Origin of the sequence: Roseovarius nitratireducens, assembly GCF_002925845.1 — a bacterium.
Taxonomy (GTDB): domain Bacteria; phylum Pseudomonadota; class Alphaproteobacteria; order Rhodobacterales; family Rhodobacteraceae; genus Roseovarius; species Roseovarius nitratireducens.
Window position 1 is genome coordinate 1 of the sequence record NZ_PDNI01000071.1, and the last position, 54,916, is coordinate 54,916.

Genomic DNA, 54,916 nt, shown 5'->3' on the forward strand with positions numbered 1-54,916 from the left:
GAGGAAAAGGCGCACAACATCCACGTGGGCGGCGGCAAGACGAAGGAAGAATTCGTGCGCTTTCGCACCGAACGCGACGCGACATTGGACATGCCGCGGCTGATCTTGCCGTCGTTGCAGGTCAACATGCGCGCGGGCGCGGTGCCCAAGGACCGCGACGGCAACCCGATGCTGAAAGTGCCGGTGAACCGGCTCTGATTTCAGGGCGCAGGACCCCAAACGGGAGGACACGCGATGCAATTCAACAAGGTGACCGACGCGCTGTCGGTCAGCCCCCAGATCGGTGCCGAGGATATGGCGGCGATCCGTGATGCGGGCTTTCGTGCCATCATCTGCAACCGCCCCGATGGCGAGGGGGCTGACCAGCCGAATTTCGAGGAGATCGAGGCGGCTGCGAAAAAGGCGGGGCTGGAGGCGCGCTATCTGCCGGTGACGTCGGGCATGGTTCGGGACGCGGATGCCGAAAGCTTTGGACAGGCGCTGATGGAACTGCCCGGCCCGGTGCTGGCCTATTGCCGCACCGGCACGCGCTCGGCCACGCTCTGGTCCCTGAGCCAGGCAAAGAGCCGCCCGGTGCCCGAGATCCTCGCCGCCACCAAGGCGGCGGGCTATGACATGGCCGGAGTCGCGCGGCGGATCGTCAATGGTGGCAAGACGCCCACCGATACGGGAGATGCGTCCTTTGACGTGGTGATCGTGGGCGGCGGCGCGGGCGGTATTGCCGTGGCGGCGAGCCTGAAAGCGCGCAAGTCGGGGCTGGAGATCGCCGTGATCGACCCGGCGGAAATCCATTACTATCAGCCCGGCTGGACCATGGTGGGCGGCGGCATCTTCGAGCCCGCCGAGACCGCCAAGACCATGGGCAGCCTCATTCCGCGCGGCGTACACTGGATCAAATCCGCCGTGGCTGCGTTCGAGCCGAAGGACAATGCCGTGATCCTCGACGGTTGCCGCGTGGTGAAATACGACCGCCTGGTGGTCTGCCCGGGGCTGAAGCTCGATTGGGCCGCTGTCGAGGGGCTGGAGGAAACGCTGGGGCGCAATGGTGTCACCTCCAATTACCGCTACGACCTGGCCCCCTATACGTGGGAACTGGTGCAGGGGCTGAAGACGGGCCGCGCGCTCTTTACCCAGCCGCCGATGCCGATCAAATGCGCGGGCGCGCCGCAAAAGGCGCTGTATCTGTCGGCGGATCACTGGCATCGCACCGGTCGGCTCAAGGATATCGAGATCGGGTTCTGCAACGCGGGCGGGGTGCTCTTCGGGGTCAAGGATTACGTGCCCGCGCTGCAATCCTACATGGACAAATACGGCGCGCGGCTCGATTTCTTCCACAATCTCGTGGCCGTGGACGGCCCGGCGAAAAAGGCCATCTTCGAGGTGAAGAAGCCCGATCACGAGCCCGAGCGCGTGATGATGGAGTTCGACATGATGCATGTCTGCCCGCCGCAATGCGCGCCGGATTTCATCCGGGTCTCACCGCTCGCCGATGCCGCAGGATGGGTGGATGTGGATCAGGCGACACTACGCCACAAGACCTATAACAACATCTGGTCGTTGGGTGACGTGATGAACGCGCCCAATGCCAAGACGGCGGCCGCGGCGCGCAAGCAGGCCCCGGTGGTGGCTGAGAATATCGTGGCCGATATCATGGGGCGCGAACCGGTGGCGCAATATGACGGCTACGGTTCCTGCCCGCTTACAGTAGAGCGTGGCAAGGTCGTGCTGGCCGAGTTCGGCTATGGCGGGGTGATGAAGCCCAGCTTTCCCGGGTTTCTCATCGACGGCACCAAGCCGAGCCGTCTGGCCTGGCTGCTCAAGGAAAAGATGCTGCCGCCGATCTATTGGAAGGCGATGCTGCGCGGGCGCGAATGGATGGCCCGGCCCGAGAAGATCAGCGCCGGGGGCTAGACCCGGCCCTGTGCCCGCACCTTGACTACCCCGGGTTCCGTACCCGGGGCCTTTCGCCTTTTTTCGTCCTGAAATGGAAAGACCGCCTGTCATGCCCTCGCTCTCCCGCTATTTCCCCCCCTTGGACTGGGGGCGCAGCTATACCCGCGACACGCTGACCAGTGATCTGGTGGCGGCGGTGATCGTGACGATCATGCTGATCCCGCAATCGCTGGCCTATGCGCTTCTGGCGGGACTGCCTGCGCAGGCGGGGATCTATGCCTCGATCGTGCCGATCGTGCTCTACGCGCTCTTTGGTACCTCCCGCGCGCTGGCCGTGGGACCGGTGGCGGTGGTGTCGCTGATGACGGCGGCGGCGATCGGGCAGGTGGCCGAAGCGGGCAGCATGGGCTATGCGGCGGCGGCGCTGACGCTGGCGCTTTTGTCGGGGGCGATGCTCTTGGGGATGGGACTGCTCCGGCTCGGCTTTGTCGCCAATTTCCTCAGCCATCCGGTGATCGCGGGCTTCATCACGGCATCGGGGGTGCTCATCGCCACGAGCCAGCTCAAACATATCCTCGGCGTGCCTGCGGGCGGGCATACGCTGGTCGAGATGCTGGCATCGCTGGCGGCGCATCTGGGCGATGTGCATCTGGCCACGCTGGTGATCGGCGTGCTTGCGGCGGCGTTCCTGTTCTGGGTGCGCAAGGGTCTGAAACCCGTGCTAATGCGTGCGGGTCTTGCCCCGCGCGCCGCCGATATCCTGGCCAAGGCGGGGCCGGTGGTGGCGGTGGCGCTGAGCACGGCGGCGGTCTGGCTGATGGGCCTCGATGCGCGCGGCGTGGCCATCGTGGGGGCGGTGCCGCAGGGCCTGCCGCCGCTCACGATGCCCGATCTTTCGCCCGACTTGCTGGGCGCGCTTCTTGTGCCTGCCTTGCTCATTTCGGTCATCGGCTTTGTCGAATCGGTCTCGGTGGCGCAGACGCTGGCCGCGAAGAAACGCCAGCGCATCGACCCCGATCAGGAGCTGATCGGGCTGGGCGCGGCCAATCTCGGCGCGGCCTTCACCGGTGGGTATCCGGTGACGGGCGGCTTTGCCCGTTCGGTGGTGAATTTCGACGCCGGTGCCGAGACACCGGCCGCCGGGGCCTTTACCGCCGTGGGACTGGCCATCGCGGCGCTGGCGCTGACGCCGCTCATCTTCTTTCTGCCCAAGGCGGTGCTGGCGGCGACGATTATCGTGGCGGTCCTCAGCCTTGTGGATTTCTCGATCCTGCGCAAATCCTGGGCCTATTCAAAGGCCGATTTCGCCGCCGTTCTGGCCACCATCCTGCTCACGCTCGGGCTGGGGGTGGAGGCGGGGGTGTCTACGGGCGTGATCCTGTCGCTGGCGCTGCATCTCTACAAGACCTCGCGCCCGCATGTGGCCGAGGTGGGGCTGGTCCCCGGCACGCAGCATTTCCGCAACATTCTGCGCCACGAGGTCGAGACCGATCCGACGCTGCTGACCCTGCGGGTGGATCAGAGCCTCTATTTCGCCAATGCGCGGTTTCTGGAGGATCTGATCCAGGACCGGATCGCCGAGGATTGCGCGTTGCGCCATGTGGTGCTGATGTGCTCTGCGGTGAACGAGATCGACTTTTCCGCGCTGGAAAGCCTGGAGGCGATCAACGAACGGCTCAAGGCGGCCGGCATCATCCTGCACCTGAGCGAGGTCAAGGGGCCGGTGATGGACCGCCTCCAGCGCAGTCATTTTCTGGACGAGATGAGCGGAGAGGTGTTCCTGTCGCAATATGACGCCTGGACCACTTTGGTTCCGACCGGGAAAGGCTGAACCGGACGGTCACCAGGGATGTTTCCGATCTGCCGCCAGAGCTGGGCTTGGACTCGGACACGACACTGCCCGCCGGTCGGGATAAGAGGCGATTGTTCCGAAAGAGCTATCTGCTTGTCCGGTTGTCGCGTTGCCCTCAACCTGGTTCTGCCTCAATCTATGTGGGAGGGGCAGCATTCGGGCTCTGAGCAATTCTGGCCCGGCTTTTCCGTACACTGGGCGCTTGAGGGTCTTCAAGCGGTTGATCTGGCCTTGCGGTAGTTTCAAGGGTGCTGTCAGACGAACTCGAACTTGTCTCCACTGGCAGCGTGTCGCCCAAAACCTGAATCGCGGGGATTCCCACGCGTATGATTTTGTGGGTCATCCTGTTTTGGAGGATGGATCATGTCAGCACCTTTGCCAGACGTGCTTCGGGCGCGGTTTCAGCGATACATTGAAGAAGGGTTAAGCGGTCGCGCGGCGACGATATGGCTGACAACGCGGTCCGCGATCGCCGAGCATTGAAAAAGGATTGGCCGATGGGCGGCCTGAATGTCTGCCCGATGGCCCAACCTGTTTGACGAAAAATTGTGTGCCGGTCCGCTGACGATGCCCTATCAAGGCGTTTTTGACGGCGGGAACCTGGGCTATCTTGTTACGTAGCTGACACCTTTCAACTGTCATGAAGAATGCGCGTCTGCACTTCTTCTGCCGGAACTGCTAGCGCCTCTCTGCCATCAGTCTGCGCCCACTAGCTGCGAGTGATCAGCCCAGTTCCGACAAAGAGGCCATGAACTTGGAGAACAATTCACCCTGTGAGCTCACGCGTAGCTTGGCGTAAATGTTGCGCCGGTGAATGCGCACCGTGCCGGAGGTGATGCCAAGTGCACGGCCGGTGGCATCGGCGGAGTGGCCCTTGAGGATGTATTCGACCACCTCGGCCTCACGCGGTGTAAGCAGGTTCCGTCCGAAACTTTGAAATGCGTCTTCTATCAACCGGGGCAGACGTTGCCCGTTGCTCGCCGGTTGGGACAAGAACTGACCGATCAGGCCGCACCAATGCTTTCGCGCGGTGGCGGCGACGAATGGTAGCAGGCTCTCGAGATCGCGGAACTCGCGTGCCGAGAAGGCCTTGTGCTCGCGCATCGCGGATATGACCACGCTGACGTCGTCGCCAACGTCGATGACATAGCCTATTTCTTCGGCAAGGCCGGTCTGAACATAGTAATTACGGAAATATTCGCCCTGGTAGAAACGATCGGGTGCCAGGTCGCGCAAGCGCGCCAATCTGGTTTCAGTTGGACTTTGGGAGTGCAGGTAGAACGGGTCGAGGAGATACGGCCCTTCCTGGTAATCGTCGACCATCACCTTGCGCTTGGTGGCAGGAAAGTCATCAAAAAGATCAAGAGGTTTGTGGTCGCGGTGATAGGCGAAGATCACCGTGAACTCGAACGGCACGACGGCGCGCAGCGCATCGGTAAGCGCTGTAGGCAGACCGGGTGTGCCCAAGGTTTCAACGGCACACGCACAAGACCGGGTCCAGTCCGAAAGCTGAGATTTCATGGTCGTCTATGCTCTTTGTGGTATATACAGTTAGATCATCTTTTCGTAGCATTTTCGTCAAGCAGGGCATACCCCTTCTTGGGTCTATAATGACAGGATGTGATATGCTGGACGCATATGCGGAAACGGGAAGAGACATGCGAGCATCCGCGGAGACAACAGAAAACCAGGATGCGCGTGAGGATCACGTCGCAGAATTTATTAATGTCTCCAAACGATTCGGGGCCGTCCTCGCGGCAGATCAATTGAACCTCGGAATCCGGCGGGGCGAATTTCTATCTTTCCTCGGTCCTTCGGGCTGCGGAAAGACGACGGCGTTGCGGATGCTTGCCGGGTTCGAGGAGCCGAGTGAAGGCTGTGTTAGGATCAATGGCTCTGACATGAGTGCGGTGCCGTCCTATCGGCGCCCAGTCAACATGGTGTTTCAGCATTATGCGCTCTTTCCGCATATGAGCGTGGCGCAGAACGTGAGCTATGGCCTGCGTCAGCGCCGCCCGCGAATGGCAAAGGCCGAGATCGCGACGCGGGTTGCGAAGGCGCTCGAGACTGTCCGGCTCGAGGATTTCGGCGGGCGCCGCGTCTGGGAATTGTCAGGTGGTCAGCAGCAGCGTGTGGCGCTTGCCCGGGCAATCATCAACGAGCCGACAGTCCTGCTTCTGGATGAACCAATGGCGGCGCTCGATGCAAAGCTGCGCGCCGATATGCAGCGCGAGCTGCTCGATCTTCAGCGGAGCCTTGGGATCACCTTCGTGCTTGTCACCCATGATCAGGAAGAGGCTCTGTCCATGTCAGACCGTATCTGCATCATGGGCGGCGGGCGGATCGCGCAGGTGGGCACCCCACAGGATCTCTATGATCGACCATGCAACCGCTATGTTGCGGATTTCGTGGGTAAGGCCAACATCCTGTCAGGTGAAATCGTCGAGAGGGCAGATGGGTGCGCGCGGGTCGTTTTGCCCTCGGGCGCGGAGGTTCTGGTGTCGGAGGAGGGGCCGGACACGCGCAGAAAGATCGAGATCGTCGTGCGGCCCGAGGCTCTTGGTATTGGCGTGGCGGCGAGTCCCGGAGATGCCGCACTCAAGGCGCGAATCACCCATCGCACCTTTCTCGGCGATCATACCGAATACCTGCTGGAGGCCGAGGGAATCGGTCCTGTGCAGGTGAATCTGCCACGACAGGCCGAAAGAGCGTCGGGCAGGCACGAGGTGGGCGATGAGGTCCATATCCTGTGGGCGGCGGAGGCAGGGCGTGTCCTGGCCGCTGAAAACTGACCGAGCCTGAACCTGAACAATCCAGCAAGGGAGAATGATCATGACAAAAGATAATGCGCCGATCACTCGGCAGAAATTCATGGAAGAACTTCGCCGTTACGAGAAGGGCTCGATCACGCGTCGGCACTTCCTGGGGGTGACGGGCCTGGGTGCCGCGATGGCCGTGATGGGCGGAGCCATGCCCGGACTGTTACCCGGTCGCGCGCGGGCGCAAGACTTGGGCAACCGCGTGGTTCTGGCCACTTGGCCCAATTATCACGATGCGTCGAATTTCGACCGATTCACCGATGCCACGGGCGTCTATACCCAAGTCAATGTCTTCGGCTCGAACGAGGAAATGCTGGCCAAGCTGCAAGCGGGCGGGTCGGGCTGGGATGTCTTCGTGCCGACCAATTACGCGATCTCTACCTATGTCGAGGCAGACCTGATTGAGCCACTCGACCTGTCGAAGCTGCCGAATTACGATCCTGCGGCGTTCGATCAGCGTTTTGCGGATGCGGGCACGATCGACGGCACCGTCTATGCCGTGCCCAAGAACTGGGGCACTACAGGTATCGCCTACAACTCCGACAAGACCGGCGGTGTCGTGGATAGCTGGAAGACCTTCTTCGACGGCGCGCGCGATCAGTTCGACGGGCGGGTGATGGTTCATGACTATCAGCTGACCACCATCGGCAATGCGCTGGTCTATTTCGGCCACAGCTTCAACTCGGTCGATGAGGCGGAACTGGCCGATGCCGAAAAGCTTCTGATCGACGTGAAGCCCCATCTCTTTGCGATCTCTTCGGATTACCAGCCGTCGATGCGCAATGGCGATGCCTGGCTCACGATGTGCTGGACCGGCGACGGCAAGCAGATGAACAGCGATATGCCCGAGATCGGCTTTGCCCTCGGCAAGGAGGGCGGCGAGATCTGGTCGGATTACTATGCCATCCCCAAGGACGCTCCGCATCGCGAGGCGGCCTATGCGCTGATCGACTATCTGCTCAATCCGGAGGTGAACGCGCGAGAGGCGCTCGCACATGGCTATCCGGTGGCCGATGCGCGGACCAATGCGCTCCTGCCCGAGGACCTGCTCAATGATCCGATCCTCTATCCCGCGGCCGAACGGCTGAGTGCGCTGGAATTTGGTGCGGCCGTGACCCTGACCGATCCGAACCGGGCTGAGCTCATGGCGCGGTTCAAGTCGGCCTGAGGCGCGGAAACGGAGACGGACGATGGCCATGGCACAAACACGGGCGCGCACGCTGCTCCTGACGCCCGCAGGCTTGTGGTATGCGGCGTTGCTACTGTTCCCTCTGGCCGTCGTCCTGATCTTTTCCTTCGGCGAGCGCAACCCGATCGGGGGCTATGCGCCCGGCTTCACGTTGGAGCAATATGCCAACCTTCCAGCGCGCTTTGCTGCCTTTCGCAACACGCTGACGCTCGCACCTCTCGGCACCATCGCGGCGCTGCTCATCGCCTATCCGCTGGCGTATTACCTGGCGCTCAGGGTTTCGGTGCGTTGGAAGACGATGCTGTTGATCCTGGTGATCGTGCCGTTCTGGACGTCGATCCTGATCCGCTCCTATGCGTGGATCTACCTGCTTGGCGGCAATGGGATTCCGGCCTTTCTGGAGGCGATCGGCCTCGGGGACATACAACTGATCAACACGCCCTTCGCGGTGCTCGTGGGTATTGTCTACGGTTATTTGCCACTGATGGTCTTTCCGATCTACGTGGCGCTGGAAAAGCTCGACAAGAGCCTGCTGGAAGCCGCCTCTGATCTTGGGACACCACCCTGGCGCAGCTTTCTGCAGATCACCCTGCCGCTTTCCATGCCGGGTGTTCTCACCGGCTCCATGCTGGTCTTCATCCTGTTGACCGGAGAATTCCTGATCCCGGCGATCCTCGGAGGCGGCAAGGTGTTCTTTGTCGGCAACGCGCTGGTCGATCTGTTCCTGCAATCGCGCAACTGGGCTTTCGGCTCTGCCGTGGCAGTGGCGCTGATCGTTATCATGCTGATCGTCGTGGCGCTCTACACACGGGTGGTGAAACGGTTCGGAGCCACCCGCGACGATGTCGGGCTGATGTGAGGGTGCCATGAGACTTTATGCCGTCGCCGTCTACGGGTTTCTCTACCTGCCGATTTCGATCATCGCGCTGTTCTCGTTCTCGGCGGGGCGCAATGCCAGTTCGATGCAGGGATTCTCGACCGAATGGTATGCGCGCGCCCTCAACAATCCCTTCGTGATGGAGGCGCTCTGGACGTCGCTCAAGGTGGCGTTCTTCTCGGCCATACTGGCCACGCTTGCCGGGACCATGGCGGCATTGGCGCTCACGGGCATGAAAGGACGGCTGCGTGCAATCTTTGACGTGCTGGTGCAGATCGCGGTGATGATTCCCGGTATCGTGATCGGCATCGCGACGCTCATCGCGCTTGTCACGCTCTTCGATCTCGTGAATCCCTGGATCGAGAGCCTGACCGGGTGGCGCCTCTCCCTGGGCCTGGGATCGCTCATTGGCTTGCACGGCATGTTCACCATGTCGCTCGTCGTGCTGCTGGTGCGCGGGCGACTGGAAAGCTTCGACCGCGCCCAGATCGAGGCGTCTAACGATCTAGGGGCCAGTCCGTTGGGAACCTTCATGCAGGTGACGTTCCCACAGATCGCGCCGGCCATCCTTGCGGGTTTTCTGTTGGCGTTCACCTTCAGTTTCGATGACTTCATCATGGCGTTCTTCGTTGCTGGATCGGAGACGACGCTGCCCATCTACATCTTTTCGTCCATCCGTCGCGGGGTGACGCCCGAGATCAACGCGATCGGCACAATGGTGATGGTGGCCTCTCTCACGCTTCTGATCGTCGCGCAAATTCTGCTGCGGCCAGGCCATTCCAGGGGAAAGGGATAAATCGCTTTGCAGGAGACAGGAAAGCTCAAGGATCGTATCGCGCTGGTCACAGCGGCCGGATCGGGTATCGGTAGGGCAGGGGCCTGCGCAATGGCGCGCGACGGGGCCACCGTGATCGTAACCGACCTAGCGGCTAACCTCGCGGAGGAGACACTTGCACGGATCGAAGCCGAAGGCGGGCAAGGCTTGGCCTTCGCGCTCGATGCAAGGGATGACACGGCTTGTCGGGCCACCGTCGACCGGATCGTCCGTGACCACGGGCGCATCGACATCCTGCACAGCCATGCCGGCATCCAGATTCCCGGACGGCTGGAGGATGTCACGTCAGAGCAAATGGATTCTGCATGGGCGCTCAATGTAAGGGCGCATTTCGTGCTGGCGCAGGCGGTGGTCGCGCCGATGCGTGCGCAAGGCGGCGGATCGGTAATCGTCACCGCATCCAACTCGGGCTGTCAATATGACCGGGGCATGATCTCCTACGCCACGACCAAGCATGCCGCAGTTGCGATGGTAAAGCAGATGGCGGCGGACTATGCGCGCGAAAACATCCGCTTCAACGCGCTTTGCCCCGGTTTCGTCGATACGCCTTTCAATGCCGGGTTCGAGATTCAGATGGGCGGGCGCGCAGCACTCGAATCCTATGTCGCAGACACGATCCCGATGGGCCGGTGGGCCAGTGTCGAGGAGATCGCCGACGGCATCGTCTACCTAGCTTCGGAGCGGTCGAGTTTCGTCACCGGGCTGGCACTGGTCATAGATGGCGGTGAGCGGCTCTAAAACGCCCTTTGGCGTATAGGGTGACCTCCCTCAGACAATCAGCGAGGCGTAAGCGGCAGGGCGAGCCGAGCAGCGCGAACACCGGCGGCCTTCGGCGTCGAGATCAAAGTCGTGCGTAGCCTTCGGGTTTCACACAAACCCGGGGGAAGACTTGCAGATTCCTGCCAATTTCCTGTGCATCAGGGCGCGGGCGCCAGCCGCGTCCATACAGGCTTGATGACTTTCAGCCCAACCGGGATCAGGGCCAGACCAAGCACCAGCCCGAACACCCCGTCAAGGCCCGCCGTGACGGCCCACTCAACGGCTCCCTGCCACTGGCCTATCCCTTGTGCAACGGCAACCGCGACATGGTGAATCCAGTCATACATCGCCGGGAAACCCATCTGGTCCAGTGCGTGCAGGATGATCGATCCGCCCACCCACAGCATCGCGGCAGTGCCGACGATCATCAACAAGTTCATGAACTTGGGCATGGCATGCACGATTCCGCGTCCCAAGGCGCGGGTCAGTCCAAGTCGGCCATTCTCGGCCATGTAGAGCCCCACGTCATCGGCCTTCACGATCAGTGCGACCGCGCCATAGACCAGCGCGGTGATCCCCACCGCCACCATCGCCAGCGTCGCCGCCTCCATCCAGAGCACGCTTTCAGGAAGCGCGGCCAGAGCGATCGTCATGATCTCGGCTGACAGGATGAAATCGGTCTTGATCGCGCCCGCAACCTTCTGTTCCTCCAGATGCGCGGCATCCCCTTCGATGTGGCTTCCGTCCGGCCCGCCGTGACCTTTACCAAACCCTAGGAAATGTGCGACTTTTTCGGCGCCTTCAAAGCAGAGATAGCCCCCGCCCAGCATCAGGATCGGAGGGATCAGCCACGGCGCGAAGGCCGATAGGGCCAACCCCGCAGGCAACAGGAACACCAGTTTGTTGATCAGCGACGCCCGCGCGATGCGCCACACCATCGGCAATTCGCGCGCGGGCGAAAATCCCTGCATGTACTTGGGCGTCACCGCCGCGTCGTCGATCGCCGCGCCTGCCGCCTTGGACCCTGCCTTGGCCGCTTGCCCTGCCACGTCATCGACCGACGCCGCTGCCATCTTGGCCAGAGCCGCCACGTCGTCCAGCAATGCCATCAACCCACTCATACCCGCCTCCTGTAGCCGACATTCCCCAAGCAGACTGCCGTTTGACGACAACGTCGCCTGATGAGGCCGGTTGATCAATTGTTTTCCGTGCAGCGCAGCGGCCAGTCAGCCATCCCCCCTTTCATGCCAGGCCGCCCTGTAAGAGTTGGGGGTCGGGGCGGCGTCTTCTTTCCTCGTCAAAGCCACGGTCATCCGTTCGACCTGGCCGTTGGTCCACGGGTGGTTCGGTTTTGTCAGCCGGTGCTCGATCCCATTCGCATCGCAGATCATGTCGAAGCGCATCGACCGGGAGTAGATGGTGTTCCGGTTTCTGGGCCGTTCGGCGAACTGGATGCCGTTGTCGGTCAGGACCGTGTGGACCTGGCGGGGCACAGCCTCGAGCATGTGCTGGAGGAACTCCGATGCTGTTGATCTTGTGCCGAGGTTACAGATTTATGTTTAAACGAAATGCATTAGGTGGGGGTTTGCCTTTAGTCGCTGGCGACCCCGGCAGGATTCGAACCTGCAACCTGCCCCTTAGGAGGGGGCTGCTCTATCCAGTTGAGCCACGGGGCCTTGGGGCGGTGGTCTAGCGGCTTGGGCAGGGTTTGTCATCGGGGTTTTCGCTCCGGCTTGATCGCGGACGTGCGATCGGGCTAAGTGAGGACATGCTTTTCCCATCCGGACCACGGTCTTGAACCCACCCGACCACCACCCATTGACCCTGCGCGACGTCTCGGAGGCGGCGGGCGTGTCGGAGATGACCGTGAGCCGCGTGTTGCGCAACAAGCGCGACGTGTCCGAGGCCACGCGCCTGCGCGTGCTGGAGGCGGCGCGGCGGCTGGGATACGTGCCCAACAAGATCGCGGGTGCGCTGGCGAGCCAGCGGGTCAACCTCGTGGCGGTGATCATCCCGTCGATGTCCAACATGGTGTTTCCCGAGGTGATGACCGGGATTACCGGCGTGCTGGAGGAAACCGGGCTTCAGCCGGTGGTGGGGCTGACAGGGTATCGTCCTGAAAAGGAAGAGAAAGTTCTATATGAAATGCTGTCCTGGCGGCCCGCCGGGGTAATTATCGCGGGGCTGGAGCATTCCGACGCGAGCCGCGCCATGCTGCGCGCGAGCGGCATTCCGGTGGTCGAGATCATGGACGTGGACGGCACGCCGATCGATTCCGTGGTGGGCATTTCGCACAGGCGCGCCGGGCAGCAGATGGCGCAGGCGATCATCCGCGCGGGCTATCGCCGGATCGGCTTCATGGGCACCAAGATGCCGCTCGACCACCGCGCGCGCAAACGTTTCGAGGGGTTCACCGAGGCGCTGGCCAAGGCCGGAATCGAGATGGCCGATCACGAGTTCTATTCCGGCGGCTCGGCGCTGGCCAAGGGGCGCGAGATGACCGCCGAGATGCTCCGCCGCTCGCCTGACCTGGATTTCCTTTATTATTCCAACGACATGATCGGGGCGGGCGGGCTGCTCTACCTGCTCGAACAGGGCGTGGATATCCCCGGCCGGATCGGGCTTGCGGGGTTCAACGGGGTCGAGCTGCTCGATGGTTTGCCGCGCCGTCTGGCGACGATGGACGCTTGCCGGCTCGAGATCGGGCGCAAGGCCGCCGAGATCATCGCTGCACAAGCCTCTGGCCCCGAGGCGCGCGAGCGGGTGCGTATCGCGCTGGAGCCGCGGCTCGAGCCGGGGGATACGCTGCGGGTGCCCTGAAGGCCCCGGCCAGGCGGTGAAATTTCCCCTTTGATTTTCACGAGAGAATCGCGAAAGGCTGGCAAATCAACTTATTGCCGGGAGGGGCACATGCGGATCGGATTCATCGGGCTGGGAAATGTCGGGGGCAAGCTGGCCGGAAGCCTCTTGCGCAACGGCCACGACCTGCAGGTTCACGACCTGAACCGGGAGGTTCGCGACGGCTTTGCCGCGCGGGGCTGCAAGGTTTCGTCAACCCCCGCGCAGATGATGCGCGACTGCGAGGCGGTCATCACCTGCCTGCCCTCGCCCGCGGCGAGCGCGGGCGTGATGGAGGAAATGCTGCCCGAGGTGGGGCCGGGCAAGATCTGGCTGGAGATGTCCACCACCGACGCCGCCGAGATCACCCGTCTGGGCGGCATGGTGATCGAGCGCGGCGGGGCGGCGGTGGATTGCCCGGTCTCTGGCGGCTGCCACCGCGCGGCGACGGGCAACATCTCGATCTTCGCGGGCTGTGATCGCGCCACGTTCGAGCGCATCCTGCCACTGCTGACGACGCTGGGGCGGCGGGTGCTGCATACCGGCGAGCTGGGCAGCGCCTCGGTGCTCAAGGTGATGACCAACTACCTCGCGACCGCCAACCTGCTGTCGGTCTGCGAGGCGCTGGTGACGATGAAGGCGGCGGGGATGGACCTTGCCACCACCTATGAGGCGATCCGCATCAGTTCGGGCACGTCCTTCGTGCACGAGACGGAGAGCCAGGTGATCCTCAATGGCTCGCGCGACATCAATTTCACCATGGACCTGGTGATGAAGGATATCGGCCTGTTTCAGTCGATCGCCGAGCGCGCGGGCGTGCCGCTGGAAATCTCGCCGATGATGATCGACATTTTCCGCGACGGGATGGCGCGCTATGGCGCGCGGGCACAATCCGACGACATCATCCGGCGGCTGGAGGAGGCCACGGGGCTCGACATCACGGCACCGGGCTTTCCGGCGGACATGGTCGATGACGAACCCGAGGAGCCGGGATACGAGGTCTATCCGCCGGGCCGCGCCCCTGAGGCGGTCGCCGAGGAGCGTTAACCAGCCTGCCAGATATATGTTGCCTGTTGCGAGCAGCGGGTGGCATTCTCGTGCGGTGGTGCGCGGGGTTGTGCAATGTTGTTTATTGCGAGTCTTCTGGGAATGGCGGCCGTCGGGGCCACGGTGTTTGTCGGGCTTGGCGGTGACATGGAGGACGCGTCGACTGACGGGTCCGAAACCGGCAACGGGAGCGATGCGTCCGGTACGGACCAGGCTCCCCCTGGCGATGGATCGGACCTGTTGAGCGCGGCCCTGGATGCGGTGGTGGATGACGGCATCGCCACGCAAGACGCGGACGACAGTGAAACCGGGCCCGAAGACACCGACGCGGCAACGGGGTGGCAGATCATTGATGGCACGGACGTTGCCGAGACCATCACCGGCGGCGACGATCCCGAGATGATCGGCGGACGCGGCGGAGCGGACGTGATCGACGGCAACGGCGGTGCGGATGAGCTGCGCGGTGGTGACGGCGATGACGAATTGCGCGGTGGCGCGGGCGATGACACGCTGCACGGCGGGGACGGGGCCGACACGCTCGATGGCGGGGCGGGCGACGACCGGCTGTTCGGGCACAACGGTGATGACATGCTCTCGGGCGGCGACGGCGATGACAGCCTCGTGGGCAGCGCCGGGAACGATACGCTCTCGGGCGGGGAGGGTGACGATGCACTGCACGGCGACCTTGGCGATGACCGGCTGGATGGCGGCATGGGGTCGGACACGCTCTTTGGCGGGCATGGCGATGATACGGTGATGGGGATCGTGGACGACCCGGCGACCGATGGCGTTGACGATATCGATACCGGTCGCGATTACCTCAACGGAGGCGGTGGCGACGACGTGATCGTGGCGGGGCGCGGCGATATCGTGACCACCGGCGGCGGGTCCGACACGGTGATGCTGGGCGACTGGCTCGACGCCGATCACCAGGCGGAAATCCTCGATTTTTCGGCGGCGGACGACATGCTTATGGTGTTTCATGACGCACCGGAGGGGGCGGAGCCCGAGATCACGCTCGAACCGGATGCCGACGATCCGGCGGCGCAGCGCCTGCTGCTCGACGGTATCGAGATCGCGCGCATTGCCGATGCCGAGGGGCTGACGCTCGACCATGTCGCGCTGGTGGCGCAGGTGCAGATGCCGGTGCTGACCGCCGGGTGAGGCGGTGGTGATCGCGGGCCTTGCCCGGGGCGGATTCATGCTTTTCTTTCGCGCGCAGTTGGCCTATACGCGCGAGACCCCCCGGCGCGGCAACGCGGCGGGGAAACGGACCTTGCTGGACGACATCCCGGCTTGTGCCCGCAACCCCCGGACCGAAGGAGAGACCGATGTCGATCACTGTCGAAGAGAAATCCCGCGTCATCAAGGACTTCGCGACCAAGGAGGGCGATACCGGCTCTCCCGAAGTACAGGTCGCCATCCTGACCTCGCGGATCACCACCCTGACTGAGCATTTCAAGACCCACAAGAAGGACAACCACGGGCGCCGTGGCCTTCTGAAGATGGTCGCACAGCGTCGCAAGCTGCTGGATTACCTGCGCGGCAAGAACGAGGACCGCTATCGCGACCTCATCAAGCGCCTCGGCATCCGCCGCTGACACCATAAGCCGCGCCCCAACGGGGCGCGGTTTTCGCATGATCCGATTGCGGCCCGGACCGGCCTTCGCCGGTGTCGCAGGATGAACACGAGAGGGCCGTGGGGCATGGGGCCCCGCAAGAAACGGGCCGCGCGGGATACGCCCGGCGGGCCAAGCTAGGAAACGTGATGTTTACTGAGACGAAAAAATCGATGCAGTGGGGGGAGGAAACCCTCACTCTTGAAACCGGCAAGATCGCCCGTCAGGCGGACGGGTCGGTGGTTGCCACCCTTGGCGAAACGTCGGTCATGGCCAACGTGACCTTTGCCAAGGAACCCAAGCCGGGACTGGATTTCTTCCCGCTGACCGTTCATTACCAGGAAAAATACTATGCTGCGGGCAAGGTGCCCGGCGGCTTTTTCAAGCGCGAGGCGCGCCCGTCGGAGAAGGAAACGCTGACCGCGCGCCTGATCGACCGGCCGATCCGCCCGCTCTTTGTGCCCGGCTTCAAGCACGAGACGCTGGTGATGTGCACCGTGCTGAGCCATGACCTCGTCAACGACCCGGACATGGTGGCGATGATCGCCACTTCCGCCGCGCTGACGATCTCGGGCGCGCCGTTCCGCGGGCCGATCGGCGGCTGCCGCGTGGGGTATGCGGATGGGGAATACATCCTCAACCCCGAGATCGACGACATGCACGAGCTGCGCAACAACCCCGAGCAGCGGCTCGACCTGGTGGTCGCGGCCACGCGCGACGCGGTGATGATGGTCGAATCCGAGGCCTATGAGCTGTCGGAAGAGGAAATGCTCGGCGCCGTGACTTTCGCGCATGAGCAGATCAAGCCGGTCTGCGACCTGATCGTGGAATTCGCCGAGGAATGCGCCAAGGAGCCGTTCGATTTCACCCCGCCGGATTACTCGGAGCTTTTCGCCGCCGTCAAAGCCGCCGGTGAAGAGCAGATGCGCGCCGCCTTTGCCATCCGTGACAAGCAGGAGCGCACGCACGCGATCTCTGCCGCGAAAGAGGCAATCAAGGCGCAACTGAGCGAGGAACAGCTCGAGGATGCCAATCTCGGCGCCGCGCTCAAGAAGCTCGAGTCGGTGGTGCTGCGTGGCGACGTGGTGAAGAATGGCAACCGGATCGACGGTCGCCGTCTGGATGAGATTCGCCCCATCGCCTGCGAGACCGGCCTGCTGCCGCGCACGCATGGCTCGGCGCTTTTTACCCGTGGCGAGACGCAGGGCCTGGTGGTCACGACGCTCGGCACCGGCGATGACGAGCAATTCGTCGATGCGCTGCACGGCAATTTCAAGTCCAACTTCCTGCTGCACTACAACTTCCCGCCCTACTCGGTCGGCGAGGCGGGGCGTGTCGGCCCTCCGGGACGGCGCGAGATCGGTCACGGCAAGCTCGCGTGGCGCGCGCTTCAGGCGGTGCTGCCGCCGGCGACGGATTTCCCCTACACGATCCGGCTGGTTTCCGAGATCACGGAATCGAACGGGTCGTCGTCGATGGCCTCGGTCTGTGGCGGGTCGCTGTCGATGATGGATGCGGGCGTGCCGCTCAAGACGTCCGTTGCCGGCGTGGCGATGGGCCTCGTGCTGGAGGAAGACGGCTCTTACGCGGTGCTGTCGGACATCCTCGGTGACGAGGACCATCTCGGCGACATGGATTTCAAGGTCGCGGGCACTGCCGAGGGCATCACGTCCTTGCAGATGGACATCAAGGTCGCGGGGATCACCCCCGAGATCATGCGTGTGGCGCTCGCACAGGCCAAGGAAGGCCGGATGCACATCCTGGGCGAGATGGACAAGGCGCTCTCGGGTGCCAACGAGTTCAGCGTCCATGCCCCGCGCATCGAGACCATGCAGATCCCCACCGACAAGATCCGTGAAGTGATCGGCTCGGGCGGCAAGGTGATCCGCGAGATCGTCGAGGTCTCGGGTGCCAAGGTCGACATCAATGACGAGGGCATCATCAAGATCGCCTCGCCCAACGGTGATGCCATCCAGAAGGCCTATGACATGATCCACTCGATCGTGGCCGAGCCGGAAGAAGGCAAGATCTACAAGGGCACTGTCGTCAAGATCGTCGATTTCGGCGCCTTCGTGAACTTCTTTGGCAAGCGCGACGGCCTGGTGCATGTGAGCCAGATCGAGAACCGCCGCCTGAACCATCCCTCCGACGTGCTCAAGGAGGGCCAGGAGGTCTGGGTGAAGCTGCTGGGCTTCGACGATCGCGGCAAGGTCCGCCTGTCGATGAAGGTCGTGGACCAGGAGACCGGCGAAGAGGCCAAGAGCGAGGAAGCGGCGGACTGAGCCGCACCCCCCTGACCCGACAGCAATAGCGCGCCGCGGGAGACCGCGGCGCGTTTTGCTTTGGTGTCCCCCGGTGGCGGCGTGGCGCAAAACCGCGTGCTTGTGTCGGGATTGACAGACCGTCTGCGGCGTCCCCATGTTCTACAAGCCGCGAGGCAAGGGAGGCGCGCCATGGCCCAGACGATCCGATTGATGCTCGATGGCCGCGAGGTCGAGGCCGAGGCCGGCCAGACCATCTGGGAGGTGGCCAATGGCCGCGGCCTGGTGATCCCGCACCTGTGCCACAAACCCGCCCCCGGATACCGCCCCGACGGCAATTGCCGCGCCTGCATGGTCGAGGTCGAGGGCGAGCGCGTGCTGGTGGCCTCGTGCATCCGCGAGGCGCGCGATGGCATGGTGGTGACCACCGATTCCGCGCGGGCGACAAGCGCGCGCAAGATGGTGGTCGAGATGCTGCTCGCCGATCAGCCCGAGCGTGACGTGTCGCACGACGCGTCGAGCCACCTGTGGGACATGGCCGAGGCCAATGGCGTGACCCACAGCCGCTTTCCGAAGGTGGAGAAGGACCGCGTGCCGCTGCTCGACGACAGCCACGTGGCGATGCGGGTCAACCTCGATGCCTGCATCCAGTGCAACCTGTGTGTGCGCGCCTGCCGCGAGGTGCAGGTCAACGACGTGATCGGCATGGCGGGGCGCGGCCATGACGCCTACCCGGTGTTCGATTTCGACGACCCGATGGGCGAGAGCACCTGCGTGGCCTGCGGCGAATGCGTGCAGGCCTGCCCCACCGGCGCGCTGATGCCCGCCTCGGTGATGGACGACCAGCAGCAGGGCGACAGCGCCGATTACGACGAGGAAGTGCAGAGCGTCTGCCCCTTCTGCGGGGTGGGCTGCCAGGTTTCGCTCAAGGTCAAGGACGGCCGCGTCAAATATGTCGAGGGGATCAACGGCCCCGCGAACGAGGGGCGGCTGTGCGTCAAGGGGCGGTTCGGGTATGACTATATCCACCACCCGCACCGGCTGACCAAGCCGCTGATCCGGCGCGAGGATGCGCCCGAGAAGGGCCTGAATGTCGATCCCGGCAACTGGCATCAGTTCTTCCGCGAGGCGGACTGGGACGAGGCGCTTGATATCGCCGCCGGTGGGCTCAAACGGCTCAAGGACACGCATGGCGGGGCCAGCGTCGCGGGCTTTGGCAGTGCGAAATGCACCAACGAAGAGGCGTATCTGTTCCAGAAATTCATCCGCCAGGGCTTTGGTCACAACAACGTGGATCACTGCACGCGGCTGTGCCACGCCTCGTCGGTCTCGGCGCTGATCGAGAACGTCGGATCGGGGGCCGTCACGGCAACCTTCAACGAGATCGAGAATGCCGACGTGGCCATCGTCATCGGTGCCAACCCGATCGAGAACCACCCGGTCGCCGCCACCTATTTCAAGCAGTTCACCAAGCGCGGCGGCAAGCTCATTGTGATGGACCCGCGCGGCGTGGGGCTGCGCCGGTTTGCCACGCATATGCTGCAGTTCAAGCCGGGCGCGGATGTCTCGATGCTCAACGCGATCTGCCACGTGATCGTCGAGGAGGGGCTCTACGACCAGCAATATATCGAGGCCTTCACCGAGAACTGGGAGGCCGAGAAGGCGCATCTGGCGCAGTTCCCGCCCGAGAAGATGGAGGCGATCTGCGGCATCCCCGCCGAGACGCTGCGCGCCGTGGCGCGCGAGTTTGCCGGGGCGAAATCCGCGATGATTTTCTGGGGCATGGGGATTTCGCAGCATATTCACGGCACCGACAATTCGCGTTGTCTGATCAGCCTCGCGCTGATGTGTGGTCATGTCGGCCGACCCGGCACCGGGCTGCACCCGCTGCGCGGCCAGAACAACGTGCAGGGCGCGTCGGATGCGGGGCTCGTGCCGATGTTCCTGCCCGATTACCAGACGGTGACCGATGACGGCGTGCGCCGGGCCTTTACCGAGGTTTGGGAGTCGGGCGATTTCAGCGCCGAAAAGGGCCTGACGGTGACAGAGATCATGGACGCGGTGCACGCGGACGCGATCAGGGGCATGTATATCCTGGGCGAGAACCCGGCGATGTCCGACCCGGACGTGGAACACGCCCGCGATGCGCTCGCCAAGCTCGAGCATCTGGTGGTGCAGGACATCTTCATCACCGAAACGGCGAACTATGCCGACGTGATCCTGCCCGCCTCCGCCTTCTACGAGAAGTCCGGCACCGTGACCAACACCAACCGGCAGGTGCAGATGGGCCGCCTCGCGGTCCGCCCCCCGGGCGAGGCGCGCGAGGATTGGGCGATCACGATGGCGCTGGCCAACCGGATGGGGCTTGGCTGGCAGTATGACAGCCCGGCGGACGTGTTTGCCGAGATGAAGATCAACATGCGCTCGCTCGACAATATCACCTGGGAGCGGCTGGAACGCGAGAACGCCGTCACCTACCCATGCAAGACGCCCGATGGCCCGGGCGAGGCGGTTGTGTTCGGCGACGGCTTCCCGCGGCCCGAGGGGCGGGCGCGCTTTACCCCCGCGTCGATCATCCCGCCCGATGACGTGCCGGACGCGGATTACCCGATGGTGCTGACGACGGGCCGACAGTTGGAGCACTGGCACACTGGCTCCATGACCCGGCGCGCCAGCGTGCTCGACGCGGTGGAGCCCGAGGCCAACTGCTCGATGCATCCCTCGACCCTGCGCAAGATGGGGGTGGAGCCGGGCGGCATGGTGCAACTGACCACCAAGCGCGGCTCGATCCGGATCATGGCGCGGGCGGATCGCGCGATCGCGCCGGACATGGTGTTTTTGCCCTTCGCCTATGTCGAGGCGGCGGCCAACATCCTGACCAATCCGGCGCTCGACCCCTATGGCAAGATCCCCGAGTTCAAGTACTCGGCGGTGCGCGTCGAGCCGGCCGAGGTCGCGGCGGAATAAGCGACAGGGGCGGCCCGATGGACCGCCCCTGCTTCATCTTGCCATAAATATCCATTTGCTTTGCGTCGGGGCAGCGCCCGCTCAGGCGTTTGGCAGGATCACGATTTCCACCCGACGGTTCTGTCGCTTGCCCTCGGAGGTGAGGTTCGACGCCACTGGCTGAGACTCGCCGCGGCCATAGGCGCGGACGCGACCGTAGGACACGCCCCCCTGCCGAAGCACGTCGGCCACCGCGTTGGCGCGGCGCTCCGAGAGGCTCTGGTTGTAGCTGGCCGCGCCGTCGCTGTCGGTATGGCCCACCACCTGAACCGTGGTGTTGGGATACCGCTGCAGGCTGTTGGCCACCTTGAACAGATCGTCGCGCAAGACCGGCGTCACCCTGGCGCTGTCGACGTCAAAGAGGATGTCCTGCGGCATGGTCAGGATGAGCCGGTCGCCGGTATTGACGATGCGCACGTCGTCGTCGAGTTGCTGGCGCAGTTCGGCTTCCTGCTTATCGAGCGCGTTGCCGATGGCCGCGCCGCCCGCGGCACCGAGGATGCCGCCGATCACGGCTCCCTTGCCCTTGTCGTCGCTGACGACGGCGCCGGTGCCCGCGCCGATGATACCGCCCAGGATCGCGCCCTGCTTGGTCTTCTGGTTGGGGTCCTGCCCGCTGACATAGCCCGGATCGGTGCAGGCCGTGACCAGCATCAGCGCCGTGCCGGAAAGAAGAAGGATCGGAGTGCGTGTCCGGATCATGATGAATGCCTCATTGGTTGATACTCCCGTAACATCGGGTCTGATTCGGGGATATGCAATAACATGCCCCGCCCCAAGGCGATTTCATGGAAAAAAGAGGTGGTCACGCACGCGGATTTCCGCCTATCCGTCGGCCCGCGCGCTTTCCCGCGCCAGCATCGCGCGCTTGACCGGCAGGCCCCAGTGATAGCCGCCCAGTCCGCCCGACTTGCGCAGTGCGCGGTGGCAGGGGATGAGCAGGCTCACCGGGTTGCGCCCCACGGCGGTGCCCACGGCGCGCACGGCGCGCGGATGGCCGATGGCGCGGGCGATCTCGGAATAGGTCGTGACATGGCCCGTGGGGATATTGAGCAGCGCCTCCCATACCTTGATCCCGAAGGGCGGGCCGATCATGTGCAGCCTGGCCTCGCCCCGCCCGGCAAAGCCCGCCTTGACCCAGGGCGCGATGGCGGCAGGGTCCTCGGCATAGTCGGCCTCCGGCCAGCGCGCGCGCAGGTCTGTCATGGCCGCCTCGCGTCCTATCTCGCTGGCAAAGGCCAACCCGCACAGCCCACGATCCGTACCCATCGCCAGCGCCTCGCCGAAGGGGCTGTCGAACCAGCCGTAGCGGATGCTGAGCCCCGCCCCGCGGCGGGCGAATTCGCCGGGGCTCATCGCCTCCCAGCGCAGGAACAGGTCATGCAGCCGCCCCGATCCCGACAACCCTGCCGCCTGCGCCGCCTCCAGCGTGGTGAAGCGCTCGGCCAGCAGCGTCCGCGCGTGGCCAAGCGCGAGGTATTGCCGGTAGCGCTTGGGCGAGACGCCGACCCATGCCGAGAAGAGCCGCTGGAAATGCGCGGGGCTCATGCCCATTTCGCCCGCGAGATCGTCGAGCGGGAGGTCCGAGTCCGTCGCGTCGATCAGATCGATGGCGCGGCGAATGACGTTGTAGTGATAGCTCTGGTCGAGATCGGTCATCGGCATTTCCTGACAGCTTTGCCACAAGATAAGCGGCGCGTGCGTCCCCCGCGACCCGAATGTTGCGCATCCCGCGAAATCCCGGCATTAAGCCGCCATGGCGCGCCAGCTCGATTATCACACGATCCGCGAGATCTTTGCCCGCTTTCAGGCCGCCGAGCCAGAGCCAAGGGGTGAGTTGGCGCATGTCAATGCCTATACGCTCGTCGTCGCGGTTGCCCTCTCGGCGCAAGCGACCGACGCGGGCGTGAACAAGGCCACCCGCGATCTCTTCCAGGTGGCTGACACGCCGCAAAAAATGCTGGACCTGGGCGAGGAGGGCCTGATCGCGCATATCCGGACAATCGGGCTCTACCGCAACAAGGCCCGCAACGTGATGAAGCTCAGCCGCATCCTCGTGGAGGAGTATGGCGGAGAGGTGCCCAATTCCCGCGCCGCCCTGCAATCGCTGCCCGGCGTCGGGCGCAAGACCGCCAACGTGGTGCTCAACATGTGGTGGGGCTATCCCGCGCAGGCGGTGGATACGCATATATTCCGCGTCGGCAACCGCAGCGGCATCTGCCCGGGCAAGAACGTCGACGCGGTCGAGCGCGCCATCGAGGACAACGTGCCGGTGGATTTCCAACGCCACGCGCATCACTGGCTGATCCTGCACGGGCGCTATGTCTGCAAGGCCCGCAAGCCCGCCTGCGGCACCTGTCTCATCCGTGATCTCTGTTTATTCGAGGACAAGACCCTATGACCAAGTATCAGGCCGTCGGCATCGGCAACGCCGTGGTGGACGTGATCAGCCAATGCGACGACGTCTTTCTTGCCCGGATGGGTATCGACAAGGGCGTGATGCAGTTGATCGAGACCGAACGCGCCGAGTTTCTCTACGAGAACATGACCGACCGGCAGCAGATGCCGGGTGGGTCGGTCGCCAACACGATCGCGGGGCTGGGGGCGCTGGGCCTCTCGACCGGGTTCATCGGGCGGGTGAGCGACGACGCGCTGGGCCGGTTCTATGCCGATGCGATGGCCGACGTGGGCACCGATTTCGTCAACGCCCCGCGCGGTGACGGCGATCTTCCCACCTCGCGCTCGATGATCTTTGTGACGTCCGATGGCGAGCGGTCGATGAACACCTATCTCGGCATCTCGACCGAACTGGACGAGGGCGACGTGCCGGACGCGGTGGCGGGGCAGGCGGGGCTATTGTTCTTGGAGGGCTATCTCTTCGACAAGCCCAAGGGCAAGGCGGCGTTTGAGCGGGCCGCGCGGGCGGCGCGGGCGGGGGGGGGGCGCGCGGGCATCACGCTGTCGGACCCGTTCTGCGTGGACCGCCACCGCAACGATTTTCGCGGGCTGCTGCGTGAGCTGGATTTCGTGATCGGCAACGAGCACGAGTGGCGCGCGCTCTACGAGACCGATGATCTGGGTGCGGCGCTGGAACAGGCGGCGGGCGAGAGCGGCCTCATCGTCTGCACCCGGTCGGGCCATGACGTGGTGCTGGTCGAGGGCGAGGAGACGGTCACGGTGCCGGTGCGTCGCGTCGAGCCGGTAGACACGACCGGCGCGGGCGATCAATTCGCCGCCGGGTTTCTCTACGGCCTCGCCACCGGGCAACCGCTGGACGTGGCCGGACGCATGGGCTGCATCGCGGCGGCGGAGGTGATCGGCCATTACGGCGCGCGACCCGAAGCCGATGTCAGGGCGCTGTTTGCCGCCGAAGGGCTGATCTGAGCGACGGGGTGCGCCCCCGGCGGAGGTCGGATCTTGGGTATTTTCGCCAAGAAGAAACAGCGATGCGCGCCCGCCCCCGGCATCGGTCGGACCATTGCCGATGCGCGCCGGGGACGGGCGCGGCTTCTCCTTGGGCGGTCATCGGCTCCCCAGCCTGTACCGCGCTCTCATCCTCGCATCCCCAGGTTAACGAAACCTTGCTTCTTCTTGGTTCAAATACCCCGGGGTGAATTGGCCGCAGGCCAAGAGGGGCGGCGCCCCTTGCGCCTTTGGGCTCTTGCCCGGCGGCGGTCAGGAGCGTGCGGGGAGCGTTGACTCATCCCCGTGCGGCAGGCCACGCGCGCTCACATGTAGCCGCGCACGAGGCTTGCGGCGATCAGCGACCAGCCGTCGGCGATGACGAAGAAGGCGAGCTTGAACGGCAGCGAGACGAGGGCGGGGGGCACCATCATCATGCCCATCGACATCAGCACCGCGGCGATCACGAGGTCGATGATCAGGAACGGCAGGAAGATCAGGAAGCCGATCTGGAAGGCGCGGGCGATTTCCGAGAGCATGAAGCTGGGGACGAGGACAGAGAGGGGGGCGTCGGGACCGGTCTGGATGCTGCTCGCGTCCGGGCGCAGCGCCGCCATCGCCTCGAAGGTGGTGGCGTCGAGCCGCGCGGCCATGAAGCCGCGAAACGGCGCGATGGCGCGTGGCAGCGCCTCTTCGAGCGTGATTTCCTCTGCCACGAGCGGCGCGATCCCGGTCTCCCATGCGGTGGTGAAGGTGGGCTCCATCACGAACCAGGTGAGAAACAGGGCGAGGCTCACCAGCAGCATGTTGGGTGGCGATTGTTGCAGCCCGATCCCCTGTCGCAGGATCGACAGCACGGTGATGATGAACGGGAACGAGGTGATCATGATCGCCAGCCCGGGTGCGAGGCTCAGCACGGTGATGAGCGCGATGAGCTGGATCGCCCGGCCCGAGAGCGAACCGCCCTCGCCGAGCGAGATCGAGATGTCCTGCGCCTGCGCAGGGGCAGCGGCGAGGAGCATCAGCGTGAGGGCGAGCGCCAATGCCCGTGCCGGGACGGCGCGGGTGGCGGGTGGCGGCGTCATCCCAGCCCGTCGCGCAGGTTGGCCACCTCGGTGAGGCGCACGGCGAGCTGTCCGTCGTCCTCGCCTTCGATCTCCTCTAGCTGTCCGCGCGCGATCAGCCGCTCGCCGATATAGAGCTCGACGGCGTCATCGACGCGTCGATCGAGGGGCAGCACCGCGTCACGCCCCAGCGAGAGAAGCTCGCGGATCGCGGGTCGCGCCTTGCCGACGGAGACGGTGATCTCGATCGGAACGGCGGAGAACGGGTTGGACATGTCCAGGCCGGTTCCGGGTTTGGGGTCGGCTGGATCGTTGGTCATGCGGTGGCCTTTCCTTGCTGGGTCTGGTCGAAGAAACCGCGGATCGCGGCGTCGATGCCCGCGAGCACCTCGGCAAGGTCGATCTCGTGCTCGGCCTCGCCGAAGCGCAAGGAGACCTGCCCCGGGCCGAGGGTGTCGTCCTCGACAAGCGTGGCCTCGATGGCGGGATCGGACTCGAGCAGATGCGTGATCCGCGGCGCATCGTCCGGGGAGATGGCGATCCCGATGTCGAGGCGGCCCTGGTCGCGTGCGAGGTCGTGCAGCATCTCGGTGAGGCGTGGGCCGAGGCTCTCCTGTGCGAGCCGGGGCAGCACCGCCGTGGTCATCTGCGTAAGCAGGGGCCGCAGCGCCTGCATCACCGCGCCGTGGGCCTCCGCGTAGGTAAAGCGGAGGTCCTGGAGGTTCTGCGCGAGATCGGCGGTGATGCGGCGGTCATCCTCGGTCCGTGCCTTCACGGAGTCGTCCCACCCGGCCTGGTAGCCGGTCTCGAAGGCGGCCAGCCGCTCTTCTTCGAGCGAGACATCCGAGATGGTCACCTGTCTGCCTGGGCGCGCGCCGTCGAAATTCTCGAGCAGATGTGCGATGGACATCAGGTTCTTTCCTCCTCGCCCTCGAGCCATGTGCGCAGGATTTCGACGGTTTCCTCCTGCCGCTCGCCGATCAGCGCGCGCAGCCGTGCCACCGGATCCTCGGGCCGCGGCCCGGCCTTGCCCAGCGCGGGAGCGAAGGTCGAGGCGGTGCCGGTGTCATTGCCCGCGCCGCTCTGGTCGGAGACCAGCGACAGGCCGCTGACGTCGAACTCGCCGTCGTCAATCTCGCCGGTCAGGGGCGCGGGCGCGTCGGCGCCTCCCTCCGTGGCCCCGCCCGTCAGGAGACCCGGCGCGCCGAGCCTCGCCGAGGCGGGGGCAGGGCGCATCAGCACAGGGCGCAGCACGAAGAGACCGAGCACCAGCGCCACGAGGGCGAGCACGAGCACCTGCGCCAGCGACATGGCGTCGATGGCCAGCCGGTCCAGCAGCCCGGGCGTGGCCAGTGTCCCCGCCGGGGCGACCGCCTCGAAGGGCAGCGTCCGGAGCGTCAGCACGTCGCCGCGCTCGGGGTCGAGCCCGACCGCGGAGGCGACCAGTTCGCGCAGCGCAGCGAGCTCTTCCTCGGGGCGGGGTTGTGTGGCCGGTGCGCCCTCTGCACCGGTGCCGGGCAGCGCGTTGACGAGCACCGCCACGCTAATCCGCCGGATCGCGCCGGGGGCGGTCACCACCTCGCGTTCGATGGTCGAGACCTCGTAGTTTACCCGCTCGCGCGTTTCCTCGCGATTGCTGGTGGAGCGCGCGTCGCCGCCGGCATCGCCCTCGGGCAGGTTCGAAGCGACGGTCACGCCGCCCCCGCCCTCGCCCGAGGCGGTGTCGCTGCTTTCCTCGGTGTCGGTGCTGATCGCCACGCGGTTCTCGGGGTCGAAGCGGCGCTCGTGGACCGATTCGCTGCGCGTCTCGGTCTCGAGCGTCACCTCGACCACCGCGCTGCCCGGGCCGACGCGCGCCTCGAGCAGGCGCAGGGCACGCAGGCGCAGCGCCTCGGCGCGCGCGTCGGAGGTGGTGGCGGTAGAGTCCTCTGCAGCGCCGATCAGCCCGCCTTCGCTGTCGATGATGGCGACATCCTCGGGCGCGAGCCCGGCCACGGCGGAGGCCACGAGGAATTGCAGCGCGCGTGCGTGCCGGGGCGTGAGCCCCTGTCCGCCGGTCGTGATCGACACCGAGGCGGAGTGGCGGATATCGCGCTGGAACGGGTTGGTTCCGGTCGAGGCGAGATGCACGCGCGCGGCGGAAATCGCCGGATGCGCGAGGATGGTGCGCGCAAGCTCTCCTTCCTTGGCGCGCCAGTAGGCGGCGTCGAACATCTGCGACGTGGTGCCGAAGCCCGACAGCCCGTCAAGAAGCTCGTAGCCCTTGGTGGAGCTGGCGGGCAGCCCCTCTCCGGCCAGCATCATGCGCAGCCCGTCGCGCTCGGGCGCGGGCACGAAGATCGCGTCGCCGTGCACCTCGTGTCCGACGCCGCGCCGCTCGAGCGCGGCGATCACCTCGCCCGCCGCGGGGGCATCGAGCCCGGCGTAGAGCAGGCTCATCGCCGGGGTTGCGGCGAGTCGCGCGAGCCCCAGAACGGCGGCGAACATGCCCAGCGTCGCCACCGCCACGATCACGCGCCGCCGCGTATCGAGCGCGTTCCACAGGCCGAGAATCTGCTGCACGGTGATGCCTCCTCATGATCGGCCTTCTGCCGGTCTGTGGGGTCATCCTTCCTGCATCAGGCTTAACATTCGGTTAGTCCCTGCCGGGTTATGGTCCCCTTGCTCGAGAAATGAGGACCGCGTCATGGCAGAAGCCGAGGAGACAGGGGAAGCCGCAGACCGCGCCGCGCCGTCGCGGTTGCCGCTGGTCATCGGGCTGGTGCTGGCGCTGGTCGGGGGCGGAGGCGGGTTCTATGCCGCATGGGCCGGGCTGTTGCCCTTCGGCCCGGTCACGAACGGACAGCAGAATGCGGCTGTGGGTGGGGGCGAAGAGGCCGCGAGCCCAGCGGAGGCGGTCGTCGATTTCGGCCACCTCGTCTATGTCCCGATCGAGCCGCTGGTGATTTCCTTTGCCGATGGCGGCCGCAGTCGTCACCTGCGCTTTCGCGCCGAGCTCGAGGTGCCCACTGAGGAGGCGGCGGAGGTAACGCGCGTCATGCCGCGCATCGTCGATGTGCTCAACACCTATCTGCGGGCGCTGCGTATCGCCGATCTCGAGGAAAGCGCCGCGTTGCCGCGGCTGCGCGCGCAGATGCTGCGGCGGGTGCAGGCGGTGGTCGGGGCCCCGCGGGTCAACGACCTGCTGGTGATGGAATTCGTGCTCAACTGAAGGGAGGGGGAAATGGACCTCATTGCCGATATCCTGTTGGTGGCGGGGGCTCTTGGGGCGGGGCTTTATTGCCACGTGCTCGCCCGCAGGCTCAGCCGCTTCAACGATCTCGAGACCGGGGTGGGGGGCGCGGTCGCCGTGCTGTCGGCGCAGGTCGATGACCTCGCGCGCACGCTGCGCGACGCGCAAAACGCCGCCGGTGGCGAGACCCGCTCGCTCGCGGCGCTCACCGACCGGGCCGAGACGGTGGCCAAGCGGCTGGAGCTTCTGGTTGCGTCGATGCACGACCTGCCAGAGCCGCAGGCCACGCCGCGCCCCGCGCCCCCGCAGGCCAAAGAGAACGGTGCGGCCCCGGTGTTTCGCCGCAACGCGCCGCCGGGTGACGGGGGCGCGGCATGAGCCGCGCGCGGGGCCGGGGCCGGAGCCCGATGCGCGCACGCGGGACGCTGACGGTGATCGCCGCGCTGCTGCTGGTCTCGGCGCTGGTACGGCTCGGGGACGGAGTCGGTCACGCGATGGCGCGCACCGATGCGACCGCGCAGGCCCCCGCAGCGGCGCCTGCCCAATGCCGGACACCCGCGGATCTGCAACGATTGCTCGACGAGATGACGACGCGCGAAGCGCAAGTTGCCGAGGACGAGGCGGCGCTTGCCGACCGGCGCGAGGCGCTGGCGCTGGTCGATTCGGAGATCGCGCGCAAGTTTGAAGAGCTCGCGGCGGCAGAGGATTCGCTGCGCCGCACGCTCGCCATCGCCGAGACCGCCGCGGAGGATGATATCGCGCGGCTCACGCGGGTCTATGAGACCATGAAACCCAAGCAGGCTGCTGCGCTCTTCGAGCGGATGGATGCGCGATTCGCCGCCGGCTTTCTCGCCCGGATGCGTCCAGAGGCGGCGGCGGCGATCATGGCCGGGCTGTCGCCCGAGGCCGCGCACCGGCTCAGCGTGGTGCTTGCCGGGCGCAATGCCGCGCGCGAATGACCGGCGCCGGGTCAGGCTTTCTTAACCCGGCGGTGACAGGATGCGGGCCAGACGTTTGATACGGAGAAGGCGATGATCGGTATCCTTGGCATCCTGGTGGTGGTGGTGATGGTCTTTGGCGGGTATCTCGTCGCCGGGGGCAAGCTCGGCATCATCCTCCATGCCGCGCCGTTCGAGATGACGATGATCGGCGGTGCGGCGATCGGCGCCTTTCTCATCAGCAACGACGTCGCCACCATCAAGCATACGTTCAAGAGCCTCGGGCGCGTGTTCAAGGGCCCGCGCTGGAAACCCGGGGATTACCGTGATCTGCTGTGCCTGCTCTTCACCCTGATCCGGCTCGCGCGGCAGAACCCGGTCGCTGTCGAGGAGCATATCGAATCTCCGTCCGACTCGGCCATATTCACCAGGTATCCCCGCATTCTCGCCGATTCCGAGGCGGTCGCGCTTATCGGTGACACGCTGCGTTCGGCCTCGATGAACTATGACGATCCCCACCAGGTGGAGGAGGTTCTCGACAAGCGGATGGAGGCGCAGCAGCAGCATGCGATGCACCCCAGCCACGCGTTGCAGACGATGGCCGACGGACTTCCGGCGCTGGGTATCGTTGCCGCCGTGCTGGGGGTCATCAAGACGATGGCCTCGATCGACCAGCCGCCCGAGATCCTCGGCAAGATGATCGGCGGGGCGCTTGTCGGCACCTTTCTGGGCGTGTTCCTCGCCTACGGCTTCGTCGGTCCCTTTGCCAGCCGTCTGCGCGACGTGACCGAGGAGGATGCCCATTTCTACAAGCTCATCCGCGAAGTGCTCGTGGCCAATCTCCACAACCACGCGGCCAGTATCTGCATCGAGGTGGGGCGACAGAACACCCCGTCCCACAACCGCCCGGGATTCGGCGATCTCGAGGAGGCGCTCAAGGCCACCCGGCAGGAGGCCGCATGATCCGCGCGCGAACCGCTTTGGTGCTCGCGGCATGGTGTGCCCTGTGGCTGGCCGCCGGAGCGCCCGTAGCCGCGCAGGCGGTTGCCGTGCGCTCCGGTGCGCATGACGGGTTCGACCGCCTCGTGCTTGACATGCCTGGGCGCAGGTCCTGGCATGTTGTCACCCGCGAGAACGGGGCCTCGGTGATTTTCGACGGTGCTGCGCTGCGCTTCGAGCTTGGTGCGGTTTTTGACCGGATCGGGCGGCAGCGGCTGCGCGCAATCTCGGTTCCGGCAGGGGGCGGGCGGCTCGATCTTGCCTTCGCCTGTGCCTGCCGGATCGAGTCGTTCTGGCACGCGGGCGCCATGCTCGTGATCGATATCTTCGACGCGCTCTCCGACGCGCGCGCGTCGCCCACCCATCCGCGTCCGCTGCCGCTGTCGGCGCCCGTCGCCCGGGACGGCGACGCGGTCCGGTCCCCGTCCGCCGCCGGCGCCGCGCTGGCCGCGCGACTAGACGAACGCGTCGGTCCGCGGCTATCGGCCCTGCCGGAAATCGGCGCCGCCGCGCCCGGTGACGGGCTCGACGCCGTGCGCGCCACGCTCGGGCGTCAGCTTGGCCGGGCCGCGAGCCAGGGGCTCGTCACCGCGGAACCCGGCCAGCGGCCGCGCCTCGCAACACCGCCCGCCCAGTCCCCCGCACCCCCGGACAGCGCGAACCCCTCAGCCCCCGCCATCGGGGACGGGCGCACCACGCAGGCGGGCCGCCCGGACGTGCCCGGTTTGCGCGTGACGACCAGTATGGACCGTGACATCTCCCGCCCCGCGCGCGCGGGTCTCTCGGTGGATGCGTGCCCGCCGGCACCGCATCTCGATGTCGTGTCCTGGGGCGGCAACCACCCTTTTGCGTTCGAGGTCGGTCGTCTCAACGGCGCGCTCTTCGGGGAATTCGACACCATTCGTGAGGCCGATGCCCTGCGCCTCGCGCGCCTGTACATTCACCACGGTTTCGGGGCCGAGGCGCGGCAGGTTCTCGGGTGGCTCGATTCCGGCGCGCCGGAGATCGCTCTTGCACGCGAGCTTGCGCGGCTGGTCGAGGGTGCGTCGCTTCCCGCAGGGGCGGCGCTCGCCGGTGTGCTCGGCTGCGGCGAGCCGGGCGTGCTGTGGGCGATCCTCGCGATGCCGGAATTGCCCGAGGAGAACGTGTTTGACCACCGCGCGCTCCGGCGATCCTTCGTCGCGCTGCCCGAGGGGCTAAGGCGCGCGCTCGGGCCGACGCTTGTCCGGCGGCTGGTGGCCGCCGGACACCGCGATACCGCCGACGCGCTTCTCGGGCACCTGCGCGGCGGCGATGCGTTTTCGGATGCCGAGACCGGGCTCGCGCGTGCCGCGCTCGCCGGACAGATGGGCGATGACGCCGCGGCGGAGCAGGCGTTGCGCGAGGTTGCCGGCACCAACGTTGAACAGACCGGGATAGCGCTGGCCGAGACAATCGAGCGTGCGCTTGCCCGCCAGGCCCCGGTGGCGTTCGACGACGCGCAACTGGCCGGGGCGCTCGCCTTCGAGACTCGCGGCACGCCGCTGGGGGGGCGGCTTGCGCGGGCCTATCTATCGGCCCTCGCGGCTTCGGGCGCCTTCGACGAAACGATGACGGAATTCGAGCGGATGCGACCGACGCTGGAAGATGCGGAGGCGGCACAGGTTGCGTCGGTCCTTGTGACGTACCTGTTGCGCGGTGCCGACGATGTCACCTTTCTGCGCACCATGCTGACGGACGGTGTCGTGTCTCCGGGGGGGCTGGATGGAGGCGTGGCGCTGGGCGTCGCGCAGCGGCTGCTCTCGCTGGGATTCCCGGCGCAGGCGGTGCGCCATGTCGCCCCGGCGCAGGCCACGGAGCCAGGTGAAGCGGGCGAGGCGCACCAATTGTTGCTCGCGCGGATCGCGCTGGCGCAGGAGCGTCCGGCCACGGCGCTTAGGGAGCTTCTCGGTCTCGACGGCAATGAAGCCGACCTGCTGCGCGCCGACGCGCTCGTCGCGCGGGGCGATCATGCCGGTGCCCGGCGGCTCTATGCCGCCCATGAGGCGACCCGTCGTGCGGACCGTGCCGCGCTGCACCTCGGTCGCGCCGAGGTGATGGCGGATGCGGAGAATGCCCCGCTCCGGGAGTTGGGGGAACTGCTCGTGCGCGACGCCGCCGCCCCGGTGGCGGGCGGCGATGCGGCACTGACATCGCGTCGTGCGCTGCTGGAGCGCAGCACGGCGCTGCGTGGCGCGATGAAGCGGCTGCTCGCCGCGACTCCGGGGGCGGTTGCCACGCGGTAATACTCGCGCCGCAGCTAACCGAATCTCAACCATGATGGCGCAGGCTTGCAGCACGACACCACCGCCGTTCGGCACAACCAAGGGAGAAAACGTGCCCCGCAGCCAGCTACCTTCGCCCGTCGCCGCGGCGCAGCACCTGCCCCGGGCCGGTCTCCTCGGATCCCTGGGGGACCGGCGATGCCGCGCCTGACCCGCGCGCAGCTCTTTCAGCCTACGGTGCTGCTGGCGCTGGCGTTGATGGCGATCATCGTCATGATGATCCTGCCGGTGCCGTCATGGGTGCTCGATATCGGTCTGGCGGCCTCCTTCGCGCTGGCAATCCTGATCTTCACCGTCACGCTGTTCATCGAGCGCCCGCTCGACTTCTCGTCCTTTCCGACGATCCTCCTGGCGTCGCTGATGCTGCGCCTGTCGCTCAACGTCTCTTCGACCAAGCTCATCATCGGTGAGGGCCACAGCGGCACCGGAGCCGCAGGCCACGTTATCGAGGGGTTCGCCGATTTCGTCATGGGCGGCAGCATTTTCCTCGGACTCGTCGTGTTCGGCGTGCTGCTCATCGTCAACTTCCTCGTCATCACCAAGGGCGCCGCGCGCATGGCCGAGGTGGGCGCGCGCTTCGCGCTCGACGCGATGCCGGGCAAGCAGCTGGCGATCGACAGCGACCTGTCGGCCGGTGCCATCTCGCACGAAGCGGCGCGCGAACAGCGCGCGCGCGAACAGCAGGAAACGACCTTCTTCGGCTCGCTCGACGGGGCGTCAAAATTCGTCAAGGGTGATGCCGTCGCCGGGCTGCTCATCACCCTGCTCAACCTCGTGATGGGGCTCGCCATGGGCACGCTGGTCCATGACATGCGGCTGGGAGAGGCGTTCGAAACCTATGCCATCCTGACGGTCGGCGATGGGCTCGTGACGCAGATCCCTGCGGTGATCATATCCATCGCCTCGGCGCTCTTGCTGGCGCGGGGCGGCACGCTCGGGGCGACCGATACCGCGATGACCAGCCAGATCCTGCGCCATCCGTCGGCTCTGGTGACTGTGGCGGTGCTGATGGGGCTCTTCGCGCTGGTGCCGGGCCTGCCCTTCCTGCCATTCATCCTCGGCGCGCTCGCGCTCGCCGCCGTCGCCGTGCTCGGCGCGCGCGCCGCGCGGGACGCGGAGGCAGAGCCAGAGGACACGGGGGGCGCCATGCCCGTCCCCGAGCCGACGATGGGCGATATCCTGGAACTCGATGACATCCACGTGGAATTCGCGCCGGATCTCATCAATATGGTGCTCGACCCCGGCGAGGGGCTCGACGCGCGCATCGCCAACATGCGCCGTCACATCGCGACGCGCTACGGCCTGATCCTGCCAGAGATCCGGCTGACCGACGAGCCCGCGCTCGAGGCCGGGACATATGCGATCCGCATCCAGGGAGTCGAGCAGGCGCGCGCCGGGCTGCGCGCGGATCACTTTCTCGCGCTCGATCCAGATGGGCAGCCAGATCTGCCGCCGGGCGAGACGGTACGCGAACCGGTCTACCATGCGCCCGCGCGCTGGATAACGGCGGTGGCGCGTGACCGCGCTGTGCTTGGCGGCGCGACGGTGGTGTCTCCCGGCGAGGTGCTGGCCACGCACCTCTTGGAGATCATTCGCCGCAATCTCAGCCGCCTGTTGACGATGAAGGCGATGCGCCGCCTGCTCGACGAGATGGTCAACCTTGCCGATCGCGACCGCGCCGACGCCAATCGCAAACTTCTCGAGGAGATGATCCCGGACCGCATCGCGCCGGACCTGTTGCACGGTGTGCTGCGCCTGCTACTGGCCGAGCAGGTTTCGATCCGCAACCTGCCTCTCATCATCGAGGCGGCGGCGGAGGGACGGCAGGGCGGCGCGGGCCCCGAGGCGCTGTGTGAACATGTGCGCCAGCGGCTCGGTTTCCAGATCGTGGCCGAACTCACGCGCCCAGATGGCACGCTGCCGCTTATCCAGCTCGCGCCCGAATGGGAGGAGCGGTTCCTGTCCCACCAGGTCGAGGCCGAGCGCGGGCGGCCCGACGTGGCCTTGCCGCCCGAGCTGTTCAACGCGCTCACCGGCGGTATCGCGACGGAGGTCAACACCGCGATGGAGCGGGGAATCACCCCGGCGGTAATCACCTCGACGCAGCGGCGGCGTTTTTTACGGATGGCGCTCGCGGCCAAGCAGGTGCGCGCGCCGGTCCTCTCGTTCGAGGAGATCGGTGTCGAGTCGCAACCGGCGCTGGTGGGCGTGGTGGCGGCATGACCGGGCTCGAGGCGCTGATCCGGCTGTCGCAGGACGTGCTCTGGCTTCATGCGCTCGTGTTCTTGCGCGTGGCGCCGATGATCGCGCTCTTTCCCGGCTTTGGAGAGCGCACGGTGCCGGTGCGCATCAAGCTGGGCCTTGCGCTCGGGATGACGGCCATCGCGACCCCTGCGCTCGCCCCCGGGCTTGGCGAGTTGCTCGGGTCCCGGCCCGATCTCACCCGCCTCATCCTGACCGAGACCGCGATCGGCCTCATGCTCGGCATCGGCATCCGCCTGTTCGTGCTTGCCTTGCAGACCGCCGGTTCGATCGCGGCGCAATCAACCTCGCTGGCGCAGATCCTGGGCGGTGCGAGCATCACGCCGATGCCCGCCATCGGGCATTTGCTGGTGGCCGGGGCGCTGGCGCTGGCGATGATCCTTGGCCTGCACCTGCGCCTCGCCGAGTTCGTGATCGAGAGCTACCGGCTGTTTCCGCCGGCCCGCCTTCCCGGGGCTGCCGGGGTGGCGGAGTGGGGCACCGGCCGGGTGGCCCATGCCTTCGGCCTCGCCTTCACGCTGGCGGCGCCCTTCGTGATTGCCTCGATGCTCTACAACCTGACGCTTGGCGTCATCAACCGCGCCATGCCGCAGCTCATGGTCGTCTTCGTGGGGGCGCCCGCGATCACGGCGGCGGGGCTGGCGCTGCTGTTCCTGCTTGCCCCGGCGATGCTCGGCATCTGGGCGGCGGGGCTGGGCGGGTTCCTCGCCGATCCGGTCGGGGGCGGATGATGGCCGAGCCGCAGGACGACAGCGACAAGACCCACGAGGCCACGCAGCACAAGCTCGAGAAGGCGCGTGAGAAGGGCGAGTTCGCGCGCTCTGCCGATCTCAACACTGCCGGATCCTACGCAGGGTTTCTGCTCGCGGCGGTCGCGGCCGGGGCAGGTGCGGTGGACGAGGCCGGGTCGCTCATGATGCGCCTCGTGGGGCAACCGGACCGTATCGCGCCGCTGGTGTTCTCCGACGGGTCGGGGATGGCCGCGCTTGGCGGGCTCCTGCTGGGGGTGGGCGTTGCGCTTTTGGTGTTCTTTCTCTTGCCGGGCGCGGTGGCGTCCCTGTCGGTGGTGGCGCAGCGCAGCCTCGTCTTCGCCACCGCGCGGCTCGAACCCAAGCTCTCGCGGATCAACCCGGTGGAGAATGCAAAGAACAAGTTCGGGCCGAGCGGGCTCTTCGAGTTTGCCAAGAGTGCCGTGAAGCTACTGGCCTTCTGTCTCCTGCTCGGGGTCTATCTCGGCGGTCAGATGCCGCGCATGGCCGCATCCCTCCACGCCGAGGCGGGCCAGATCGGGGCGTTGATGGCGCGCATGTCGACCGAGTTTCTCACCGTGGTGGTGATGCTCGCGCTGCTGATCGGCGCGGTGGATTTCTTCTGGCAACGTTTTGATCATGCCCGGCGCCAGCGGATGTCCCACAAGGAGGTCCGCGACGAGCACAAGGATCACGAGGGCGACCCCCACATGAAGCAACAGCGTCGCCAGAAAGGCATGGAGATCGTCTCTGGCCGGATGATGGAGGACGTGCCCAAGGCCGACGTCGTGATCGTCAATCCCACCCATTACGCCGTGGCGTTGCGCTGGAGCCGGGCGCCGGGATCGGCGCCGGTCTGCGTGGCCAAGGGGGTCGATCACCTGGCGCTGCGCATCCGCGAGCTGGCCCGCGAGAACGGTGTGCCGGTGCACCACGATCCGCCTGTGGCCCGTGCGCTCCATGCCGAGACCGAGATCGGCGAGGAGATCGATTCGCGCCACTACCGCGCGGTTGCCGCGGCGATCCGCTTTGCCGACAGCATGCGCCGCAAGGCGCGGCATTTCGGATGACGCGCGACAACCACGCCGCGCTGTGCGACCTGACAGAGGCGCTCTACCAGCGCGAGGCGGCGCGGCTGCGCGCGTTGCGCAACGAGGAGGGCCGGTTGCGGGCGGCGATCGAGCGGCTTGACGCGCAGGCCCGGGCCGCGCGTGTCCTGCCACAGGAGGCGCTGCGCGGGGTGCGCGAGATCGGGGCCGACATCGCCTGGCAGGGATGGCTGTCGCGGCACCGGGCGACGATCCGCGACGAGCTCGCGCGCGTGCTGGCGCGCAAGGAACAGGCCATGCCTGCGCAGCGTCGCGCCTTCGGCAGGCTTGAGGCGGCGCGCGCGCTGCGCGCGCGGGCGCAGGCGGAGGCACGCGACCGGCAGGAGCGGCGACAGGCAGGGCTGCTTGGCGATCTGGGGGCGATGGCGCGGATGCGGGCGTGGCCCGAAGACGGGCCGGGTCAGGTGTCCTGACGCGCGATCTCGGTGATGAGAACGCCCTTCGCCGCCGGGCCGAGCAGATCGCGCGCCACCTCGGCCAACATCCGGCGCAGCACGTCCATAGTGCTGGCGTTAGTGAATTCCCCGTCGAACCCGCCCCGGTTGGCGTGATCGAAGAGCACCTGCAGAAACCCGTCCCGCAGCTTCGGCTCGTGTTCGTAGACGGCCTGGGCATCCCCGTCGGTCACCTCGACGCTGAGCGACAGCACCATCATCGCCGTGACCCGCTCGCCCTCCAGGATCGGTACGACGAACTGGTTGTTAAGCGCGACAAAGTCATGCGGACCGGTCTCTTGGTCGGGCGGGGCCGCGGTGCCATCAACGCTCGGCTGTGCCGCGGCCGCGGCGGTCGTATCTGGCGCCGCTTGCGTGGCCTCACCGTTCGGGATGGGCGCGAGCATCATCCCCGCGCCGACGCCCGCACCGGTGCCGGCGATCGCCAGCAGCACGGGTAGAAGCATGCGGATCATCTCTCGTCCTCCCAGGCGAACGCTCAGAACGGCAGGATCGCGTCCAGCACCTGCTGGCCGATGCGCGGCTGCTGGACATCGGTAATCTGGCCCCGCCCGCCATAGGAGACGCGCGCGGCGGCGATCTTGTCATGGGTGATCTCGTTTTGCCGGGAGATGTCCTCGGGACGTACGAACCCGCTCACGAGCAGCTCGCGCAGCTCGAAATTCACCCGCACCTCCTGCGAGCCACTGATCCGCAGGACACCATTGGGCAGCACATCGGTCACCGTCGCCGCGACCCTCAGGGTAAGCTCTTCGCTGCGGCTTACCGAGCCGTCCCCCCCGGAGCTGCCCGACGAGTTGATCCCGACGGCCCGCTCGAGGCTGGCGCCCTCGGGCAAGTCCTTGTCGATGCGCTGCGGGATGCCGAAGAGGTCGGGCACCGACAGGTTCTCCTCCGCGGTGCGGCGGCGCGCGGTGGCGTTCGATATCTCCGCCTCCTCGTCGATCTCGATCACCACGGTGAGGATGTCGCCGCGCCGCGCCGCGCGCCGGTCGCCCAGAAGCGATCTTCGCCCGCCGCTCCACAACGATGCCTCCCGCAAGGGCGCGCCGTTCCTCGCCTCCATCGGCAGGCCGGGATTGAGCATGGCGAGCTGTTCGCCGGCATTCTTGGTGGGCGTGAGGCCCGGCGGCCTGCCGATATGGTCGATCCGGGCGCAGCCCGCGAGAGCCAGCACAAAGAGGAGAACGTGCGAAATCGGTGGCGGGGTCATGCTCTCACCTATCGTGACACTTCGATCCGGCCCGACGCGGTGACGCGCCCGGTAACGGTGGCGCGCGACGAGAGGTTCATCACGCGCACGTATTCTCCAGGCCCGGCGCGCGCGAGCGCGCGCCCCTCGGTCTCGATCCGCAGCCCGCCGTGGACATAGGCGAGCGGCACCACCTGGTTGCGCTCGATCACCGCGGGCACGGCGATATCGCCCACCCGGATCGGGCGGCCCGGGTAGAGTGCTACGCGCGCCTCGCGCCCGATCACCTGGTCGAGGGCCACGCCCCCGGCAGGCGGACCCGCGCGCAGGATCACGTCCTCGGGCGCGATGATCTCCTGCGGGCGGATCACGCGCACCGGCTCGACTCGGTCGGCCCGCGCCGGCAGCGCGGCGATGAGGGCGAGGATCACGAGCGCCGTGCGCATCACCGCACCTGCGTCGTTGCCGCGAGCATCTGGTCGGCGGCGGTGATGACCTTGGCGTTGAGCTCGTAGCCGCGCTGCGCCTCGATCAGCTTGGTGATCTCGCGCACGGGATCGACCGAGCTGTCCTCGAGATAGCCGTGGCGGAGCGTGCCCAGCCCGTCCTGCCCGGCCGTGCTGACATTGGGCGGCCCCGACGCCTCGGTCTCCTGGAACAGGTTGCCGCCGATCGCCTCGAGCCCCTTGGCATTGGCGAAGCCCACGAGGTTGAGTTGACCGATGGGCTGGGCCGCCGCAGCTTCGTCAAAGAAGGCGAAGACCTCGCCCTCGGGATTGATTGACAGGCTGCGCGCGTCATCGGGGATGGCGATCTCCGGGGCCACCGGGAAGCCGTCGGAGGTGACGATCAGCCCGTCGGCGGACCGCTGGAGCCCGCCATCGCGGGTATAGGCGGCCTGGCCCGAGGGCAGCGTCACCTCGAGGAACCCGGCACCGTCGATGGCCACGTCGAGATCGCCATTGGTCTCGCGCAGCGAGCCTTGCGACAGGTGGACCGAGATCGCCGAGGGGCGCACGCCGAGCCCGAGCTGCACCCCGGTGGGCAGCACCGAGCCGTCGGCGGCGCTGATCGTGCCTGCGCGGGACATCTGCTGGTAGTGCAGGTCGGCGAATTCGGCGCGGCGCGCGTTGTAGCCGGTGGTGGACATGTTCGCGAGGTTGTTTGATATTGTCTCCACGCGCATCTGCTGGGCGGCCATGCCGGTCGCGGCGATCTTGAGAATTCGCATGTCGTGGCTCCCTTGGGTCAGCGGGTGAAGGTGTCGAGCGCGTCTCTCACGCGCTGGTTTTCGGTCTCGAGAAAGCTCTGGCCCATCTCGTAGGCGCGCTGGACCTCGATGAGCCGCGCGATCTGCGTCATCGGTTCGACATTTGAGCCCTCGAGAAAGCCCTGCACGATTCGGCCTTCGAGCATCGGCTCGACCCCGGCGAGAGCCTCGTAGAGGTTGCCGCCCGCGCGGGAGAGCGCGGCATCTCCCGCCGGACGGAACAGCCCGAGCTGCGCGAGCGGTTTCCCGTTGCCGCTCAGCGTGCCGTCGGCGGCAAGCCCCGGTGTGCGGATGTCGGGTGGAACGAAAACCGGCGCGCCGCCGGCGTCGAGCACGCGAAATCCGTCGGCGGTCACGAGATCGCCGTTGGCCGACAGCGAGAACGCCCCGGCGCGGGTCAGCCGCTCGCCCGCGGGTGTCTCGACGAGAAAGAACCCCTCGCCCTCGATCGCGAAATCGAACGGCCCGCCGGTCTGGGCGAGCGGGCCCTGCGCGCGCGACGTGACGGGGATGTTGCCGCGCGTCATCGACAGCGAGGGTCCATCCCCGGCGCGGCGCACGAATTCCGAGAACACCAGCCCCTCGGCGCGGTAGCCGGTGGTCGCGGCATTGGCGATGTTGTTTGCCACGATCTGCATTTCGCGCATCAACCCGGACTGGCGGGTGAGCGTGGCATATCCTGCGGCTTCCATGTTTCAGCCTCCGATGATGAGCGGCACGAGCCGGTCCTGGAAAAAGGTCACGAGCGTCTGTGTCATGAAGCCCATGCTGAGCCAGAAGGTGACGACGATCGCGCCAAGCTTGGGCACGAATGTGAGCGTCAGTTCCTGGATCGAGGTCAGCGCCTGGAACAACCCCACGAGCAGCCCCGCGAGCAGCGCGACCGCGAGGATCGGCAGCGACACGATCACCGAGACCCAGAGCCCCTCGCGCAGCGTGTCGTAGAAGAGGATTTCGTCCCCCATCGGCTCAGACCGGCATCCGCAGGATTTCCTGGTAGGCCTCCACCACGCGGTCGCGGACCGTCACGGCGGTCTCCACCGCGAGTTCGGTTTGTACCAGCGCCTGCACGAGCGAATGCGGATCGGCCTCGCCGGTCATGGCGGCGATGGCGGTGTCTTCGCCCTCGCGCAGTGTGGCGGCGAAATCGCGCGCGAGCGCCGCTGCCGACGGGGTGGCCTCGCCGACGGTTTCTTCGGTGGGCCCGGGCTGTGTGGCGCGGCGCAGGTCGGCATAGCCCTGCGTGGCTGTGAGTGCGGTGATATCCATTCTGGATCTCCTCTGGTCATGGTCGGCGGCGGCGGGTCACCGGCGCAGCAGGTCCATCAGGCCCGACGACATTTGCCGCGCCTGGTCGAACATCTTGAGATTGGCCTCGTAGCTGCGCTGCGCCTCGCGCGCGTCGGCCATCTCGATCATCAGGTTCACGTTGGAGCTGTCATAGTGGCCGGTCGCGTCGGCGAGCGGATGCGCGGGATCGTAGACCTGGCGCAGCGGGCCCTGATCGAGCCGGACGGCGCCGGGCGTCACGCCGCCTGGCGCCGTTCCCGCGTCGGGATCGCCGCGAGCGGACTCGAAGGCGACGGTCTTGCGCCGGTAACCGGGCGTGTCGGCATTGGCGATGTTCTCGGCGACGTGGCGCAGCCGCTGCGCCTGTGCCCGGAGCCCGCTCGAAGAAAGTGACAGCGCGCTGGAAAACTCGCTCATCTCCCGCCCTCCTAGTTGCGACCGATGGCGGCGCGCAGCACGCTGAGCCCGGACCGATAGATTGCGAGGGCGCGGTCGTGCTGACGCTTGACCTCGACGCCGCGCAGCATCTCGGTCTCGAGCGCCACGGAATTACCGTTAGGGTCGCGCACCGCGTCCCGGTCGATCCGAGGCTCGAAGCCGGGGCCGGTGAGGCTGCCGTTGAGGTGGCCCGGGCGCGTGGCGCGGGGGGCAAAGCGCGCATCGCCCTCGATATGGACCGCGAAGGGCGCGATATCGCGCGCGCCGTAACCGGGCGTGTCGGCATGGGCCATGTTCCGCGCCACCACCGCCTGCCGGGCACCGGCATGGCGGGCCATTGCATGCGACAGGCGGAACAGGTCGATTTCTTCGAGCATCGGGCTTCTCCCTCGCTTGGCTTCAATCAAGGCTTAACCCTGATTCGTTTAGAAATGGTTCCCGAGAGATGAGGAGCGCGCACGGATGAGCCAGACCGGGATCGCAGGGATGCAGGCCGAGATTTCCGCGCTCAGCGTGGCGCATGCGGTGGGCCGCGTGGTCGCGGTGCAGGGCGGTGTGCTGCGCGTGAGCGGGCTGTCGGGGACGGCGCGGCTCGGTGACCGGGTGCGCGTGGCTTCGCGCGGTGGCGATACGCTCACCGGCGAGGTGCTGCAGCTCGACGCTGCCGCGATCCTCGTGCTGCCCGACGCCGCCGCCGAAGGCGTGGCGCTGGGTGATCGGGTGCGGCTGCTTGGTGCGCCCGGCATCGCGCCCTCGGACGACTGGATCGGGCGGGTGATCGACCCGTTCGGCGCCCCGCTCGACGGTCGTCCGCTCTTGCGTGGGCCGCGCCTGCGGCCGTTGCGCGCGGCGCCGCCTGATCCCGCCACGCGCCATCCGCTTGGGCCCCGGCTCGAAACCGGAATGGCGGTGTTCAACACGCTGCTGCCGGTCGTGCGTGGGCAACGGATCGGCTTGTTCGCAGGCTCGGGCGTTGGCAAGTCGATGCTGCTCGGTCATCTGGGGCGGCATATGCAGGCCGACGTGGTGGTCGTGGCACTGATCGGCGAGCGCGGGCGCGAGCTGGGCGAATTCGTGCGCGAGGTGCTGGGTCCCGAGGGGATGCGGCGCGCTGTGATTGTCGCGGCCACCTCGGATCGCTCGCCGCTGGTGCGGCGGCGCTGCGCCTGGACGGCGATGGCCGTGGCCGAGCATTTCCGCGAAGCCGGGCGGCAGGTGCTGCTCCTGGCCGATTCGATCACCCGCTTTGCCGAGGCGCATCGAGAGGTGGCCACGGCGGCGGGCGAGATGCCTGCGCTGCGCGGCTTCCCGGCCTCGACCTCGCACGCCATCATGTCGTTGTGCGAGCGGGCCGGGCCCGGGGCAGGGGAGGCGGGCGATATCACCGCGCTCTTCACCGTGCTGGTCGCCGGATCGGACATGAACGAGCCGGTGGCCGACATCCTGCGCGGGGTGCTCGACGGGCACGTGGTGCTCGACCGCGAGATCGCCGAGCGCGGGCGCTACCCGGCGATCGATGCGCTGCGCTCGGTGTCCCGCAGCCTGCCGCGCGCGGCGAGCGAGGAGGAGAACGCGATGATCTCGCGGGCGCGCAGCCTGCTGGGCTGCCACGCGCGGTCCGAGACGATGCTGCGCGCGGGGCTCTATGCCGAGGGCAGTGACCCGGGCCTCGACCAGGCAATCCGCGTCTGGCCCGAACTCGACGCATTTCTCGCCGCGACCGAGCCGGGCGATATTGCCAACAGCTTCGCGCGGCTTTCGGTCATCCTGCGGCGCGCGGGCGGGCCGGGTGGCGGGCAGGGCACGGGCCGGGTGGCGCGGCCCGGTGCGGTGGAGGGGCCCTGAGCCGCGGCCCCGCACCGCGAGCATCCTGCGCCATGCCCGCGTATCCGTCCGCGCGTTCGGTGCCGCACGTGTCCCGTGCCCTTGCCGCGCGCGCCCCGCGCCATGCCTGTGCTGTACCCCGCGCGCCCCGCACTCCGCGCTGTGCCTTGCGTGCGCCGCAATCCGCCCCCCTGGTCCCGCGCCGCACTGCAAACTCCCGGCCCGTTATCCGGCGGGCCGCGGGCTGCGGCGCGGGTTTCGATCAGGGCGGGCACGGAGGGTGATGGTACTCGGCCCCGGGGGGGCCTGCGCGCCCGGGCGTCAGAACAGGCGTGGGGCCGATTGCAGCAGCGTCAGCGCGATTGTTTGCGAGGAACTGGCGGCGAAGCCCGCAATCTGGTCGCGAAGAAGGAATTGCCGGATGAGCCCCTCGCGCAGGCTGTCATCGGCGAGGTCCCTCGGCGAGCCGATATCGAGTCGCCGGGACGCGACGGATCGCAGCTCGACGAGTTGCCGGTCGAGATCGAGCTGGGCGAAGCTCTGCGGCAGGCCGAGCGCAACCTCGAAGGTCTGGCGCAGCGGCGGTGTCCCGAGGATGCGAAACCACAGCGCGTTGTCGGAGCCGTCTTCTGCCGCGAGCGCGACCAACTCGCGGTCGGCATTGAGTGCAAGGCGTAACGCGCCGTCTTGCTCACCCACCGCGGCCTCGAACTCCCGTCGGCGGAACTGATCAACGATGCGCTCGGCGAAGCCGGGTGGCGGCGGCCCGCTCCGGTCGCCGGAGAGAAAGCCGAACGCGTCCGCGAAGGCGCGGTAGCGATCATCGGCCAACCGGTTGGCCAGCGCCTTCCGCGATCCGGTCCCCTGCTCGATGATCGCCCGCACGAAGGCGCGACTGTCGATGTCGTCTTGCAGGCCGAACGCCCCAAGCGCGACCCGCAGCAGGCGCCGGTCCGAGACGAGATCGTCGGCGCTCTCCGTCCCGGCAATGGATTGCAGGAAATGATCGGTGTCGCGCTGCAGGGCGGGGGCTGCGTTGAACAGCGTTGTTTGCCGCTCGATCGTGCGGCTCAGTAGCGTCCAGCCCGGCAGGCCGCCCAGGGGAATGACCGGCGTGAACATCAGGCGCTCTTGCGGTGTGCGAGCAAGCGGTCCTCGCGCGGCAGGAGCGCGCGCAGCGCCTTGAGGCAGCGATAGTGCTCGGCTTCGAAGAGCGCCGACCCGGCCTGCGCGAGCAGGGCGCGGCTGTCGGGGTCGCGCAGTACCTGGCTGAGCTCCTCGATGCGGTGCAAGAGCTGGTGGTGCATGTCTTCCGGCGCGGCATCTCCGGACAGCACGAGCTGCGCGGCATAGCAGGCGCGCCGCACTGGCGTCGTCGCCTCGGTCGGGTGGATGGCGTCGCGCAGACGCAGGATGCGTGCGTCCGGGGTCACGATCGACAGGCGCGCCCGGCGGTCGCCGTTCTCGATCACCGCGCCGTTGACGAGCACACGCTCCCGCGGGCCGAGCTTGAGGACCAGCCCGCTCATGTCGCACCGTCCGTGCCGGCCAGCCCGCGCATCACCGCGATGTTCACTTCGATCAGCGGGTCGGGCGACGCGCCTTCGCGCAAGACCTTGCCGCTATGGACCCGGGTGAATTCGCCAAGATAGACGAGGCGCGCCCGCAGGGCAGGCGGGAGCGCGTTGGCCGGGTCCACGACGTCGGCGACGAGAATCGTCCAGAGCCGCCGGTTGTCGTGGATCGCCGCGGCGAGGGCCGGCATGTCCTTGCCGATCGCGACGGCGGATTTGAGGCGGTGCGTGATGCGCGCGAACGTGCGGTACTCGGTGGCGCGCGGTGTGTGGACGGCACCGGCCTCCGCGCCATAGGCGGCTTGTGCCTGCAGGGTCTTGTTCACGTCTTGTCCTTTCGTGGGGACGGTGCGGGATGGGGATCAAGCATCGGGTCAGGGGCGCCGGGCGGGCGCCCCTGCAAGGGTTACCTGAACAGCGACAGGATCGCCTGCGGTGCCTGGTTTGCGATCGAGAGCGATTGCGTGGCGAGCTGCTGCTGCACCTGCAGCGCCTGCAGCCGCGCCGACGCTTCCTCGAGATCGGCATCGACGAGCGAGCCGATGCCGGAGGTGAGCGAATCGGTCAGCTTGCCGACGAATTCGGATTGCGTGGCAATTCGCCCTTCTGCCGAGCCGAAGGCCGCGGCGGCGTCGACCGACTTCTGGATCAGGCTCTCGATCGTGTTGAGCGCGCCGGTGGCCCCGGCATCGGTGGTGACGTCCACGTTCTGCAACGCACCAAGCCCGCCGCTTGCCGCCGACGAGCCCGGCGTGCCGCCGGTCTGTGCGCGCAGGCCGATATCGAGGTTGGCGTTGCTCGTGCCCGCGTCCCCGTTGGTGATCGTGATCTGGTTGTTGCTCACCGTGGCCGAGAGCTTCAGCGAGGAATCGGTCGCGGCCTCGAAGAAGGTATTGATCTGGTTGGCTAGGTTGCTGGCAACATCCGCCGTGCCATCGGTTGCACTGGCCACGAACTGGAAGGTGCGCTGCCCGGTCGCGGTGCCGCCTCCGGCCACGTTCACCGGGACGTTGCCGAGGTCGATCTGAAAGCTGTCGCCCGCCGCCACCTGACCGATGGTGATGACCTCGCTCGTGTTGTTGGCGATTGAGGCGTTGGACGTCCCGCCGTCGATGGTGGCGGTATCGTTAAAGACGGTCGTCGAGCCGGCACTGTCGATCAGGGCCGAGGCCGCAGCCGCATCCGCCAGGTCAGTGGTCCCGAAGGCCTGTGCCGTGACGGGTGTGGTCACCGACAGGTTCTGCCGCGCGACCTCGATCTGGCTGGCCGACACGTTGCCCGAGGCATCGCGATCCAGAGACGCGAGGATGTTGATGGCGTCCGTACTGCTCCCATCGACGAGGTTCAGCCCGTTGAACTGCGCCGCGCCCACGACCGAGCCGATCTGCTTGGTCAACTCGTCAATATCGATCTGGATCTTGGAGCGGTCGACATTCTGCTCTTGCGCGGCGACGATCTGGCCTTTGACCTTGGTCAGAAGATCGGTGACGGTTTCAGCGGCCTGCCGTCCGACCGCGACGGTGGATTCACCCAGCGAGAGGCTGTCGGAGATGGCCCTGAACCCGCTGACATCCGATTCCATCACCTTGGAGATGGCGAACACGGCGGCGTTGTCCTTGGCAGTCGCCACCTCCTTGCCGGTCGAGATCACATCCTGCGTCCGGGCGAGGCTGGAATTCACCGATTGCAGGGTCTGGAGCGCGACCATCGCGCTGTTGTTGGTCAGGATACTGGACATGGTATTTTCCTCATGACTGCGACGCGTTTGCGCCGGTTGAAAGGCCGCCATTGCGGGTGGCCGGGCGCGTCATTCTGACGTTTGCGGCCGCCCACCTCCGGGTCCGGCCGCGCCATCTCATCGCGAGTGCCCGTCCAGATTTGCCCGGCAGTTGCTAATGGAGTGCTAATCGCCCCCGGTGATTTCGCGCGCATTTGAGACAAATCCGGTCATGCCCGGCGTTCGACCTTGTGCGACAGGATGCCCGCGATGGTCGTCTTGCGGCCCTGGGGGTCGTAGGTCTCCATCGTGCCGCGCAGGCGGCGATAGGCCGAGAGCCGCCCCGCCGCGAGGCGGATGCCCTGAAGCGTGCCGTCGAGCAGTGCCTGGTTGCGCCGCGCCGTATCGCCGAGGTGCCGCAGGGCCTCGAGCGCCTTGGGCTCAAGGCGCCCGAGCTCTTCTGCGAGCGCCTCCTTTTTCCGGGCCAGCGCGGCCAGCGCGTGCAAATCGCCCGACAAGAGCGCTGCGCGTTCGCGTGCGAGCAACGAATCGAGCCGGGTGTGAAGGTCGTCGGGGTCAGGCGCTGTCATGGGCCGTCTCCTTCATGGCTGCTTCGATCATGTCAGCAAGGCCGATCCCGCCCTTGTTCACGATCTCGCGCGCGACAGCCTCGCGGTGAAACGAGGCGAACTGGCTCTCGCCCGTGCTTCCGCTGAAGTTGTTGTCCTGCTCGCCGAGGCCGGTGGCCTTGAGCATTTCCGCCAGAAAGCTGGCCTCGAGCGCCTCGGCGGCGGCGCGTCGGGCGGTGTCCGGGCCGGGCGGGGCGGTGTCCATGTGGGGGGTCGAAAACGATGGAGCAGAGAGCATGGCATTACCTCGAATTGTTGGAATTTCACCCCATCAAACCGCAAAGCCGTAAAGAACCGGTAACCGAATTCTGCGAGGTTCCAATGCGCAACGGATATCGGACGGGGTAAAGGCGCATGATGACTTTCACAGGGTTCAGCGGTGGATCGTCCGGGCCGGTACCGGCGACGACCGGCGTTGTGGCGCGGCCCGGTGCCGCCACGTCCTCTCCCGGTGCGGGCCGTGCCTTTGCTGCGGTCATGGGCGCGGGTGGGGCCGACGGATCGGACGCGCCGGATGCGCCCGTGCCCGACATGGCGACCGGGGGTGACGGGCCCTTTGCCGCGGCGGGCGCCGCCGCGCCGGGGCCTGCCACGTCGGGGATGAGGCGCGTGACTGCCACAGTGCCGGGTAACAGTCAGGGTGCGGATGGGGCCGATGACGCGGAGACCGCGATCGTGGCTGCCCCCGGCGATAGCGACGCGATGCCGTCATTGGGGGTGATGCCACAGGTTGACGCGGCGCAGCGGGTCGGGACCGCGCCGCCGCATGACGCAACGTTGGCGGACGCCACCGCGCGCCACATCGCGACGCCAACGCCTGCATCGCACCACGCGCAGGCGCCCCCGTCCACCACCGCCATGCAGGCACCGGCCCGCTTGCCCGAACAGGGCGGGGAGGGCGCGGGCTCGGGTGAACGACCGCAGGACAGCGGCCCCGTCGCCCGGCCTGGGCAAGGGGGGGCACCGGACGTGCGATCCGTTGCAATAGCTTCTCCGCGCGGCACGGCCGTTCCTGATGGGCGTGCCGCAGCGATGGAGGCCGGTGGCACCGCGCCCGGCGCGCCCGAAACGCCGGACACACCCGATGCGTCCGTCACGTCCGCGCGGCCCCGGCTGCCCCTCGCTGCCGACGCGCCCGATGCGTCGCGACCGGCCCTCGTCGCTACGCCAAACCGGGGGTCCGCTGCGCAGGCCGCGGTTGCCGTTACGGCACAGGCCCGGGCCACACTGCCGCAGTCCCCGGCCCGCGTACCCGGATCGGGCGAAGAGGGTGTCGGGTCCACGACGCGCGCCACGAAGGTCGGGTCCGCTGCCCTGCCGGGGCAGGGGGCGGCGCAAGAGGCACGGCAGATCGCGGTGTCCGCTCCGCGTGTCCCGGCCGTTTCCGACGGGGGAGGCCAGTCACAACATGCAGGAGGTGATGGTCCTGATTTTCCTGCCCAGCCGCGGAAGTCGCTGGCCGCGCCAATGCTTGCACCGGCGGGGCGTGCGTCCCCCGCGCCTGCCGCATCTGTGCCGCAGGCTGCCGTCGCGGTGCAGCCCGTGGCACCACCACTCCTGTCATTAGCCCCCGCGCCAGCCCCGATCATCCCTGCCGAGGGCAAGAGATCGGCGCCACTCGTCGCATCTTCCGCCCCGAAAGGGCGCCTTGACGCGCCACGCGCTTCCGGGCCACGCGCCGCGCCCGCACTCCCGGTCGTCGCCGTCGCCCTGCCGCCGCTTGGTGCACCGTTGCAGGCCGATGCCTCCACGGCCTTCGCCGCCGCGATGCGGATCGCCCTGGACCTTACGGGCCACGCCGATCCGACCCTCGCCGCGTCCGACCAAGACGTCTCGGCGCCGCAGGCCCCCTCTCTTGCGCCGCCAGCGCCACAGGGTGCTGCGGCGCAAGATATCCCCCGGCAGATCGCGCTTCGGATCGCTCATGCGGCGGCGGGTGCGGCCGGCGCCGGGCGCGGCACGATCGAGCTCAGCCTCAGCCCCGAGGAGCTTGGCCGCGTCCGCCTGCGCCTGCATCCCTCCGAGGGCGGACTCAGCGTGACGATCACCGCCGACCGTCCCGAGACGCTCGACCTCATGCGCCGCAACATCGACCTGCTGGCACGCGAATTCCTCGAGATCGGATACGAGGGCGCGCAGTTCGATTTTGCACAGGGCGGGCCGGGCGCAGATGCCGATCCCGGTGCGCCCGACCTTGCGCCCGCTCCCGCGCTTGCCGCCCCGCCGCCCGACACCGCGCGGCCCTCGCAAGCGGCGCTGCTCATGCTGGGAGACCGGCTCGATATCAGGCTCTAGAAAGGACAGATCATGGAACCATTGACAGGCATCGCCCCCGCTCCGGCCGCGCCCGCACCCGTGGCGCCTTCCACCGCGGACGGGGCCGAGACCGGAGGCAACAGCGCGCTCAGTTCGGATTTCGAGACGTTCCTGCGGATGCTGACCACGCAATTGCAGAACCAGGATCCCCTCAACCCCGTCGATTCTGCCGATTTCGCGGTGCAGCTCGCCACCTTCTCCTCGGTCGAGCAACAAGTGCAGACGAACGAGTTGCTGACCGGCCTCGGCTCGCAGATGGCGACGCTCGGCATGGCGCAGTTTCCGGGCTGGATCGGGCTCGAGGCCGAGGTGCGCGCGGCAGTGCAGTTCACCGGCGATCCGGTGGAGGTCGAGGTGGCCGTCGATCCGAACGCCGACACCGCCGAACTGGTCGTCACCAATGCGCAAGGGGCCGTGGTGGCACGGTCTGCACTGCCCGCCGAGAGCGGCCCGCTACTGTGGGAAGCGCGCGATCAGCAAGGTCAGCCGCTGCCGGAGGGCAGCTATACGCTCTCGGTGCTGTCGCTCATCGCGGGCGAGACGGTCGCAAGCCACGACGTGCACATGCGCAGCCGCGTTGCCGAGGCGCGGCTCGACGACGGCGAGGTGCGCCTCGTGCTGGATAACGGGCAGAGCGTTACCCCCGATGAGGTGATCGGCCTGCGTCCGCCGCCAGTTTGATCCGCGCACCGCGCGACCGCACCCGGAGCCCTAGAACAGCGCCATCCCCAGCAGCGCGGCTCCTGCGCCCAGCGCGATGCCCGCCGCGCCCCAAAAAAGCCGTCCCGGCCAGCGGCGCGGTGGCGTGGTTGTCTCCGGGGCTGCCTGCCTGATCAGTGCCGCCTCGACGAGGCCGGGCAGGCGCGGGCCGTAGCGCGACAGCACCATGGCTGTGCGCCCCAGGTCGCGCAGAGCCGCACGCGGGCCCATCTCGCCGCGGATGTAATCCTCCACCACGGGCCGCGCGACCTGCCAGATGTTGATCTGCGGATCGAGCGAGCGTGCCACGCCTTCGACCACCACCATAGTGCGTTGCAACAGGATCAGCTCGGTGCGTGTCTCCATGCCGAACCGCTCGGTCACTTCGAAGAGATAGCTCAGCAGGCTGCCCATCGAGATGCGGCTCGCGTCCATGCCGAAGATCGGCTCGCCCACCGCGCGCAACGCGCGGGCAAAGGCGTCCACGTCCTGATCGCGCGGCACGTAACCGGCCTCGAAATGCACCTCGGCCACCCGGCGGTAATCGCGCTTGATGAAGCCGTAGAGGATCTCGGCATAGACGCGGCGGGTATATTCGTCGATATGGCCCATGATCCCGAAATCATAGGCGAGGATGTCGCCATTCGCGGCCACCTTGAGGTTGCCCTGGTGCATGTCGGCATGAAAATACCCGTCGCGCAGCGCGTGGCTGAGAAAAAGCTGCAGCACCCGCGCCGCCAGCGCCACCCGGTCGTGCCCAGCCGCGTCGAGCGCGGCATTGTCGCCCAACGGCACACCATCGGCCCATTCCATCGTCATCACCCGGCGCGAGGACAGGTGCCAGCGCACGTCAGGCAGCCGAAACCCCTCGTCCGCGCCGGTATTGGCCGCGAATTCCGAGGCCGAGGCCGCCTCGAGCCGCAGGTCAAGCTCGGCCGTCACAACGCCGTCGAAATGCGCGATCACATCCGTAGGCCGCAGCCGCCGCGCGCCCGGGGCCAGCACCTCGACCATGCGGGCGGCGAAATAGAAGGCGTCGATATCGCGGCGAAACGCCCGCTCGATCCCCGGGCGCAGCACCTTGATGGCCACGGTCTCGCCGTCTTCGCGCAGCCGCGCCTTGTGCACCTGGGCGATCGAGGCCGCGGCCACCGGCGGGCTGAAATCGTCGAACATCTCGTCCACCGGACGGCCCAGCTCGGCGGCGATACTGGCCTTGGCGGTGTCGAGGGGAAAGGGCGGCAGCTTGTCCTGCAGCACGCGTAGCTGCGCCGCCAGTTCCTCGCCCACGAGATCGGGTCGCGTGCTGAGGATTTGGCCGAACTTGATATAGGCGGGGCCCAGCGCCGTGAGCGCGCGCACCGCAGGCGGCATCGTGGCGTCGCCCGGGTAGCCCAGCCACTGAAACGGCCAGGCGAGCGTGCGCATCGTCGCACGCACCAGCGGCGGTGCCTCGAACGCCTCCATGATGAGGCCCATCGCGCCGGTGCGCTCGAGCGTTGCGCCGGTGCGGATGAGCCGCAGGATATTGTGCGGCCCCCTCAAATCTTCCAACCCGAATGCAGGCAGGCGATACCCATGCTCAGATTACGGTACTTCGCGTTGGCAAAGCCCGCGTCGCGCACCATGCCGAGGAACGTTTCCTGGTCGGGAAAGCGGCGGATCGATTCCACCAGGTATTGATAGCTGTCGCGATCATTCGCGATCGCCTGCCCCAGCCGCGGGATGATGTTGAAGGAATAGAGGTCATAGACCTTTTGCATCAGCTCGTTGGGGATCTGGCTGAATTCCAGCACCATGAGCCGCCCGCCGGGGCGCAGCACGCGAAACGCCTCGGCAAGCGCGTCCTCGGGGCGGGTCACGTTGCGGATGCCAAAGCTGATCGTGTAGACGTCGAAACTGTTGTCGTCGAAGGGCAGCGCCATCGCGTCGCCCACCACCCAGTCGAGGCTCTGGGCCAGCGCCTCCGCCTCGGCGCGCCTGCGCCCTTCCACCAGCATCTCTTCGGTCAGGTCGAGCACGGTGGCATGGCCTTGCCCCGCGCGCTTGAGAAACCGGAACGAAATGTCGCCGGTGCCCCCCGCCACGTCCAGCAGCCGCTGACCTGGCCGCGGCGCGAGCCAGTCCATCATGGCGTCCTTCCAGACCCGGTGAATCCCGAAGGACATGGCGTCGTTCATCACGTCGTATTTCGACGCCACCGAGCCAAAGACCCCGCGCACGCGCCCCGCCTTCTCCGATTCGGGTACCTCCTGGTATCCGAAATGCGTGGTTTTCTCGCTCATCGCCTGCCCCGGCTCTTGCCGTTTGTGTCCCTCGCCCTTCTTATAGGGCGCTCACCGGGGGTGACAATGCGCCCCTTTCACGCGCCGAGGTGCCCGATGCCCGAATTGCCCGAGGTCGAAACCGTGCGACGCGGCCTTGCGCCCGTGATGGAAGGAGACGTGATTGCGCGTGCGCGCGTCAATCGCCCCGACCTGCGCTGGCCGTTTCCACCGGACATGGCCGCGCGTCTCACCGGCGCCCGCGTGCTGGCGCTGCGGCGGCGGTCGAAATACCTGCTGGCCGATCTCTCTACGGGCGAGACGCTGCTCGTGCACCTGGGCATGTCGGGGCGGATGCTTGTCTCGGGCGATACGCTGGGCCGCTTCGTGCATGACCATCCTGCCCCGGAAAAGCACGACCATGTCGTGATCGACATGGAGAACCGAGCGCGTATCACCTTCAACGACCCGCGCCGCTTTGGCGCGATGGACCTGATGGCGACCGCGGTTGTCGAGGCGCACCCGCTGCTGGCGCGGCTGGGGCCCGAGCCCCTGGGCAATGCCTTTCACGAGACGCATCTCACCGCTGCGCTCGCCGGGCGCCGCACGCCCGTCAAGGCGGCGCTGCTCGACCAGAGAATCGTCGCGGGGCTGGGAAATATCTACGCCTGCGAGGCGCTTTTTCGCGCCCGCATCTCGCCACGGCGACTGGCAGGCAACCTCGGGCCCCGCCGCATCGCCCGGCTTGTCCCCGCGATCCGCGACGTGCTCCGTGACGCCATCGCGGCGGGGGGCTCGTCGCTGCGCGACTACCGGCAGGCCGATGGCGAACTGGGTTATTTCCAGCACGCCTTTGACGTCTACGGGCGCGAGGGCGCGCCCTGTCACGGCCCCGGCTGCGACGCGCAAATCGCCCGTATCGTGCAGTCCGCCCGGTCGAGCTTCTACTGCCCGCGCTGCCAAAGATAGGTTGATCGGGCGCGCCAGAATGGTAATGACTCGGTTTGACCAGACCAGTCGACCCTTCCGAAACCACCGAAAGCAGACTTCATGGCCTATGAGACGATCATCGTCGAAGTGGAAGACCACGTCGCCCTCATCAAGCTGAACCGCCCCGACGCGCTCAACGCGCTCAACGATCAGCTCATGTCGGAACTGGCCCGCGCGCTCACCGAGGCACAGACCAACGACAAGGTGCGCTGCATCGTGCTCACCGGCTCGGAAAAGGCGTTTGCCGCCGGGGCCGACATCAAGATGATGAGCGGCAAGGGCTTCGTGGACGTGTTTACCGAGGATCTCTTCACCGCCGACAGCGACGCCATCATGCGCATCCGCAAGCCGATCATCGCCGCCGTGTCGGGCTATGCGCTGGGCGGTGGCTGCGAACTGGCGATGATGTGCGATTTCATCATCTGCTCGGACACCGCGAAATTCGGCCAGCCCGAGATCAATCTCGGCGTCATCGCCGGGCTTGGCGGCACCCAGCGCCTGACCCGCGCCATCGGCAAGGCCAAGGCGATGGACATGAACCTGACGGGACGGTTCATGGATGCCGAGGAGGCCGAGCGCGCAGGCCTCGTAAGCCGCATCGTGCCCGCCAAGAAGCTGATGGAAGAGGCGATGTCGGCGGCGCACAAGATCGCCGAGAAATCGCGGATTTCCGTGATGGCGGCCAAGGAGGCGGTCAACCGCTCCTTCGAGACGACGCTGCGCGAGGGGTTGTTGTTCGAGCGGCGCGTGTTCCACTCGCTCTTTGCCACCGACGACCAGAAAGAGGGCATGGCCGCCTTCGCCGAGAAGCGCGAGGCGCAGTTCCGCGACAAGTGAGCGGGCGGGCGGCTCAGCCCTCGGGCACGAAGATGTGCCGCGTGCCCTCCTCGAAACCATCCAGTGTGAAGGGCCAGCGCAGGCCAGGCCACAAGAGCTCCATCCGCCCGGCGCGCGGGCGGTAGGCGGCCGTGTAGAGCGTGCCGAACCCCGCCCCGAACGCCGTGGAATAGAGCGGTGGGCGCAGGAATGCGTCGATGAAGCGGTCCTGTCGGTCGGGGTGCAGCGTCAGCCGCGACAACAGGAACCGCTCGCGCTCCACCGTGGCGGTAAAGCGTGCGTGCTGCGCCCATTCCACCCGCTCCTGATGGTTGGTTGCCACCGGCGCGCTGGTGACGATGGCCTCGCGGTCCGGTGTCAGGTAAATC

The 54,916-nt window shown here is 66.9% G+C and carries 55 protein-coding genes, 1 tRNA gene and 2 pseudogenes (1 of these 58 cut by a window edge); 30 read left to right on the plus strand and 28 right to left on the minus strand.

Going from position 1 to position 54,916, the window contains the following annotated elements:
• The 3 genes and pseudogenes from CRJ03_RS15110 to CRJ03_RS15120 all read left to right on the plus strand — a co-directional run.
• Window positions 1–198, plus strand: a pseudogene (locus CRJ03_RS15110) (MBL fold metallo-hydrolase); the annotation flags it as partial.
• Between the two features lie 36 nt (window positions 199–234).
• Window positions 235–1,911, plus strand: a complete 1,677-nt coding sequence (locus tag CRJ03_RS15115; protein ID WP_104019710.1) for a bifunctional protein tyrosine phosphatase family protein/NAD(P)/FAD-dependent oxidoreductase — start codon at window positions 235–237, stop codon at window positions 1,909–1,911.
• Window positions 1,912–2,002: 91 nt separating this feature from the next.
• On the plus strand, window positions 2,003–3,724 hold the full coding sequence (locus CRJ03_RS15120; protein WP_104019711.1) for a SulP family inorganic anion transporter: 1,722 nt from the start codon (window positions 2,003–2,005) through the stop codon (window positions 3,722–3,724).
• A 744-nt stretch (window positions 3,725–4,468) separates the two neighbouring features.
• Here the strand turns inward: CRJ03_RS15120 and CRJ03_RS15135 are convergent.
• On the minus strand, window positions 4,469–5,266 hold the full coding sequence (locus CRJ03_RS15135) for a helix-turn-helix transcriptional regulator (RefSeq protein WP_104019713.1): 798 nt from the start codon (window positions 5,264–5,266) through the stop codon (window positions 4,469–4,471).
• 245 nt (window positions 5,267–5,511) lie between these two features.
• Here CRJ03_RS15135 and CRJ03_RS15140 point away from each other — a divergent pair, with 245 nt between their 5' ends.
• From CRJ03_RS15140 to CRJ03_RS15160, 5 genes are read left to right on the plus strand one after another with little or no spacing between them, the layout of a single operon-like run.
• Entirely contained in the window at window positions 5,512–6,537 is a 1,026-nt protein-coding gene (locus CRJ03_RS15140; protein ID WP_240611700.1) for an ABC transporter ATP-binding protein, read from the plus strand.
• A gap of 40 nt (window positions 6,538–6,577) precedes the next feature.
• On the plus strand, window positions 6,578–7,732 hold the full coding sequence (locus CRJ03_RS15145; RefSeq protein ID WP_104019920.1) for an ABC transporter substrate-binding protein: 1,155 nt from the start codon (window positions 6,578–6,580) through the stop codon (window positions 7,730–7,732).
• 22 nt (window positions 7,733–7,754) lie between these two features.
• Window positions 7,755–8,612, plus strand: coding sequence for an ABC transporter permease (locus CRJ03_RS15150; protein ID WP_104019715.1), 858 nt, complete (start codon window positions 7,755–7,757; stop codon window positions 8,610–8,612).
• 7 nt (window positions 8,613–8,619) lie between these two features.
• Entirely contained in the window at window positions 8,620–9,426 is an 807-nt protein-coding gene (locus CRJ03_RS15155; RefSeq protein ID WP_104019716.1) for an ABC transporter permease, read from the plus strand.
• A gap of 6 nt (window positions 9,427–9,432) precedes the next feature.
• Entirely contained in the window at window positions 9,433–10,203 is a 771-nt protein-coding gene (locus CRJ03_RS15160; RefSeq protein ID WP_104019717.1) for an SDR family NAD(P)-dependent oxidoreductase, read from the plus strand.
• A 179-nt stretch (window positions 10,204–10,382) separates the two neighbouring features.
• Here the strand turns inward: CRJ03_RS15160 and CRJ03_RS15165 are convergent, their stop codons facing one another.
• The 3 genes and pseudogenes from CRJ03_RS15165 to CRJ03_RS15175 all read right to left on the minus strand — a co-directional run bounded on the left by CRJ03_RS15165 (window position 10,383) and on the right by CRJ03_RS15175 (window position 11,900).
• Window positions 10,383–11,345: a DUF808 domain-containing protein gene (locus CRJ03_RS15165; RefSeq protein WP_104019718.1), complete on the minus strand. Its 963-nt coding sequence runs from the start codon at window positions 11,343–11,345 to the stop codon at window positions 10,383–10,385.
• A 189-nt stretch (window positions 11,346–11,534) separates the two neighbouring features.
• Window positions 11,535–11,750: pseudogene (locus CRJ03_RS15170) on the minus strand (IS481 family transposase); the annotation flags it as partial.
• Between the two features lie 73 nt (window positions 11,751–11,823).
• Window positions 11,824–11,900: transfer RNA gene (locus CRJ03_RS15175), tRNA-Arg, on the minus strand.
• A 118-nt stretch (window positions 11,901–12,018) separates the two neighbouring features.
• Here CRJ03_RS15175 and CRJ03_RS15180 point away from each other — a divergent pair.
• The 6 genes from CRJ03_RS15180 (at window position 12,019) to fdhF (ending at window position 20,956) form a co-directional block, all read left to right on the plus strand.
• Window positions 12,019–13,044, plus strand: coding sequence for a LacI family DNA-binding transcriptional regulator (locus CRJ03_RS15180; protein ID WP_104019719.1), 1,026 nt, complete (start codon window positions 12,019–12,021; stop codon window positions 13,042–13,044).
• A 90-nt stretch (window positions 13,045–13,134) separates the two neighbouring features.
• Window positions 13,135–14,109 (plus strand): NAD(P)-dependent oxidoreductase, encoded by a 975-nt coding sequence (locus CRJ03_RS15185; RefSeq protein ID WP_104019720.1) that lies wholly within the window; start codon window positions 13,135–13,137, stop codon window positions 14,107–14,109.
• A gap of 75 nt (window positions 14,110–14,184) precedes the next feature.
• Window positions 14,185–15,273, plus strand: a complete 1,089-nt coding sequence (locus tag CRJ03_RS15190) for a calcium-binding protein (protein WP_104019721.1) — start codon at window positions 14,185–14,187, stop codon at window positions 15,271–15,273.
• A 167-nt stretch (window positions 15,274–15,440) separates the two neighbouring features.
• A complete protein-coding gene (gene rpsO, locus CRJ03_RS15195; protein ID WP_104019722.1) occupies window positions 15,441–15,710 on the plus strand; it encodes a 30S ribosomal protein S15 in 270 nt (89 codons plus the stop codon).
• A 167-nt stretch (window positions 15,711–15,877) separates the two neighbouring features.
• Window positions 15,878–18,010, plus strand: a complete 2,133-nt coding sequence (gene pnp / locus CRJ03_RS15200; RefSeq protein WP_104019723.1) for a polyribonucleotide nucleotidyltransferase — start codon at window positions 15,878–15,880, stop codon at window positions 18,008–18,010.
• 171 nt (window positions 18,011–18,181) lie between these two features.
• Entirely contained in the window at window positions 18,182–20,956 is a 2,775-nt protein-coding gene (gene fdhF / locus CRJ03_RS15205; RefSeq protein ID WP_104019724.1) for a formate dehydrogenase subunit alpha, read from the plus strand.
• Between the two features lie 81 nt (window positions 20,957–21,037).
• Here the strand turns inward: fdhF and CRJ03_RS15210 are convergent, their stop codons facing one another.
• The gene (locus CRJ03_RS15210; protein ID WP_104019725.1) at window positions 21,038–21,697 is read right to left on the minus strand and encodes a YiaD family glycine zipper/OmpA-like lipoprotein; all 660 of its coding nucleotides are present in this window, start codon (window positions 21,695–21,697) and stop codon (window positions 21,038–21,040) included.
• A gap of 123 nt (window positions 21,698–21,820) precedes the next feature.
• Window positions 21,821–22,654: a methylated-DNA--[protein]-cysteine S-methyltransferase gene (locus tag CRJ03_RS15215; RefSeq protein ID WP_240611694.1), complete on the minus strand. Its 834-nt coding sequence runs from the start codon at window positions 22,652–22,654 to the stop codon at window positions 21,821–21,823.
• Window positions 22,655–22,751: 97 nt separating this feature from the next.
• On the opposite strand from CRJ03_RS15215, the gene nth reads away from it, so the two are divergent.
• Complete coding sequence (gene nth / locus CRJ03_RS15220) at window positions 22,752–23,396, plus strand: endonuclease III (RefSeq protein WP_104019727.1); 645 nt, start codon at window positions 22,752–22,754, stop codon at window positions 23,394–23,396.
• The gene (locus tag CRJ03_RS15225; RefSeq protein ID WP_104019728.1) at window positions 23,393–24,379 is read left to right on the plus strand and encodes an adenosine kinase; all 987 of its coding nucleotides are present in this window, start codon (window positions 23,393–23,395) and stop codon (window positions 24,377–24,379) included. Before nth ends, CRJ03_RS15225 begins: the two co-directional genes overlap by 4 nt.
• A 344-nt stretch (window positions 24,380–24,723) precedes the next feature.
• Here CRJ03_RS15225 and fliP read toward each other — a convergent pair whose 3' ends face one another.
• Genes fliP through fliF form a run of 4 tightly spaced genes read right to left on the minus strand, consistent with a single transcriptional unit; the run spans window position 24,724 to window position 28,023 of the window.
• Window positions 24,724–25,482 carry a flagellar type III secretion system pore protein FliP gene (gene fliP / locus CRJ03_RS15230; protein ID WP_165375338.1) on the minus strand — a complete coding sequence of 253 codons (759 nt, stop codon included), beginning with the start codon at window positions 25,480–25,482 and terminating at the stop codon, window positions 24,724–24,726.
• Window positions 25,479–25,781, minus strand: coding sequence for a FliM/FliN family flagellar motor switch protein (locus CRJ03_RS15235; RefSeq protein ID WP_165375339.1), 303 nt, complete (start codon window positions 25,779–25,781; stop codon window positions 25,479–25,481). Before CRJ03_RS15235 ends, fliP begins: the two co-directional genes overlap by 4 nt.
• Window positions 25,778–26,371, minus strand: coding sequence for a FliH/SctL family protein (locus CRJ03_RS15240; protein ID WP_104019729.1), 594 nt, complete (start codon window positions 26,369–26,371; stop codon window positions 25,778–25,780). The genes CRJ03_RS15235 and CRJ03_RS15240 overlap by 4 nt, the downstream gene beginning before the upstream one ends.
• The gene (gene fliF, locus CRJ03_RS15245; RefSeq protein ID WP_104019730.1) at window positions 26,371–28,023 is read right to left on the minus strand and encodes a flagellar basal-body MS-ring/collar protein FliF; all 1,653 of its coding nucleotides are present in this window, start codon (window positions 28,021–28,023) and stop codon (window positions 26,371–26,373) included. The genes CRJ03_RS15240 and fliF overlap by 1 nt, the downstream gene beginning before the upstream one ends.
• Before the next feature lie 124 nt (window positions 28,024–28,147).
• Between fliF and CRJ03_RS15250 the strand changes: the two genes are divergently transcribed.
• The 9 genes from CRJ03_RS15250 to CRJ03_RS15290 all read left to right on the plus strand — a co-directional run bounded on the left by CRJ03_RS15250 (window position 28,148) and on the right by CRJ03_RS15290 (window position 37,466).
• Window positions 28,148–28,672 (plus strand): flagellar basal body-associated FliL family protein, encoded by a 525-nt coding sequence (locus tag CRJ03_RS15250; protein WP_104019731.1) that lies wholly within the window; start codon window positions 28,148–28,150, stop codon window positions 28,670–28,672.
• 12 nt (window positions 28,673–28,684) lie between these two features.
• Window positions 28,685–29,071 (plus strand): hypothetical protein, encoded by a 387-nt coding sequence (locus CRJ03_RS15255; RefSeq protein ID WP_104019732.1) that lies wholly within the window; start codon window positions 28,685–28,687, stop codon window positions 29,069–29,071.
• Window positions 29,068–29,652 carry a MotE family protein gene (locus CRJ03_RS15260; protein WP_104019733.1) on the plus strand — a complete coding sequence of 195 codons (585 nt, stop codon included), beginning with the start codon at window positions 29,068–29,070 and terminating at the stop codon, window positions 29,650–29,652. The genes CRJ03_RS15255 and CRJ03_RS15260 overlap by 4 nt, the downstream gene beginning before the upstream one ends.
• Before the next feature lie 72 nt (window positions 29,653–29,724).
• On the plus strand, window positions 29,725–30,594 hold the full coding sequence (motA, locus tag CRJ03_RS15265; RefSeq protein ID WP_104019734.1) for a flagellar motor stator protein MotA: 870 nt from the start codon (window positions 29,725–29,727) through the stop codon (window positions 30,592–30,594).
• A complete protein-coding gene (locus tag CRJ03_RS15270) occupies window positions 30,591–32,894 on the plus strand; it encodes a hypothetical protein (protein ID WP_104019735.1) in 2,304 nt (767 codons plus the stop codon). The genes motA and CRJ03_RS15270 overlap by 4 nt, the downstream gene beginning before the upstream one ends.
• A 177-nt stretch (window positions 32,895–33,071) precedes the next feature.
• On the plus strand, window positions 33,072–35,156 hold the full coding sequence (gene flhA, locus CRJ03_RS15275) for a flagellar biosynthesis protein FlhA (protein ID WP_104019736.1): 2,085 nt from the start codon (window positions 33,072–33,074) through the stop codon (window positions 35,154–35,156).
• A complete protein-coding gene (locus CRJ03_RS15280) occupies window positions 35,153–35,926 on the plus strand; it encodes a flagellar biosynthetic protein FliR (protein WP_104019737.1) in 774 nt (257 codons plus the stop codon). The genes flhA and CRJ03_RS15280 overlap by 4 nt, the downstream gene beginning before the upstream one ends.
• Window positions 35,926–37,014 carry an EscU/YscU/HrcU family type III secretion system export apparatus switch protein gene (locus CRJ03_RS15285; RefSeq protein WP_104019738.1) on the plus strand — a complete coding sequence of 363 codons (1,089 nt, stop codon included), beginning with the start codon at window positions 35,926–35,928 and terminating at the stop codon, window positions 37,012–37,014. The genes CRJ03_RS15280 and CRJ03_RS15285 overlap by 1 nt, the downstream gene beginning before the upstream one ends.
• Window positions 37,011–37,466 carry a hypothetical protein gene (locus CRJ03_RS15290; protein WP_104019739.1) on the plus strand — a complete coding sequence of 152 codons (456 nt, stop codon included), beginning with the start codon at window positions 37,011–37,013 and terminating at the stop codon, window positions 37,464–37,466. Before CRJ03_RS15285 ends, CRJ03_RS15290 begins: the two co-directional genes overlap by 4 nt.
• Here CRJ03_RS15290 and CRJ03_RS15295 read toward each other — a convergent pair.
• Genes CRJ03_RS15295 through CRJ03_RS15335 form a run of 9 tightly spaced genes read right to left on the minus strand, consistent with a single transcriptional unit; the run spans window position 37,454 to window position 42,075 of the window.
• The gene (locus tag CRJ03_RS15295) at window positions 37,454–37,963 is read right to left on the minus strand and encodes a flagellar basal body-associated FliL family protein (protein WP_104019740.1); all 510 of its coding nucleotides are present in this window, start codon (window positions 37,961–37,963) and stop codon (window positions 37,454–37,456) included. The two genes, CRJ03_RS15290 and CRJ03_RS15295, sit on opposite strands and share 13 nt — an antisense overlap.
• 23 nt (window positions 37,964–37,986) lie before the next feature.
• Window positions 37,987–38,721, minus strand: coding sequence for a flagellar basal body L-ring protein FlgH (gene flgH, locus CRJ03_RS15300; RefSeq protein ID WP_104019741.1), 735 nt, complete (start codon window positions 38,719–38,721; stop codon window positions 37,987–37,989).
• Between the two features lie 8 nt (window positions 38,722–38,729).
• Entirely contained in the window at window positions 38,730–39,146 is a 417-nt protein-coding gene (gene flgA / locus CRJ03_RS15305; RefSeq protein ID WP_104019742.1) for a flagellar basal body P-ring formation chaperone FlgA, read from the minus strand.
• Window positions 39,146–39,931 (minus strand): flagellar basal-body rod protein FlgG, encoded by a 786-nt coding sequence (gene flgG / locus CRJ03_RS15310; protein WP_104019743.1) that lies wholly within the window; start codon window positions 39,929–39,931, stop codon window positions 39,146–39,148. Before flgG ends, flgA begins: the two co-directional genes overlap by 1 nt.
• Before the next feature lie 17 nt (window positions 39,932–39,948).
• Entirely contained in the window at window positions 39,949–40,662 is a 714-nt protein-coding gene (locus CRJ03_RS15315; protein WP_104019744.1) for a flagellar hook-basal body complex protein, read from the minus strand.
• Window positions 40,663–40,665: 3 nt separating this feature from the next.
• A complete protein-coding gene (locus tag CRJ03_RS15320; RefSeq protein ID WP_104019745.1) occupies window positions 40,666–40,935 on the minus strand; it encodes a flagellar biosynthetic protein FliQ in 270 nt (89 codons plus the stop codon).
• Between the two features lie 4 nt (window positions 40,936–40,939).
• Window positions 40,940–41,239 (minus strand): flagellar hook-basal body complex protein FliE, encoded by a 300-nt coding sequence (gene fliE, locus CRJ03_RS15325; RefSeq protein WP_104019746.1) that lies wholly within the window; start codon window positions 41,237–41,239, stop codon window positions 40,940–40,942.
• Between the two features lie 36 nt (window positions 41,240–41,275).
• Window positions 41,276–41,677: a flagellar basal body rod protein FlgC gene (gene flgC, locus CRJ03_RS15330; RefSeq protein ID WP_104019747.1), complete on the minus strand. Its 402-nt coding sequence runs from the start codon at window positions 41,675–41,677 to the stop codon at window positions 41,276–41,278.
• Between the two features lie 11 nt (window positions 41,678–41,688).
• Window positions 41,689–42,075 carry a FlgB family protein gene (locus tag CRJ03_RS15335; RefSeq protein ID WP_104019748.1) on the minus strand — a complete coding sequence of 129 codons (387 nt, stop codon included), beginning with the start codon at window positions 42,073–42,075 and terminating at the stop codon, window positions 41,689–41,691.
• Window positions 42,076–42,160: 85 nt separating this feature from the next.
• Here CRJ03_RS15335 and CRJ03_RS15340 point away from each other — a divergent pair, with 85 nt between their 5' ends.
• Window positions 42,161–43,543: a FliI/YscN family ATPase gene (locus CRJ03_RS15340; RefSeq protein WP_104019749.1), complete on the plus strand. Its 1,383-nt coding sequence runs from the start codon at window positions 42,161–42,163 to the stop codon at window positions 43,541–43,543.
• A gap of 300 nt (window positions 43,544–43,843) precedes the next feature.
• Here CRJ03_RS15340 and CRJ03_RS15345 read toward each other — a convergent pair whose 3' ends face one another.
• The 6 genes from CRJ03_RS15345 to CRJ03_RS15370 form a co-directional block, all read right to left on the minus strand.
• Window positions 43,844–44,644: a DUF1217 domain-containing protein gene (locus CRJ03_RS15345; protein WP_240611695.1), complete on the minus strand. Its 801-nt coding sequence runs from the start codon at window positions 44,642–44,644 to the stop codon at window positions 43,844–43,846.
• Window positions 44,644–45,051 (minus strand): flagellar biosynthesis repressor FlbT, encoded by a 408-nt coding sequence (gene flbT, locus CRJ03_RS15350; RefSeq protein ID WP_104019750.1) that lies wholly within the window; start codon window positions 45,049–45,051, stop codon window positions 44,644–44,646. Before flbT ends, CRJ03_RS15345 begins: the two co-directional genes overlap by 1 nt.
• Window positions 45,048–45,422 (minus strand): flagellar biosynthesis regulator FlaF, encoded by a 375-nt coding sequence (flaF, locus tag CRJ03_RS15355; RefSeq protein ID WP_104019751.1) that lies wholly within the window; start codon window positions 45,420–45,422, stop codon window positions 45,048–45,050. The genes flbT and flaF overlap by 4 nt, the downstream gene beginning before the upstream one ends.
• Window positions 45,423–45,502: 80 nt before the next feature.
• A complete protein-coding gene (locus CRJ03_RS15360) occupies window positions 45,503–46,834 on the minus strand; it encodes a flagellin N-terminal helical domain-containing protein (protein ID WP_104019924.1) in 1,332 nt (443 codons plus the stop codon).
• A 209-nt stretch (window positions 46,835–47,043) separates the two neighbouring features.
• Window positions 47,044–47,403: a flagellar export chaperone FlgN gene (locus tag CRJ03_RS15365; protein WP_104019752.1), complete on the minus strand. Its 360-nt coding sequence runs from the start codon at window positions 47,401–47,403 to the stop codon at window positions 47,044–47,046.
• Window positions 47,390–47,647 carry a rod-binding protein gene (locus tag CRJ03_RS15370; protein WP_104019753.1) on the minus strand — a complete coding sequence of 86 codons (258 nt, stop codon included), beginning with the start codon at window positions 47,645–47,647 and terminating at the stop codon, window positions 47,390–47,392. Before CRJ03_RS15370 ends, CRJ03_RS15365 begins: the two co-directional genes overlap by 14 nt.
• Before the next feature lie 149 nt (window positions 47,648–47,796).
• On the opposite strand from CRJ03_RS15370, the gene fliK reads away from it, so the two are divergent.
• Both fliK and CRJ03_RS15380 read left to right on the plus strand, forming a co-directional pair.
• Window positions 47,797–49,737, plus strand: coding sequence for a flagellar hook-length control protein FliK (fliK, locus tag CRJ03_RS15375; protein ID WP_104019754.1), 1,941 nt, complete (start codon window positions 47,797–47,799; stop codon window positions 49,735–49,737).
• Between the two features lie 12 nt (window positions 49,738–49,749).
• Complete coding sequence (locus tag CRJ03_RS15380) at window positions 49,750–50,439, plus strand: flagellar hook capping FlgD N-terminal domain-containing protein (RefSeq protein ID WP_104019755.1); 690 nt, start codon at window positions 49,750–49,752, stop codon at window positions 50,437–50,439.
• 30 nt (window positions 50,440–50,469) lie between these two features.
• Here the strand turns inward: CRJ03_RS15380 and ubiB are convergent, their stop codons facing one another.
• Together ubiB and ubiE are read right to left on the minus strand one after the other, a co-directional pair.
• Window positions 50,470–52,002, minus strand: a complete 1,533-nt coding sequence (gene ubiB / locus CRJ03_RS15385) for a 2-polyprenylphenol 6-hydroxylase (RefSeq protein WP_104019756.1) — start codon at window positions 52,000–52,002, stop codon at window positions 50,470–50,472.
• Complete coding sequence (gene ubiE / locus CRJ03_RS15390; RefSeq protein WP_104019757.1) at window positions 51,999–52,742, minus strand: bifunctional demethylmenaquinone methyltransferase/2-methoxy-6-polyprenyl-1,4-benzoquinol methylase UbiE; 744 nt, start codon at window positions 52,740–52,742, stop codon at window positions 51,999–52,001. Before ubiE ends, ubiB begins: the two co-directional genes overlap by 4 nt.
• A gap of 96 nt (window positions 52,743–52,838) precedes the next feature.
• On the opposite strand from ubiE, the gene mutM reads away from it, so the two are divergent.
• Both mutM and CRJ03_RS15400 read left to right on the plus strand, forming a co-directional pair.
• Window positions 52,839–53,690 (plus strand): bifunctional DNA-formamidopyrimidine glycosylase/DNA-(apurinic or apyrimidinic site) lyase, encoded by an 852-nt coding sequence (mutM, locus tag CRJ03_RS15395; protein WP_104019758.1) that lies wholly within the window; start codon window positions 52,839–52,841, stop codon window positions 53,688–53,690.
• Window positions 53,691–53,771: 81 nt separating this feature from the next.
• Complete coding sequence (locus CRJ03_RS15400) at window positions 53,772–54,548, plus strand: enoyl-CoA hydratase (protein WP_104019759.1); 777 nt, start codon at window positions 53,772–53,774, stop codon at window positions 54,546–54,548.
• Between the two features lie 13 nt (window positions 54,549–54,561).
• On the opposite strand, the gene CRJ03_RS15405 is transcribed toward CRJ03_RS15400, so the two are convergent.
• Window positions 54,562–54,916: the final stretch of a C45 family autoproteolytic acyltransferase/hydrolase gene (locus CRJ03_RS15405; protein WP_104019760.1), read on the minus strand. The gene runs 620 nt beyond the window's last position; the window shows 355 of its 975 coding nt (coding positions 621–975); its start codon lies off the right edge, out of view; it ends in the stop codon at window positions 54,562–54,564.

Excerpts from the sequence above, each read along its gene's own strand:
- flgG (WP_104019743.1), bottom strand. The coding sequence starts at position 39,931 with ATGCGAATTCTCAAGATCGCCGCGACCGGCATGGCCGCCCAGCAGATG.
- CRJ03_RS15185 (WP_104019720.1), top strand. The coding sequence starts at position 13,135 with ATGCGGATCGGATTCATCGGGCTGGGAAATGTCGGGGGCAAGCTGGCC.
- CRJ03_RS15370 (WP_104019753.1), bottom strand. The coding sequence starts at position 47,647 with ATGGACACCGCCCCGCCCGGCCCGGACACCGCCCGACGCGCCGCCGCC.
- CRJ03_RS15145 (WP_104019920.1), top strand. The coding sequence starts at position 6,578 with ATGACAAAAGATAATGCGCCGATCACTCGGCAGAAATTCATGGAAGAA.
- rpsO (WP_104019722.1), top strand. The coding sequence starts at position 15,441 with ATGTCGATCACTGTCGAAGAGAAATCCCGCGTCATCAAGGACTTCGCG.
- CRJ03_RS15315 (WP_104019744.1), bottom strand. The coding sequence starts at position 40,662 with ATGGAAGCCGCAGGATATGCCACGCTCACCCGCCAGTCCGGGTTGATG.
- CRJ03_RS15380 (WP_104019755.1), top strand. The coding sequence starts at position 49,750 with ATGGAACCATTGACAGGCATCGCCCCCGCTCCGGCCGCGCCCGCACCC.
- CRJ03_RS15155 (WP_104019716.1), top strand. The coding sequence starts at position 8,620 with ATGAGACTTTATGCCGTCGCCGTCTACGGGTTTCTCTACCTGCCGATT.
- ubiE (WP_104019757.1), bottom strand. The coding sequence starts at position 52,742 with ATGAGCGAGAAAACCACGCATTTCGGATACCAGGAGGTACCCGAATCG.
- CRJ03_RS15400 (WP_104019759.1), top strand. The coding sequence starts at position 53,772 with ATGGCCTATGAGACGATCATCGTCGAAGTGGAAGACCACGTCGCCCTC.
- flgC (WP_104019747.1), bottom strand. The coding sequence starts at position 41,677 with ATGAGCGAGTTTTCCAGCGCGCTGTCACTTTCTTCGAGCGGGCTCCGG.
- CRJ03_RS15115 (WP_104019710.1), top strand. The coding sequence starts at position 235 with ATGCAATTCAACAAGGTGACCGACGCGCTGTCGGTCAGCCCCCAGATC.
- CRJ03_RS15365 (WP_104019752.1), bottom strand. The coding sequence starts at position 47,403 with ATGACAGCGCCTGACCCCGACGACCTTCACACCCGGCTCGATTCGTTG.
- mutM (WP_104019758.1), top strand. The coding sequence starts at position 52,839 with ATGCCCGAATTGCCCGAGGTCGAAACCGTGCGACGCGGCCTTGCGCCC.
- CRJ03_RS15150 (WP_104019715.1), top strand. The coding sequence starts at position 7,755 with ATGGCCATGGCACAAACACGGGCGCGCACGCTGCTCCTGACGCCCGCA.
- CRJ03_RS15295 (WP_104019740.1), bottom strand. The coding sequence starts at position 37,963 with ATGATCCGCATGCTTCTACCCGTGCTGCTGGCGATCGCCGGCACCGGT.
- CRJ03_RS15135 (WP_104019713.1), bottom strand. The coding sequence starts at position 5,266 with ATGAAATCTCAGCTTTCGGACTGGACCCGGTCTTGTGCGTGTGCCGTT.
- fliK (WP_104019754.1), top strand. The coding sequence starts at position 47,797 with ATGATGACTTTCACAGGGTTCAGCGGTGGATCGTCCGGGCCGGTACCG.
- CRJ03_RS15340 (WP_104019749.1), top strand. The coding sequence starts at position 42,161 with ATGAGCCAGACCGGGATCGCAGGGATGCAGGCCGAGATTTCCGCGCTC.
- CRJ03_RS15225 (WP_104019728.1), top strand. The coding sequence starts at position 23,393 with ATGACCAAGTATCAGGCCGTCGGCATCGGCAACGCCGTGGTGGACGTG.
- CRJ03_RS15260 (WP_104019733.1), top strand. The coding sequence starts at position 29,068 with ATGAGCCGCGCGCGGGGCCGGGGCCGGAGCCCGATGCGCGCACGCGGG.
- CRJ03_RS15235 (WP_165375339.1), bottom strand. The coding sequence starts at position 25,781 with ATGACCAACGATCCAGCCGACCCCAAACCCGGAACCGGCCTGGACATG.
- flhA (WP_104019736.1), top strand. The coding sequence starts at position 33,072 with ATGCCGCGCCTGACCCGCGCGCAGCTCTTTCAGCCTACGGTGCTGCTG.
- pnp (WP_104019723.1), top strand. The coding sequence starts at position 15,878 with ATGTTTACTGAGACGAAAAAATCGATGCAGTGGGGGGAGGAAACCCTC.
- CRJ03_RS15210 (WP_104019725.1), bottom strand. The coding sequence starts at position 21,697 with ATGATCCGGACACGCACTCCGATCCTTCTTCTTTCCGGCACGGCGCTG.
- fliE (WP_104019746.1), bottom strand. The coding sequence starts at position 41,239 with ATGGATATCACCGCACTCACAGCCACGCAGGGCTATGCCGACCTGCGC.
- CRJ03_RS15120 (WP_104019711.1), top strand. The coding sequence starts at position 2,003 with ATGCCCTCGCTCTCCCGCTATTTCCCCCCCTTGGACTGGGGGCGCAGC.
- CRJ03_RS15320 (WP_104019745.1), bottom strand. The coding sequence starts at position 40,935 with ATGGGGGACGAAATCCTCTTCTACGACACGCTGCGCGAGGGGCTCTGG.
- fdhF (WP_104019724.1), top strand. The coding sequence starts at position 18,182 with ATGGCCCAGACGATCCGATTGATGCTCGATGGCCGCGAGGTCGAGGCC.
- CRJ03_RS15290 (WP_104019739.1), top strand. The coding sequence starts at position 37,011 with ATGACGCGCGACAACCACGCCGCGCTGTGCGACCTGACAGAGGCGCTC.
- CRJ03_RS15190 (WP_104019721.1), top strand. The coding sequence starts at position 14,185 with ATGTTGTTTATTGCGAGTCTTCTGGGAATGGCGGCCGTCGGGGCCACG.
- CRJ03_RS15270 (WP_104019735.1), top strand. The coding sequence starts at position 30,591 with ATGATCCGCGCGCGAACCGCTTTGGTGCTCGCGGCATGGTGTGCCCTG.
- nth (WP_104019727.1), top strand. The coding sequence starts at position 22,752 with ATGGCGCGCCAGCTCGATTATCACACGATCCGCGAGATCTTTGCCCGC.
- flgA (WP_104019742.1), bottom strand. The coding sequence starts at position 39,146 with ATGCGCACGGCGCTCGTGATCCTCGCCCTCATCGCCGCGCTGCCGGCG.
- flgH (WP_104019741.1), bottom strand. The coding sequence starts at position 38,721 with ATGACCCCGCCACCGATTTCGCACGTTCTCCTCTTTGTGCTGGCTCTC.
- CRJ03_RS15240 (WP_104019729.1), bottom strand. The coding sequence starts at position 26,371 with ATGTCCATCGCACATCTGCTCGAGAATTTCGACGGCGCGCGCCCAGGC.
- CRJ03_RS15250 (WP_104019731.1), top strand. The coding sequence starts at position 28,148 with ATGGCAGAAGCCGAGGAGACAGGGGAAGCCGCAGACCGCGCCGCGCCG.
- CRJ03_RS15215 (WP_240611694.1), bottom strand. The coding sequence starts at position 22,654 with ATGACCGATCTCGACCAGAGCTATCACTACAACGTCATTCGCCGCGCC.
- CRJ03_RS15280 (WP_104019737.1), top strand. The coding sequence starts at position 35,153 with ATGACCGGGCTCGAGGCGCTGATCCGGCTGTCGCAGGACGTGCTCTGG.
- CRJ03_RS15165 (WP_104019718.1), bottom strand. The coding sequence starts at position 11,345 with ATGAGTGGGTTGATGGCATTGCTGGACGACGTGGCGGCTCTGGCCAAG.
- motA (WP_104019734.1), top strand. The coding sequence starts at position 29,725 with ATGATCGGTATCCTTGGCATCCTGGTGGTGGTGGTGATGGTCTTTGGC.
- CRJ03_RS15360 (WP_104019924.1), bottom strand. The coding sequence starts at position 46,834 with ATGTCCAGTATCCTGACCAACAACAGCGCGATGGTCGCGCTCCAGACC.
- CRJ03_RS15335 (WP_104019748.1), bottom strand. The coding sequence starts at position 42,075 with ATGCTCGAAGAAATCGACCTGTTCCGCCTGTCGCATGCAATGGCCCGC.
- CRJ03_RS15345 (WP_240611695.1), bottom strand. The coding sequence starts at position 44,644 with ATGTTCACGCCGGTCATTCCCCTGGGCGGCCTGCCGGGCTGGACGCTA.
- CRJ03_RS15255 (WP_104019732.1), top strand. The coding sequence starts at position 28,685 with ATGGACCTCATTGCCGATATCCTGTTGGTGGCGGGGGCTCTTGGGGCG.
- CRJ03_RS15285 (WP_104019738.1), top strand. The coding sequence starts at position 35,926 with ATGGCCGAGCCGCAGGACGACAGCGACAAGACCCACGAGGCCACGCAG.
- flbT (WP_104019750.1), bottom strand. The coding sequence starts at position 45,051 with ATGAGCGGGCTGGTCCTCAAGCTCGGCCCGCGGGAGCGTGTGCTCGTC.
- fliP (WP_165375338.1), bottom strand. The coding sequence starts at position 25,482 with ATGACGCCGCCACCCGCCACCCGCGCCGTCCCGGCACGGGCATTGGCG.